The organism is Streptomyces poonensis (assembly GCF_014650915.1).
Lineage (GTDB): Bacteria > Actinomycetota > Actinomycetes > Streptomycetales > Streptomycetaceae > Streptomyces > Streptomyces poonensis.
This window is the reverse complement of record NZ_BMVW01000009.1, coordinates 229,348-287,018: the sequence shown is the minus strand read 5'-3', so window position 1 is coordinate 287,018 and position 57,671 is coordinate 229,348. Positions and strand designations below refer to the sequence as shown.

Below are 57,671 nucleotides of genomic sequence, written 5' to 3'. Positions count from 1 at the left end.
CCGCCGGGTGGGCGTGGAACCGTCCCAGGTACGGCTCCGCCTCGGCCGCGAGGCGCATCCGGGCCATCGCGTGGCTCTCCCCCACGTGCACGACCCCCGAGGCCTTCATAAAACCGCGGTGGTGGATGTCGAGTCCGCGCACGAAGCCGTAGAGCTCGTCGACGTCGACCACGCCGGTGGCGAGGGCCGTGAGGCGGTCGGGATCGATGCGCCGACCCAGCAGCGCCGGGGAGACGGGGTGGAGCTCCGCCCGGCAGTTGGTCTCCCAGTCCGCCTCGGCCGCGTCGAGGGGGCGGCTGCGAACGATGACGGGCAGGGCTTCACCGGCGTCCGCGTCCCCGAACCGGACCTCGACCCTGCGCCCGGCCTCGCTTCCGACGACGGGAGCCAGGAAGGTGATGCGACGCAGTTCGACATCGGCGGGGTCGACGCCCGCCTGGCGCACCAGGCGCAGCACCAGATCGAGGAGGAACACGCCGGGCAGCACGGGGACGGCGTGCACGAGGTGGTCCCGTACCGCGTCGTCCTCGGCGCGGACGGTCGTCGCCGCTCGTCGGCCGGCGAGGAAGAGCAGCATGTCCTCGGAACGCTCCGCACTTCGATTCTCCGCCATGGCTAGATCAGTTCCTCCAGCTCGAGCAAGGGACGGGGGTGCTGTTCGGTCCGGGGGCCCGCGGCCGCAGGCCGCTCGACCCAGTGGCGCTGCCGCCGGAAGACGGGGGCCGGCAGGGGCGTCCGTCGCGCCGTGTGCGCGTCGCGTTCGGCGTCCGTCAGGCCGCGGACGACGACGTGGCAATTGGTGCCGCCGAAGCCGAACGCGCTGATGCCCGCGCGGCGGACCCCGTGCCGGGGGCGCCACTCCCCCAGCTCCGTCTGGAGGCGGAACGGCGACGTGTCGAAGGCGAACCGGGGATTGGGCCGGTCGCAGTGGAGCGTCGGGGGCAGAGCCCCGTGCACAAGGGAGAGCACGACCTTGTGCAAGCTCGCCATCCCGGCCGCCATGAGGAGGTGCCCGACGTTCGACTTCACACTGCCGACGGAGCAGAACCCTCGCTCGCTCGTGAACTCGCCGAAGACTCCGGTGAGTGCTCTCAGTTCGATCGGGTCACCGATCATGGTTCCGGTGCCGTGCGCCTCCACGTACGAGACGCTCGCGGCACCCGCCCCCGCCTTGCGGAGCGCGTCGCGGACGACGGCCTGCTGTGCTTCCGGGTTCGGGGTGGTCAGGCCCATGGTGCGGCCGTCGTTGTTCATGGCCGTGGCCTCGATGACCGCGAGGATCCGGTCGCCGTCCGCCAGTGCTCGGTCCAGGGGTTTGACCAGCACCGCTCCGACCCCCTCACCCGGTACGAAGCCGTTGGCGCCGGCGTCGAAGACGCGGCAGGCCCCGTCCGGCGACAACGCACGCGCCGCGCTGAGCGACAGATAGGGGGTCTCGTCGAGGATCAGGTCGGCGCCACCCACGAGGGCCATCTCGCATTCGCCCAGTTGCAGGGACTGATGGGCCAGGTAGAGGCTGGTGAGGGAGGAGGAGCACGCGGTGTCGACCACGAGGTTGGGCCCCCGCAGGTCGCGGAAGTGTGCCAGGTGGGCGCCGATGAAGTTCTGGTTGAGCCCCGTGGCCGTGGCCCGGTGCGGGACCGCGATCCGGGTGCCGTACGTGCTCGTGCCCGAACCGACGAACACCCCGACCCGCCGACCGGCCAGCTCGTCGCCCCGGTAGCCGGCGTCCGCAAACGTCTGCTCGGCGGTCTCCAGGAACAGCCGCGTCAACGGGTCCACATGAGCGGCGTGGTCGCCCGGGATCCCGAAGTATCCGGGGTCGAAGTCCTCTATCCCCTCCAGGAACCCGCCCCACTTGCTGATGCTCCTGCCGTCCCGGTGTTCTGGCGAGTAGAGGGTCGCGACGTCCCAGCGTGAGCGGGGCACCTCCCGCACGCCGGAACGGCCCTGGCGCAGCAGTTCCCAGAACTCCGCCGTGCCGGCCGCGCCGGGGAACCGGCTCGCCATGCCGACGACCGCGAGGGGCATGGCCGTCGGGGTCGTGGTCGGGGCGCCGGGGGACGACGCGGCCGGGGTGGCGACGGGCGTGGCCGTACCGGCCCAGTGGGCGAGGCCTTCGGGGTACCGCTCGCAGAGGTGGTCGGCGAGCCGGGCGACGCTGGGGTGCTCAAGAATCACCGACGGATCCAGCGGCGCTCCGGTCAGCGGCTCCAGGGCGCCCACGATGCCGGCGATCAGAATGGAGTCGATGCCGAGATCGACGAAGGCGGCCTCGGGCCGGATCTTCCCACGGTCGAGCAACAGGGCTTCGGCGAGCACGTCGGTGATGTGGGCGACGCACCGCCGGACCAGGTCCTCGGAGCGCGCGGAGGGAATCCGTGTGCCCTGCGGCTCCTCCGCTCCGCCGACCCCGGGCGGGGCGGGCTCGGGCTCCCCGGACTCCAGCAACGTCCCGGCGACACCCGGGTGGCCCGTCACCGCGACAAGGCTGGTGTGTCCTGTCACCGACAACGCCGAGTCGAGCAGGGCGAGTCCCTGGTCACGGGTCAGCGCCGAGAGGCCGAGCTCGCGGTAGCGCGGGCTGGTGACCTCTCCCATGCCGGCCCCGGCCCAGCTGCCCCAGTCGATCGCGAGCCAGTGCGTGCGTGCCCCCCGCCCGGCGCCGTGACGCGCCGCATGGGCCGCGAGGGCGTCGAGGGCCGCGTTGGCGCTGGCGTAGTCGGTGAGTCCGACGGCCAGTCGGGGCACGACAGCGGAGAGCGACGAGTAGAGGACGACGAAGTCCGGCTCGTCCTCGGCGAGGGCGCGGGCCAGCTCCGCGGGCCCGGTCCCCTTCGGTTCCCAGCAGGCAAGGATCTCGTCCAGCCGTTTGCGGATGAAGGCCCGGGTGGGCGCGACCGCACCCGCGCAGTGCAGCACGCCGGCGGGCCGGCCGAACCGGACGCGCACGTCGGACAGGAACCGGGAGATTCCCGAGGGCTCGGTGAGCGAGCCGCTGTGGAGCATGACCTCGGCGCCCGCGGCCTCCAGGCGCTGGACGGCAGCGACCCGTTCCGCCCACCAGGCGTCCGGGGGGGCGTCCGGCCAGCGGTGGCGCGGGGGCAGTGCCCGCAGGCCGGCCAGGACCAGCTTCCGGGCGCCGCGTTCGACGAGCAGCTCGGCCGCGGCCAGACCGAGGCCCCCCGTGCCGCCCGTGATGACATAGGGCCTGTCCGCGGTGATCGCGAACGCGCCGAGGCGGCCGGCCCCGGCGGGCCGGGGAGCCTCGACCGGTGCGAGCCGAGCCACCTGGCGGGCGCCCTCGCGGTAGCGCACCTCGGGTTCCTCACCCACGGCGGCGACCTCGCGGAGGGCCAGGTCGAGCATGTCCACCAGGTCGTCGCGTGCGCCGTCGGTCTCCACCGTGACCGCGCGGACGGCACCGTACTCCGCTCCGATCGCCCTCACCAGGGCGGCGAACCGGGCCCCGTTCAGCGCAGCGTCCGATCCTTCCTCGGTCGTGTCCACCCGCCGCACGTGCACGAGGCGCAGCTCATCGGCACGACCGCCGGCGACGAGCGTCTGGAGCAACCCGATACGAGCGCGCTCCCGGTGCCGTACGGCTCCGCCCGAAGCGTCCACGAGGTCGATGACAGCGTGCAGAGGGCCGTGTCCCGAGAGGATCCGCTCCGCGATCCGCCGCCCGGCCTCGTAGTCGTCGAACTCCGTCTCGTACTGGTGGGGTGCCAGTGCCGGAAGCGGGGAGGGCTCACGGGCGACCACCCATCGCACGCTCTCGAAGCCCGCGAGCCCCTCCATGAAGGACACTCCCGCGTCCCGTCCCACGAGGAGGAGGCAGAGGGGCCGTCCGTCGAGCGGCACGACGGCCGCCGGGGCCGGTCGCCAGCGCCGTCCCATCAACTGGGGCACGTGCGCGGCTCCGTCCGCCTGCGCGGTGACCGGTGCGTCGTGTTCCATGTCGCCGCCCCCTTCCAGTACCGGCCCGTGGGATGTCGAGTGGTCGAAGGGATAGACCGGGAAGCGGACGCGACGCCGGGCCGGGTCCGCCGGCTCGGTGAGGGCCTCGCCGGCCACCCAGCGGATCGCCGCCCGGTGGAGCCCGGACGCGGCCGGGGGCTGCGAAGTGCCGTCCTCGCCGGTGTACAGGCCGTACGGCGCCTTTCCCGCGAGGTAACCGTCCAGTTGCGCGAGCAGCTGGTGCCGGTCGGAGGCCACGGCGGCGAGGCGCGTCGGAAGCGCACCGCGGGCGACCCTGGACGTGTACGCGAGATCGGCCAGCACGGGGGCCGTCTCCGCGACGGTCTCCCGCAGCCGCCTCGCGTACTCCCGCAGGCGGTCGGCGTCGGTCGCGGAGAGCACGATCAGTTGCTCGTCCTCCTGCGTCAGGACCGGTACCCGCCCGGCCTCGGACACGGGGGCCGCCGGCGGCTCCTCGACCACCACGTGGGCGTTGGCACCGCCGAATCCGAAGGCGCTCACTCCGGCCCGCAGCGGCAGGGGGGCGTCCGCGGCGTCCACCGGACGCCATTCCCGCGCCTCCAGAAGGACCTCGAACGGCCCGTCGGTCAGGTTCAGGTGCCGGTTGGGCCGGTCTCCCACGGCGTTGGGAGGCAGGGTCCGGTGACGGAGAGCCAGGAGGATCTTGAGCAGACCGGCCATGCCGGCCGCGGACTCCAGGTGGCCGATGTTGCCCTTCACCGCCCCCAGTTGGCACCACGGCGTGTCCCAGACCGCGCCGAGCCTGGCGAACGCCTTGGTCAACCCCGCCACTTCGATCGGATCGCCCAGTTTCGTACCGGTGCCATGGGTCTCGATGTACGACACGGTGCGGGGGGCGAAGTCGGCGCGGCGCAGCGCCGCGACGACCACGTCCGCCTGGGCGTCCGGGTTGGGAGCGGTCAGCGAGTGGGCCCGTCCTCCGTGGTTGACGGCACTGCCCCTGATGACCGCGCGTATGTCGTCGCCGTCACTGAGAGCCTGGTCCAGCGGCTTGAGGACGACGACGCCGACGCCTTCGCCCCGAACGAAGCCGTCGGCCCGCTCGTCGAAGGTCCAGCATCGGCCGGTGGCCGACAGCATGCCGGCCTTCTTCAGTGACGCGAACCAGTCCGGTGAGAAGAGGGCGTTGACGCCGCCGGCGACGGCGAGCTCGCACTCCCCCGTCTCGATGGCCCCCAGCGCGCGGTGGAGAGCGGTCAGCGAGCTGGAACAGGCGGTGTCGATCACCTCGCTGGGGCCGCGCAGGTCGAGCAGGTAGGAGAGGCGGTTGGCGATGACGCTCTGGACGTGGCCGGTGATGCTGTGGGGCGCCACCGCCTCTTCGCCGCGTGACAGCAGCTCCGTGTAGTCGGAGAGTGTCGCCCCCACGAACACCCCGGTCCGGCTGCCGCTCAGGGCCTGCGGGTCGTAGCCCGCGTCCTCCAGGGCGTGCCACGCCTCCTCCAGGAACAGCCTCTGCTGGGGGTCCATCAGCCGTGCCTCGCGCGGCGAGATCCCGAAGAAGGCCGCGTCGAAGGCGAGGATGCCCTCGAGGAAGCCTCCGGCGGGACGCGTGTCGCCGAACCGTCCCGCGGGCGCCTGGGTGACCAGGTCACGACCGGCCATGATGTGGTCCCAGTAGCTGTCGAGGTCGTGTGCGCCGGGGAAACGGCCGGCCATGCCGATCACCGCGATCGCCATGGGCCGCGGTCGGCCGGCCCCGGTCTCCGACTCCTCCCGGGATTCCGGGGCCTCGGTGCCGTCCGCCCGGTGGACGGTGGCCGTGGCCGTGGTCTCCGGCTCCGGCCCCGCGACGGCGGCGGCCGTCGCGAACGTCTCCCGGTGACGGTCGCACAGCTCCTTCGCCAGCGCGTCGACCGTGGGTGCTTCGTAGAAGACGACGGGCGTCAGGGTGAGTCGGAACTCCTCGTTGAGCCGGTTCGCGAAGTCGGTGAACAGCATGGAGTTGAACCCGTAGTCCCCGAACTCCACGGCGGTGTCCACCTGCGCGTACGGGATCCTGGCCAGGGCGGCGGCCTCCCGCCGCAACCAGTCGCGCAGCCAGACCCGTCGGTCCGCACCGTCGTCCGGCACCGCGCCGGCCGGGGCGGCGGCTCGCTCGTGGACCACGCCGGTGGTCGGCTCCAGGGCCGCCAACGCGGCGCTGATCCGCTGTGGGTCGCCGCAGCCGATCAACACGGTCGGCTGCCCGAGTCGGATGACGTCCTCCATGGCCCGCAGGGCCGCGTCCGTGTCGATCGCCGTCAGCCCCACGGTCGTCTCGATCAGCCGCCGGACGGCGGGAGGCATGGCCATGCCTCCGTGCTCCCACAGGGGCCACACCGCCGACACCGACCGGCCGCGCCGTTCCCCTTCCCTGGTGAGGGCCGTGCGGTGCTCGCAGAAGGCGTCGAGGAAGCGGTTGGCGGCGCAGTAGGCGGCCTGGCCCGCGTTGCCGAAGGTGCCGACGAACGAGGACATCACCAGGAAGAAGTCCAGATCGTCCCCTGCCGTCGCCTCGTCGAGCAGCACGGTGCCCATGAGCTTCGGCGCGAGCACGGCCGCGGTCTCGGCGTCGGTCCTGTCCCTCGCCGGCCCGTCGTGGAGGACGCCCGCCGCGTGGATCACGCCGTGCAGCGGTCCGTGGTGCGCACGGGCGGAAGCGAGGCAGTCCGCCAGCCCGGAGGCATCGGTCACATCGGCTCGCAGGTACAGCAGATCACCGCCGTGAGCGCGGACCGCGGCCCGCAGTCGCTCGATCCCGGGCGTTGCGGGCGAGCGTCCGGTCAGGGTCACCGACGCCCGGTACCGCTCGGCGAGATACATGGCCAGGAGGGTGCCGATACCACCACCGCCTCCTGTGACGAGGTAGTGGCCGCCTTCCCTGAAGGCGGGGGCCGATCCGGGCTCGGCCGCGATCGGCGCCCAGCGCCGGAGCTGTCGCTCCGCGCCGTGCAGCCGTACCTCCGTCGTTCCCTGCGGGACCTCCGCGAGCACCTGGGCGAGCATCGGATCAGCCGCGCCTTCGGCGACCTCTACGCGTATGGCCCTGAAGCGGGGGATCTCTCGTGCGAGCGCCCGTCCGAATCCGGGGACGACCGCGCTGAACGGGTCCTGTTCGCCGACGCGGGAGACGCAGGCGTACGTCACCTCGCGGCCCGCGTCGGCCAGGCGCGCCAGGGTGCGCACGGCCTCCGTCTCGCGAGCGGCCGACCGATCCGTTTGGGGACGCGGGGTGTCGATGCCGCGCCGGTCGATCACGACCAGGGCCCGATCGTCGAAGTCGGTCGGGCGGATGTCCGACACGTCGGCCACCATCCGGTCCGCGCCGGTGCCCCCATAGGGGTCGCCACCGATGACCACGACGGCGGGCCCGTCCGGAAGGGTGCCCTGAGCGGCAGGTTCCGTCACCCATCGCGGGGCGTAGTACGTGAGGGGGGAGGTGTCGGTCGTCGCCGGGGGCATCGGGGCTGCCGCAGTCGTCGTCGACGGCTCGCGCAGCCAGTGGCGCGTACGCCGGAAGGGGTAGCCGGGCATCGGAACCCGCTGCTGCCCCGCCCGGGGCAATACGGACGTCCAGTCGACGGCCGCTCCCTGGCACCACAGCCGACCGAGCCCTGCCAGATCGCCTCGGCTCGCGATACCGCACAGCACCTCGACCATGCCGGAACTGCCGTCGAAGACGTCGGCGAGTCCGGTGCCGGCAGCGGCCCGACCGTAGCTCACGCCGCCGCCGACGTCCCGCGCGGCTTCGGCGAGGGGGCCGCTCGTCCCTGCGAGACGGTCGAGGGCACCGAGGAACGCGCGACGGTCGCCGACCGACATCGCGAGGCGACTGGCGAACTCGGCGCGCCCCGTCCGCAGGGTGTACGCGACGTCCGCGAGCGATGCGCGCTCGCCCGGCCCGCGCAGCCAGGCGGCGAGGCGCCCGCACATCAGCCGCAGCTGTTCGTCGTCCCGTGCGGACAGCGCCATGAGATGGATCCCGCTGTCGGACGCGGTCTCGGTGGGCGTGGGGACGGGCGCCTCCTCCAGGACCATGTGGACGTTCACGCCGCCCGCGCCGAAGGAGCTGAGTGATGCCCGGCGTGGGGCTCCGTCCCGTCCGGCCCCCCAGTCCGTCGCCGCCCGCTGCACCAGGAACGGGGTGCGGTCGAAGTCGATGTGCGGATTGAGTTCGTCGGCGTGGAGCGACGGCACGAGCGTCTGGTGCTCAAACTGGAGCAGCACCTTGGTCAGTCCCGCGACCGCGGCGGCGGCCTCGGTGTGGCCGATGTTCCCCTTGATGCTTCCGACAGGGGTGGACATCGCCGGCAGGTGGGGGCCGAAGGCCGTGCTCAGGCCGCGGATCTCGATGGGGTCACCGAGGGGTGTGCCCGTGCCGTGGGCCTCCACGTAACCGATCGTCGCGGGATCCACTCCCGCCCGCCGGAGGGTGTCGCCGATGAGGGCGGCCTGGGCGTCGGGGCTGGGGACCGTGAACCCGTTGGTGCGACCGTCGCTGTTGGTGCCCACGGACCTGATGACACCGTAGACGTGGTCGCCGTCGGCCAGCGCGTCGCGGAGCGGCCGCAGCAGTACGGCGCCCACGCCCTCGCTCGTGACCATGCCGTCGGCACCTGCTCCGAAGGGCCGGCAACGACCGGTGCGGGACAGCATGCCCAGTTGCGCGTACTGGATGCGGCGCGCCGGGTGCAGGATCAGGTTGACGCCACCCGCGATCGCGGCGGACACGGTGCCCGCTCGGAGGGCGTCGCACGCGAGTTGCAGTGCGACACCGGAACCGGAGCAGGCCGTGTCGACGGCGATGCTCGGTCCGGTGAAGTCGAGGAAGTACGAGACCCTGTTGGCGATCTGGTACAGGTCGCTGTTGGGGTACCGGCTGAGGCCGTCGAGCGCGGCGTTCGCGCTGAGCACGGCGTAGTCGGGGCCCATGGAGGCCACGTAGACGCCGACGTTCCTGCCGAGGCTCGCAGCGGTGTGTCCGGCGTCCTCCAGGGCATGGTAGGCGACCTGGAGGAAGATTCGCTGCTGCGGATCCATGGTCTCCGCCTCGCTGGGCGCGATGTTGAAGAACAGGGCGTCGAACTCGTCGACGCCTTCGATCAGCCCGCCCGCGGACGTGTACGTCCTGTCGGGTCCGCCCTTGGGGTCCACGAGGTCGGACCGGCCCCAGCGTTCGGCCGCGTCCCCCAGCGATTCGGTGCCTGCCACGAGGTTGTGCCACAGTTGCGTGACGTCGGCCGCTCCGGGATAGCGTCCGGCGATCCCGACCACGGCGATGCGGTCGTCGCGGTCGGGATGCACCGTGTTCTCCGGTGTCCGCCGACCGGAGGGGCGAGGGGCCGGGGCGACGACCGACGCCGGCCTCGGGACGGTGGCGGTGGCCTGCCCGGAGACCGAGGGGGCGGGCGCGATCGCCGCTGCCAGTGCTCCCAGCGTGCGGTGCTCGAAGAAGAGAGTCTTCGGCAGTCGGCCGAACCGTTCCTCCAAAGCCACGGTGGCGTCGACGATCTGCAACGACTCCAGACGCAACGACTCGAGCGTCGTGTCATGGCGCAGTTCGGCGCGCGGCATCCTGAGCAGCCCGCTGAGCACGGCACGGACGGCGTCGAGGGTCTCCGCGCCCTCCTGGCCCGCCGGGTCGACGGTGGAGGCGGTGACAGGACCGAGGGCGCCGTTCACGGCGAGGTGGAGCGCCGTGGCGTCGGTGAGGTCGACGGTGAGCTCTGCCAGAGCCGCGACGCGCTCCTGCGCGCCGGCCTGGTCCGCGGCCTTCCCCTCCCCGGGAAGCGCCCGGGCGGTCGGGGACGCTCCGGTGTCCTGCGGGGCGTCCCGGGAGTCCTCGGCGCCGTCGGGGCGGAAGGCGAGCCGCGTGAGCTCCGTGAGGGCCGCTCGGTGGACGACCGCTCCTTCGCCAGAGGCCGGATGCGCCGTGCCCGGTCCCATCGCGACGTCGAAGAAGAGGCGGGCGGGGCGGTTCTTCGCCGTCGGTCGCTGTACCGCTTCCAGCGTGCCGGGACCGCCTTCCTCGGCCTCCTTCGAGGCGACGGCCGCGAGGAAGGCGTGCTCCACGCCACGGCCGAGCACCCGGCAGCTCATGAGGAAGGTGTCCAGAACCACGGCTTCGGTGTCCAGCCGGGTGATGGCCGCGCCGACCAGCCCGTACTCTCCGAACCGGTCGGCGACCTCGGCCACCCAGCACCGGGCCCCCTCGTCGAGCACGGTGCGGAGCTCGGATTCGGACCGGCGGACCGTGCTGAGGTTGAACTGGTTCGTGCGCTGGGTGAGCTGGGCGACTCGGGGCAGCTGCTCCGGGCGCGCTTCGTGGACGTCGATCCGCAGATCCAGCCCGGCGATGAACTCCGCCAGGGTCGTGGACGAGCCGCGCAGGGCCTCGCGGTCGCGCGCCGCCCGGTACATGGCGGTTCGCTGCCGGTCCTCGTCGGTGACGTCGGCGCGGTCGAAGGCCCACAGCCGGTCGAGGAACGCGGGCAGGTCCTTCTCGTCGCCGGGCACGGGCAATGCCAGGACTTCGGGGTGCGCGGCTCTGACCGCGGCGATCTCCACGGGGTTGTCGTCGAGGAAGACCATGCTGTCGAGGCCGAGGCCGAGTTCCCGGGCGAGTTCCGCGAGATTGTCGGGCTTCGGGTCCCAGTTCACCCGGCGGGCGGCGATGTGCTCGAGGCGCAGGGGCATGTCCGTCCGCTGCCGGAACACCTCGTCGACGTCCTCGTCCTCGTTCTTGCTGCACAGACAGAGCAGGACGCCGCGGTCGTGCAGCTCGACCGCCCACTCCTGGAGACGCCGCCGGCCGGGGCCGATCCCGACACCCCGAGAGCCGTCCTCGCCGCACACCCCGCTCCACAGGGTGTTGTCGCAGTCGAGCACCAGTACCTTGAAAGGCGGAGCGAGAAGGGAGTGGACCTTGCGCGCCAGCGCCGTTCCCAAGGCCGTGTAGGCGACCGGCGTGTACGGGATGTGAGCGTGTTCCTCGCGTGCGGCGTCGTGGTGCTCCGCGACGGGGTACGCGCCGCTCCACTCCCCACTGCCCAGGACGTGGAGGCCCGGCACCCCGTCGAGAGCCGTCCGGAGCCGGCTCTCCGCCTCCTCCAGTTCCGGCCCTCTGCGGGTCTCTGCTCCGGGAGAGGGCGGGCACAGCGCGACGAGGAGGGGCACCGGTCCGCGCCGTGCGGCCGCGGTGGCGGCTGCCGCGAACTCGTCCAAGGTGCGGTGCCCTTCGGTTCCGGCAGGCCAGTCCTCCAGCCGGACGAGGGCGATGTTGCAGCCGCGCCGGTTGCCGGCGAAGGTGCTCGCGGGGTCGAGGAGCTCCTGGAAGACCTGGTTGTAGGGCGTGAGCCGGACCTCGAGGTCGAGACCGAGCCGCTCGGTCCAGTGGGAGAGGATCGGGTGGAGGGGGTCGGTGGTGAACGTACCGGCCACGGCGAGAACCCCGGAAGGGCTCGTCGCGCCCCTGACCGCTTCGACGCGTTCGCTCACCTCCGGGGTGCCCGTCACCGCGGAGAAGTCCTCCATCACCTCCACGGTTCCCGGCTCGCCGCCGACGATCCGGCGCACGATCGACACCGCGACGGGTTCCACGGCCAGCGCGTCGTCCGCGCCGACGACACTGTCGGCGAAGGTGGTGGCGAGACGCGGTGGCCGGACGACCAGGACACCGGTCCCCGGGTACTCCGCGGCACTCGTCCGCACCAGGCCCTCGACCGCGTGCTTCGCGGCGACGTAGTGGGAGAGGCCGCGGCGGGGAGCCGATACGTACGCCGACGAGATCGCCACGACGCGGCCGCCGCGGGCGGCGATGCCTTCGGCGAAGGCGGTGAGGGGGGCCTGTGCCAGTTCCAGTCCGCGGCGGACGTGCTCCCCGGCCCGGGTCACGGCGTTCGTGTGGAGGTCCAACGGGTGCGCGGGGGGACCCGCGTTCAGGAAGAGCAGGTCCACGGGTCCGGTCTCGGCCTCGATCTCCGCCCGTGCGTCCGCGCACCAGGCGGCATCGGCCGCGTCGCCCTGGTGGAGACGGATGCGGGCACCGTCCGGTCCCAGGGCGGCCACCAGCGCTTCCGCCTCGTCCCTGCCGTGCCGGAACGCCGTGTGGACGGTGCACCCGGCGATCGCCAGGCTTTGGACCAGCGCGGCCCCCAGGCCCCGGCTGCCACCGGTGACGAACGCGGAGCGGCCGGCCAACGGCCGTTCGACCGCCCAGGCACCCAGCAGCCGGCGCACTTCCTCGGCGGACGGTGCCGCGGCCTCGCGCCGCGCGACGACGCGCAGGGTCACACGAGCTTCCAGACGGCCGGCGACGGCCTCCCCCGCGAGCCGGACGGTTCGGAATCGCTCGTCCACCGCGGCGATCTCGGCCTTCGCCGTGAAGCCTCGGCGTCCCGCGGTCTCACCGCACTCCATCTCGAAGCCGCTGATCATCGCCGCGCGTCCGGGCGCCTCCATCCCCGCGAGATGGCTGGCCCAGCCGAGCACGGCCACGTGCTCCGCTCCGACGCCGTGCTCGGACAGGGACAGTTCCGTCAGGAATGCCGCGAGGGCCTCCCAGTCGGGCCGGTAGGCCGTGCCGATGACCTGGCCCACCGAGAGGTCCTCCAGCGGAGTCACGGCGGCGGCAGCCGCCGCTTTCGGGCGCGCCGCCTTCGCGGGAGCGGTCCGGAGCTCTCCGACGACGAAGTCCGCCTCGGCCTCGATCAGTGTCCGCCGGCCGTCGAGTACCCGGAGGATCAGCCTGACGAAACCTTCCTCCCCTTCCACCGCCGTCTCCTCGGCCGTCCAGGCATAGTCCTGGCCGAGGAGCACCGGCCCCGAGAAGCGGGACCGTAACGCCGCCAGCTTCCGTCCGGCCAGCGGCGGGACTCCCGCGATCACCTTCAACAGACACAACAGTCCGTGCGCGACAGGTTCCCCGAAGGGTGTCCGCCGCGCGTACGACGCGTCCACATGCAGCGGACTGGCGTCGCCGGTGACCCTCGCGAAGGTGAGCACCTCGTCGGGGGTGACGTGCAGACTGCCGGTGGCGGACTTGGGGTCCATTCGCCGTTGTTCCTCTCCACAATGTCACGGGACCTCGGGAACCGGCCGGGTCTAGCCGGCGACGGCCGCTTCGCGCAGGGATGCCTGGATACGCTTCGTCAGCCCGGTCAGCACGTTGCCGGGGCCGATCTCGCGCAGCTCCGGATCGGGCAGGCCGAGCAGGTGGGTGACGGTCTCGGTCCAGCGGACGGAGGAGGTGAGCTGCCGGCACAGGGTGCCCGCGATGTCGTCGTCCCGATAGGGAAGGCCGGTGGCGTTCGCGATGACCGGAATCTTCGGCCGGGCGAGCACGTACCCCTTGAGGAACGGCTCGAACTCCCGGGCAGCGGGCTCCATGTAGCGGGAGTGGAAGGCCCCGCTCACCTTCAGGGGGATCACCGCGTCGGCGTGCTCGGCCATGAGCGCCGAGACCGCCTTGACACCGTCTTCCGGGCCGGAGACGACGATCTGGTCAGGAGCGTTGAGATTGGCGATGTCGACCGGAAGGCCGGACGAGTCGAGCAGGCCGCGGACCCTGTCCTCGTCGAGTCCGAGGACGGCGGACATCGCGCCGCGCCCGGCGTCGGCCATCAGCGCCGCACGTTTGGCGACGATCTCCAGACCCGTACGGAAGTCGAAGACGCCGGCCGCGAAGAGAGCGGCGTACTCTCCGAGGCTGTGCCCGGCCATCACCTCGGGTATCCGTCCGCCGGTGCGCACGGAGTCGACGTAGGCGAGCGCGTCCACCACGTAGACGGCGCACTGGGTGTAGCGGGTGTCGGAAAGGCGCTCGGCGGGGCCTTCCAAGCAGAGTTCGGCCACCGAGTACCCCAGGACGGAGTCCGCCTGCCGGACGAGGTTGGGGTATGCCTCCAGCAGCTCCCGGCCCATGCCGACCCGCTGGGATCCCTGGCCGGCGAAGAGATGGGCGAGTGTCACAGCAGTGGCCCCCGGCTCCGGTCCGACCACGCCGTCATGGCCCTCAGCCGCTCGGTCAGTATCTCCGCGGCACCCCTCATGAGCATCTCCCCCAGATCATCGACGTGGCGATCGCGCCAGTTCTCCCGGTGTGTTCCGCGCACGTAGGCGTTGAAGGCGCCGAGGGCCGGCCCACAGTTGACCTGGTAGTCGACCTGGTGTTCCTCGGATCCGCTCATGGCAAGGCGGATCGACTGCACGAAGTAGGCCTTGAACACCAGCAGCATCTTGTGCTTGGGATCGCGTTCGGCCAGGGCGAGGGCCTTCGGGTTGGCACGCTGGTAGTAGGCGCGCGTCTCTTTCCACACTTCCTCGAAGCTGCGCCTGAAGTAGCGCCGCTGGAGCTGGTCGGCGGTGCGCCTGTCCAGGTCCTCCAGCGAGTCGTGGCGGCGGTACAGCTCGTACAGCTTGTTCGCTCGCGCCGGGTAGAACAGGCCGCGGCGCAGTACCTGGGCACGCGCCCCTGTCTCCAGCATGTCGCCGGCGGGCACAATCGCCATGTCGTGCGCCTCTGCTTCCTGCAGCATGTCCTTGACGCGCTCGCTGGTTCCACACTCCGCTGTGCACTGGTTGATGCTCCCGGTGAGCACGAAGTCGGCGCCCAGCACGAACGCCGCCGCCACTGCCTCCGGGACGCCGATGCCGCCCGCGGCGCCGACCCGAACCCGGGCGGCGGCCGGGAACTCCCTGGCCACTCGGTCCCTCTGCCGGATGGTGTCCGGCAGCAGGATCACGAGCTGCCGTTGGTCCGTGTGACCGCCGGAGTCCGCTTCGGCGACGAGGTCGTCCGCCAGGGGCACCCGGCCGGCGAGGACGGCCTCTTCTGCCGTGATCAAGCCGTCGGCGGCCAAGGTGTCGACCAGGGCGCGGGGCGCGGGACGCAGGAAGTAATCCGCCACCTCCGGGCGGGACACCTTCGCCATCACGCGGTTGGGGACGTGCACCGAGCCGTCACGAGCGGTGCGGAGTCCGCTCAGCCGGTAGCGCACGAGGCTCGGTGTCGGACGGAGGAACGAGGCCGCCTCCACCCGGCGGACACGATGGCGGAGGAGCAGATCGACCTGCTCCTCCTCCTTCGCGGGGTTCTCCAGACTCGCGAGAAGGTTGAGGCCGTACGGGCCGTCACCGATGTCCCGCCGGAAGCGGTCGATCGCCGCGGCGATCCGGTCGGGCCGCAGGCCTCCCGTACCGAAGTACGACAGGAGTCCCGCGCGGCCCAACCTGACGACCATGTCCTCCGACGCGACCGCCTTGTACATCGAGCCGGCCACGTAGGCGTAGCGCACGTGGTGGTCCGCCAGGAAGTCCGCACTGCCCAGCGCCTCCGGGGCGATGTCGGGCGGCCCGCCTCGGGACTGTTCGGCGTGTGTGACCGCCACTGTCATCGTTGCCTCCTCGCCTTCGCCGGGTTAGCCCGTGGTGGGTCAGTTGCCGTCGCCGGCCTTGCGCTTCTCGTAGCGCTCGAGGATCGCGGGCATCTCGGCGCTGACGAAGCCGAGGAAGCGCTCCATGTTCACCAGGCGCCGCAGCCGCTCCTCGGAGGCGCCGTCGGCCTTGAGCTCCGCCAGTCCCTTCGCGGCGATCTGGTGGAAGTCGGGGAACTCGGAGAAGATGCCGCGCACCTTCGGCGCCCAGCTGTTCTCGCGCAGGCGGATCGTGTAGTTCTCGTCGAGGGCACCGTTGCGCTCGAAGACGCTCACCGGGTCGTTCTCCGGCGTGAGCTGGTCCACGATGCGGTCGATCGCGGCGCGCGGCACGGCGAGGGTCCGCGCGATGTCGTCCGCGGTCTGTACCGCCGGCTCGCAGATCATCATGTAGCCGACGACGCGGCCACGCTCGTGGGGCATGCCGTCGTTCTCGAAGTAGTACTGGGCGACCTTCTCCACGAAGGTCTTCTCGCCCTCCGTCAGCGTGGTGGGGGCGGCTTCCGTGGCCATGGCTGTCTCCTCGCTTCGCGGCTCGGATGGATGGGTGGTCAGGCGGAAACGCTCTGGCGGTATGCGTCCCAGCGCTTCGACATGTCGGCGAGGTCGCCGACGATGTGACCGAAGAGCTCCTCGATCTCGGCGATGCGCCGCCGGCGCTCCTCACCGGCGTCGGCGAGAACCTCCAGGCCGTACTGGAAGATGCGGCGGTACTCCGGCCAGCTCGCGAACGTGTCGGACACGGCCTTCGGGTAGCCGTCGTCGACGAGCCGGTAGCGGATCTCCTCGCCCGGCGTCTCGATGCGCTGGTACAGGCCGGCGAGCACCAGCTGCTCGATGAGCTGCTCGACCTGGTCGGTGGTGGCGCCGACGGCGGCGCAGATCTGGGGCAGGGTCTGCTCGACGGGATCGCTGATGATCATCCAGGCCATCACCCGGCCCTTCTCCCACGTCACCCCGTGCGCCTCGTGGTAGTGCCGGGCGACCTCGTCCACGAAGGAGCGCTCGGCTGCGGTCAGGGTGTCGTACCGCTTCTCGGCGGAGGTGCTCACTGATCCCACCTTTCCGTTGGGGCAGAGGATCCGTCCGCGGTGTTCCGTCGAGCGGCCCACCGCGGTGAACTGACGGCAAGCCTCGCCGAAGGGGTGGGCCGCCCGCCCCCGGAGGACCCCCAGCAGGGACCCCAGTCCATCGGTGACCGGGAAGGTGGTGGCGAGTTCAGGCGCTTTTGCGTTCGTCCTCGATACCGAAGCCGTCGTTCCCGCCGAGTGCCTGGGACAGTTCGGATCGCCGGCCGATGCCGAGCTTGGCGTAGGCCTGGCTCAGGTGCCACTCGACGGTCTTCACGGTGACGAACAGCGCCTGTGCTATCTCCCGGTTACTGAGCCCCTCCACCGCCTTCTGGGCCACGCGCTCCTCGGCCGGGGTGAGAGCCGCACACGCCCTGGCTCCGGTGCGTGCCAGCCGCACACCGGCGAGACGAAGCTCCGCACCGGCCTCGTGGTCGAGCACGGTCGCTCCGATGCCATGGGCGAGTTCCATCCCGGCGGTGAGCCGTCGGCGGGCCGCGTTCCGCTGTCCCGCGCGGCGAAGTGCCGATCCCAGCGCGATCAGCGTCCGGGCACGCTCCAGCGTGTCCGGACGCCCGGCCAGCAATCCGTCGGCCTCTTCCATGAGGGCCAGTCCCCCGGCGCCGCCTTCGAGTTCGCCGCAGGTGCGGAGGGCGACGGCCAGCGGGCGGCCCGCACCGTAGGCGCGCGCCCGTTCGAGCTCGTCGAGGGCGAACCGACGGGCGGCTCGCTCCCCTTCGACCTGATGCAGAGCACGGACGCCGTCCGGAAGGATCTCGCAGATCGCCGTGGGGTACGGCCACCCCGGCCCGGCCTCCAGTTCCCGGCAGGCGAGCATTTCATCAAGGCCGGTGTCACAGCGTTCGAGCCGGATCCACAGACGTGCCCTCGCGATGCGCAGAGGGGCGAAGAGGGCGGATTCCGGCAAGCGGTTCGCCAGGCCAGTCCGGTTCAGCAACTTCTCGGCCTCGTCCGGCCGGCCCCTCTCGATCAGGCAGTGCACGAACACAGCCGCTGCCAGCGGTACGCAAGCGGGGCGCAGCGAGGAGGCGTTCTGGTGCTCCAGTACGCCTCGTGCGGCAGTCTCCGCCTGTCGCAGCCGGCCGGTGTCGTAGAGCACCCGGGCCCGCAAGCTCTCGACGGTGGTCTTCGTGAGGAGGTGACCGGCCGATGCGGCCTGCCGCGCGGCGTCCGCCAGGACACGCTCCGCGTGGCCCAGATCGTCACACTGCGCGAGCGTCCACGCGGCGATGGAGGCGGGGGTCAGTCCCATGTCGTGAGCGGTTCCGGACGCTGTCGCCCTCAGGGCGGAAGCGGCGATCCGGCGGACGCGCCGGGCGGGTACTCCACGGCAAAGGGCCTCGACGGCGGCATGGCAGCGCAAGTCCCCCGCGAGGGGCGCGGGCAGAGGGCCGGCCGGCCCGTGGACGGGTTGCGGTGCAAGACGGGAGACGATCGCCGTGACCGTGCGGGCGGGGCCCGCGCTCACCCCGTCGGCGGACTCCGTCGTGGTGTCGCCCGGGTCCCGGTCGAGAGCCACGAGGGCCTCCTCGAAGCGCCCCGAGGCCGCCAGCGCCAAGCCCAGTTCGACACGGATCCGGCACCGCGAGCCCGGTTCGGCCGTCCGCCGCAGGGCCTCCTCCAGACTGGCCACGGCAGACGGGTCGTGGGCCCGCAGTTCCGCGGCTCCGAGGTCTGCCAACGCGGCCAGGTGCGAATCGGCCGACGGCGGCTCGGCAAGGGCACGCCGGAGATAGTGGATGGCCGTACGCGGGTCGCCCTCCTTCATAGCGTCCAGAGCGGCCGAGCTCAGCACGTCCGCGGCCCACGGGTCGGCTGCCGGGTCCGTCCGGAGCACATGCTCGGCCACCTCCGCGGCCAGGGCTCCTGCGGCCTGGAGCGAACGGGCGGACCGCCGATGTGCGGCGCTGCGGTCCCGCGCGGGCATCTGGGCGTACACCACTTGCCGCAAGACGGGCCGCTGGAACCTGTAGGGCACTCCGGCACGGAGGACCTCGGCGTCGCGCAGGCACCCCGCCGCCTCCGACGCCTCGGCCTCACCCAGGCCTGCCACGTGAGCACTGTGCTGGGGATCGGCACGGGCGTCCAGCACGGCTACGGCCCTGGCCAGCGCCACCGCGTTCGCGGGCAGTCGGCTCACTCTACGGCGTATCTCCCAGGTGACGCGGGCGGGCGTCAGCAGGGGGATGCCCGCCAGTGCCGATTCGTCGGGCTCCATGCCGCGCCCGCTCATCTCGTCCAACAGCTCCCTCAGGTGAAGGGGATTGCCTTCGGTGAGTTCGAAACAGGTGCGGATCACCCTGGCATGGGCGTCCCGGCCGAGGCGAGTGGTGATCATCCGCCGTACCCCGTCTTCGCTCAGGGGCGCCAGCCGTGTGAAGGTCGCGAGGGGGGAGGCGCAGGCGGCCATCAGCAGGTCCTGCGTGGCGTCGTGCTCCGCGTGGGTGTTCGCCAGCACGACCAGAATGCTGTTGCCTTCCAGCCGGTTCACGAGATAGCTGAGGAATCGCAGGGACGCGATGTCCGCCCACTGGGCGTCGTCGACGAGAAGGAGAAGCGGCTGCCCGGAAGACAGGGCCCTGCACAGCCGGTACAGACCATGCAGCACGGAGTGGAGCCCTTCACCCTCCTGTGGTGTCGGCACCGCCCACGCCCCGAGCGGCACGCGGTTCAGGAGGGCTGCGGCCATGTCGGCCGGTTCTGCCGTCGGCACCTCGTCCGTCAGGCGACCGACCGCCTCTCCGGGGCACCGGTCGAAAAGCTGGCGCACCACGGCCCAGGAGAACTCCCGCTCGAACTCGCTGCCCCGCGCACGGACCACGTGACAGTCCTGGGCTTCCGCCTCAGTGCGCAGGAACTCCAGCAGGCTCGATTTGCCGAGGCCCCGGGCGCCCTCGATCATCACCAGTCCGCCGTCACCGCTCCGCACGCGACTCAGCGCCGACCTGAGCAGGCCGATCTCGTGATCGCGTTCCAGCAGCGAGTGCTTCTGTATCATCCGCCACCCTCTTGAGGAGAAACCCGAGTCGAACCCGGCGCTTGAAAGACGAACGAACAGAGACACAGTCAAGACGTGGAATGACTGCTTCCGGACACCCTTTCCACAACGCTGCCGCTGGCATGGCACTTCTCTGCCGAAGTTCTGCGGCCCCTATCCGGCCTTTGCCGGGGAACTTGCCGTCACAACGGCGCCGCCCCGGGGAGGGCCCGGGGCGGCGGCGTCTGCGTGAAGGAATCAGGCGGGCCGCAGGGTCACGGGAAGCTTGTCGAACCCGACCATCTGCGGCGGGATGGCCCACGCGAGGTCACCGCCACGATCCACGCTGATCTCCTTGTAGCGGTCGAAGAGCACCCCCAGGACCAGGCGGGTCTCCAGGCGCCCCAGGGCGTTCCCGATGCAGTGGTGCGTGCCGAAGCCGAACCCGAAGTGCCGTCCCTCGCTGTTGCGGTGGATGTCGAACGCCTCAGGGTCGGGGAACTGCCGCTCGTCTCGGTTGGCCGAGCAGAAACTGGCCGCGACGTGCTGGTTGGCCGGGATGGTCACGCCCGCCAGCTCCACCTCCCGCGTGGAGGCCCGGAGTCCGGTGGTGATCGGCGGCCGGTGGCGGAGCACCTCCTCGACGGTCTGGCCGATCAGGTCACGGTTCGCCCGCACCTCGGCCTGCGCCTCCGGGTTCAGGTCCAGCAGGTCCACCGCGTTGGCGATCGTCATCGTCGTGCTGATGTGTCCGCCGGCGAACATCACGTTGGCGAAGTTGACCGTCTCGTCCTCGGTGAGCCGGTCACCGTCGAGCTCCGCGTTGGCGAGCCGAGTCAGCATGTCGTCGCCCGGCTTGTTCTTGCGTTCGCGCACACGCTCGCGCAGGTAGGAGATGGCCTCCTGCTGGAGCTCGCCGAGGGCTTCGAGGTACCCCTCCTGCGCCATCTCCTCAGGAGTGACGTTCATGACCTTCCGGGCCCAGTCGTAGAACAGGTGCCGGTCCTCGGCCGGCAGGCCGAGGATCTGCAGGATGACCGCGATGGGCACCGTGTACGCCAGGTCGGCCACGAGGTCGATCTGGTCCCGGCCCTCGAAGTCGTCGATTATCTCGTTGGTGATCCGTATGATCTCCGGCTCGTAAGCGGCGATCGAACTGGGCGTGAAGGTGGTGCCCAGGATCCGGCGGACCCGGGTGTGCCGGGGCGGGTCCATCTGCGGGAGGCTCTCGAGACCCGACTCGGGAAAGCCCATGCGGTGCATCTCCGACGAGTACGTCCCCGGGTTCGTCAGGACATGGCGGGCGTCGGTGTAGCGGTAGACCACCCACCAGCCCGTGGTCGGGTCCCGGTGCACGGGGTGCTCATTCCGCATCATGCGGTACCAGTCGTAGATGGCAGGGTCGTTCACGTTCGGCTGCGGCGGAATCTCACTGTCGAGGGTAGACACCCGATCACCTTTCTCACCTGACGAGTCGGCCGGTCGGCATTGCGCAGCCTGACCGCGGGCACCCCGGCAGCACACCGGGGTGCCCCCCAGCCTCGACCCCAGCACGGGGCTCGAAGGCCGGCGTCGGAGCGGTCAGCTGTTGACGTCTCGGTTGTTGAAGCGCACCACGCCGGCCACCACGAAGACCGCCGAGGCGATGACCAGCACGGCTCCGTCGCCCCACTGGAAGCCGTTCTTCAGCGGCTCGCCTCCGATGTAGTAGTGGAACGGCGAGAGGTAGGCGAGCCAGTCGGCCCCGATCTGGGTGGCGAAGGTGCTGGCCGTGTAGGCGAGGACTCCGGCGATCGCGCTGACCACCAGGACCACGGCGCGACGCCCCACCGCGGCGCCGATACCCAGGGCGAGCGCTCCGAAGGTGATCGCCAGGAGCGCCAGGTTCAGGCACTGGGCGAGGAGCTCGACCGGAGTGACGCTGGTCAGCTCGGCACTGCTGCGCACCGCCAGGACCGCGAGCCAGACGAGGGCCGCTATACCGAAGGCACCGGCCACCAGGGCACCGAAGCGCTGGAGGGCGAACCGGGTCCGGGTGATGGGGTGGGCGAGCAGCAGGTCGAGCTGCCCGGATTCCTCGTCGCTCGCGATGGCTCGGGACCCCATGGCCACGCCGTAGATCATCGCGAGGAGGGGGACGATCACGCCGAAGACGGTGGCCTGCAGGTAGCCCGCGGCGGTTCCGTCGACATGGAGGCTTTCGCGGAGCGCCTCGGGGATGCTTTCGGTGTTCTGCCGCTGCGAGGGGTAGGTGCTCGCGTACACCATGCCGACCAGGGCTGTGCCGACAGCCCAGCCGATCAGGCTTCGGCGGCTGTCGGACAGGGTTTTGGCGAAGACGGCGGCGCTCATCAGGGGTCCTTTCAGTGCCAGTGCGTAGCGTCGTGCGTGTACCGGGTCAGGCGATGCGTGCCGACTCGGTGCGCGGTGCGGCCTCGGCGCCCTCGTAGTACGAATGGAAGAGTTCCTCGAGCGCGGGCTCGGTGGCGCGCAGGCTTGTGACGGTGTAGCGGGAGAGCGCCTTGATGAGTGCGTCGGGGCTGCCGGCGACCTGGCCGCTGAGCGTCGTGCCGGTCTCGTCCAGGCTCAGTCGGCTCGCACCGGGCAGATCCGCGAACGCGGTCGCCGGCACGCTCGTCTCGAAGGTGACCTCGACGTCGCGGACCGTGCCCGTGCGGAGGTTCGCCACCGTGTCGAGGGCCACCAGCCGTCCGTCGCGGATGATGCCGACCCGGTGGGCGACGGCTTCGACCTCGCTCATGATGTGGCTGGACATGAAGACCGTCTGGCCGCCGGCGGCCGCCTCGGCCACCATGTCGAGGAAGGTCTGTTGGACCAGGGGGTCGAGTCCGGAAGTGGGCTCGTCGAGGATGAGCACTTCCGGCGTGTGCATGAAGGCCTGTACCAGGCCGACCTTCTGCCGGTTGCCCTTCGACAGCTTCTTGATCTTCGCCGTCTGGTCCAGTCCCAGCCGGTCGGCCAGGTCGTCGATCCGCGCCTCGGGGACGCCGCCGCGCAGCGCGGCCAGGAAGCGCAGGTAGCTGCGGACGTTCTGGCGACCGTCGCACACGAAGTCACCCGCGAGGTACCCCACCCTGCGACGCAGCTCGACGCCCTCGCCCCGCGGGTCCAGCCCCAGAACGGTGGCACTGCCCGCGGTGGGGCGGATGAGGTCGAGGAGCAGCCGGATGGTGGTGGACTTCCCCGCGCCGTTGGGACCGAGGAAGCCGAACACCTCGCCCCGGACCACGTCCAGGGTGAGGCCCGTCAGACCGCGACGGGTGCCGTACGTCTTGGTGAGCTCGCGGAGCTCGATCACGTTCTCCATGCCCGGAACATAGCTTACTTTCAGAGATCTATAAACACTCCGAGAACTGCGAGGTTTCTGTATGATAGAAATCTGCCATATGAGGAGGTCTGACATGGACGGCACGGACGACAAGGACGTGAGGCTGCGCGAGTCGGCGGAGAAGCTGGCCCTGACCCTGTCCCAGAGCGGCATGCAGAAGACCACCGCACGCGTCATGACCGCGCTCCTCTTCAGCCAGCAGGAGACGATGACCGCGGGCGATCTCTGTGAGGTGCTGAAAATCAGCTCGGGTGCGGTGTCGGGCGCGGTCAATCAGCTCATCCCCACCGGCATGATCGAGCGCGTCCCCGCCCCGGGCAGCCGCCGGGACCACTACCGCTTCCGAGAGCACGCCTGGGCCACGCTGATGGGGAACCAGAACACCCTGCTGGCCGGCATGTGGGACGCCGCTGCCGAAGGCATCAAGGTCGCGGGCAAGGAGAGCGTCGCCGGACGTCGGCTCGACGAGATGCAGGACTTCTACGGCTTCATGCAGCGGGAGATGGCCGCCCTGATCGACAAGTGGCGGGAGCAGTACGACTCCGACCGTGGCTGACGGGCCGGTGGTCCCGCCGGGTCCAACGGCTCGACGGGCACGGTGGTGCCCACGAACGGGAGTGACGTGTCCCTCTCACGACGGCCGGTTCTGTTCAGGGTGCCGCGCCGACCAGGGAGTCCTTCACGCGGTCCAGCCGGTGAGCCACCCGGAAAGGGTCTGGTCCGCAGACGGTCGCCACCGCGACACCGTCGGCGAAGGAGCGGGCTGCTGTCAGCACCTCTCCCGGTTTCCTCCTCAGCTTGAGATCGAGGAGCCACTCCGGCCGCGGGACGTGCTCCGACGACTGGAAGGGTCCCGGCTCGGGCGGGTAGATCACCGACCAGCCGGTCGCCCGTCGTTCCATGGGAGGACGGGCGGAAGCGGACGGCAGGGCAAGGCCGAGTTGGGACATGAGAACCGTCTGACGCAGATCCGTGCCGAAGCGGTGCCGGAAGGCGGGGACCACTCCGCCCCCTCCGGCCCGGCCTGCCACCTCACAGAACACCGGTTCGCCGCGGCGGTTGAGGAAGACCTCCAGGTGCGTGACGCCTGAGAACCATTCCAGTGCCGCGAGCACGCGCCGGTTGGCCTCCAGCAGCACCTCCCGTTCGGCTCCCTCGCCCAACGCGACGGAACGACAGTGTCCTCCCCAGGGAAAGACGTGGTTGGGGTCGAGATAGCGGGAGGCCATCACCGTCACGGGTCGTCCGTCACGGACCACGCTGTCGACGTGATGGAGGTCGCCCTCGACGAACTCCTCGGCCTCGTAGCGCCCTTCGTGGCCCAGCCCGGCTTCGTCCAGGCGTCGTAGCGACCTCTCGTCATCGACGATGTGGACTCCGATCGACCCAGCCGCGTCCACAGGCTTGAGGACGATCTTCCCGTACTCGGCGAGCAGGGGGGCCGCGTCCCAGGGACGGTCGATCTCGGCGAACGCCGGGACCCGGACTCCGTAGCGCGCGAAGTGCCGTTTCATCCTGGTCTTGTCGCGCAGGAGCAGAGTCTGTTCCTCGGTGAGCCCGGCCAAGCCGAGGGCCGTCCGGATACGAGCGGCCGGCAGGAGCAGCCGCTCGTTGAGCGCTACCACCCGGTGCACCTCCGGTCCTTGCTTCAGCAGCGGAATGAGGTCCGCGACGGCCTGCTCCTCCAGGAGAGGGGCCGTCACCACGCGAGACACCTCGTCGCGGTCGGGAAGGGACGCCGCTCCCGGTGGCACGACGAACGTCACCTCGTAGCGTGCGGGATCGAGGTACGGCCGGCCGTCCGCGGAGCGAAAGGCCCCGTACCCGGCTCGGCCGAGAGCGAGGACGTGCGGGCGCTTCATGTGTCGCGGTTCTCCTGTCCGATGATCTTGTCGGCGTTCGACGGTGTCATGGACGGGGCGCCGCCTTCTCGCCGGTACGGTTCGCGTCCGGTGCCACGGCGGCGGCTCGCCGCGCCTCGGCGGCACGCACGGGCTCCCTCAGCAACAGCACGGCGGCCCCGCCGAGGCCCGCGTAGAGCATCGCCATCCCGTACGGGCCGAGGAAGGCCCCGCCGACGACGCACAAGGAGGCGATCAGCATCGCTCCCCGTGTCCGCAGACCGAAGAGAGCCATGTAGGTGGCTCGCGCGGACGGGTCGATCAGGTCGGCCATGAGTGCCTGCCGCATGGGGACGTTCATCACTTCACCGATGGTGTAGACGACCCCGAGCGCCAGCAGCAGCCAGGCGTCGGCGGCGACCGCGAGTCCCATGAACCCGGCGACGAACAGGACGATCCCGATGTACATGCGCCGCGTGTCCGGCACCCGCCGCAGCGCCTTGTGCACGATCAGCGCCAACAGAACGACCAGGACGGTGTTGAGAACGCGCAGGATCCCCAGCATGCGCACCCCGTCGACATCAAGGTGCCACCCGGCGACGTCGAGCAGGACCTGCGGCCGGAACTCCTCGGCCATCGAGATGCCGATGTAATAGGTGAGTCAGAGGCAGGCGGTCCAGAACCACGACAGCGGACGGCACCATGTAGTCCGGCAGCACCCCCGCCACATGCCTCCGCAGCGCACCGGGGTCCGGTTCACCGCCAGGCGCGGGTGTCACGTAACCGACCAGCCGCCGGTCACCAGGACGGTCCTCCCGGACCACCACCGCGGCCTGCCCCACCCCCGGCCCCCCGGCCAGCACCGCACGGACCTCACCCAGCTCCACACGGAAACCACGCACCTTCACCTGGTCGTCCGCACGCCGTCGCACCAGATCACCCGACCGATGCATCCGCGCCCCCGCCGGCCCGGACGGGTCCGCCACCGACCCGGCCGACTCAGCACCCGTCAGAACCCCGAGATCCTGGATCCTCACGGCCGGATCGGCCACGGCCTGGACCAACACGCGGCTCAGTCGCTCCACCATCGACTCGACCAGAGCGCGGTCGAAGATATCCGTGGCGTACCTGACGTGGATCCGCAGCGGTCCACGACGCCCCTCTTCCCCGGCGTCGGCCCTGACGTTCAGGTTGAGGTCGAATTTCTCCGTCTCCAGGGAGGTGGACAGCCGCTCGACCGTCGCACCGGGCAGCACCAGCTCCGCCCCCTCGTCCGCACCGACCTGCAGCATCACCTGGAACAGCGGATGCCTCGCCGCATCCCGCGGAGGATTCAACGCCTCCACCACACGCTCGAACGGCACATCCTGATTCCCGTACGCCGCCAGGTTCGACTCCCTCACCCGCGACAACAGATCGAGGAAACCCGGATTCCCCGACGTATCCGTCCTCAGCACCACCGTGTTCACGAAACACCCGACGAGATCGTCCAACGCCTCGTCCGAACGCCCCGCCACCGGCGTCCCGACCGGAACGTCCGTCCCCACGCCCAACCCCGTCAACACCACCGCCAGAGCAGCCTGCACCACCATCAACAACGACGCACCCGACCGCCTCGCCAACCCCACCAACCCCTCATGCACCACCGCATCGAGTACGACGGTGAGGGATCCTCCGCGGTACGAGGCGACCGCGGGCCTGGGGCGGTCCGTCGGAAGGGCGAGCTCTGCGGGAAGCCCCGCGAGGGACTTCCTCCAGAATTCCAGTTGGGTGACGCGGACGGAGCTCTCGTCGTCGTCCGCTCCGAGCAGCTGCTGCTGCCAGAGCGCGTAGTCGGCGTACTGGACCGGCAAGGGGTTCCATCGGGGCGGCTGCCCCGCGAGGCGTGCGCCGTATGCAGCGGCCAGGTCACGGAGGAGCGGAGCCCGGGACCAGCCGTCGCCGGCGCTGTGGTGGGTGAGCAGCATCAGCACGTGGTCGTTCTCGCCGAGTGAGACGAGGCTCGCTCGAAAGGGCGGATCGGCCGACAGGTCGAAGGGATGACTGCCGATGCTCCGCAGGACCTGGGGCAGGGCCTCCTCGTCGGAGGTGTGCCGGTGCAGGGGAACCGGCCCGTCGGGCAGCACCACTTGCACGAGGTGGCCCTCCGCTTCGCCCAGTACGGTCCGGAGGCTTTCGTGCCGCTCGACGACGTCGCGCAGGGCCCGCTCCAGCGCGGCCGTGTCGAGCCGGCCGGTGATCCGCTGGGCGAAGGGCTGGTTGTACGTGACGCTCGGGCCCTCGAGCAGGTACTGGAACCAGAACCCCTGCTGCGCGTATGACATGGGCAGACGCACCGGACGTTCCGTCCTCCCCAGGACAGGGCGTCCTCGCCGGGAAGCCGCTGCGAGGGATCGCGCGATTCCGCCCGGGGTTCTGGCCTCGAACACGGTGCGGACCGACGCTCCGGCGCCCAGTACCGTACGGATGCGGTTGACCAGCCGGACGGCGAGGAGGGAATGGCCTCCCAGTTCGAAGAAGTCGCTGTCGCGGCCTACCCGGTCCAGCCCCAGCACCTCCGCGAACAGCGCGCAGAGCACCTCCTCCTGTGCGTCGCGCGGGCTCCGGTGCGCCTCCTCGCCCTGCAGGTTCGGTGTCGGTAGGGCCTTGTGGTCGAGTTTGCCGTTGGGCGTCAGAGGCAGGCGGTCCAGAACCACGACAGCGGACGGCACCATGTAGTCCGGCAGCACCCCCGCCACATGCCCCCGCAGCGCACCGGGGTCCGGTTCACCGCCAGGCGCGGGTGTCACGTAACCGACCAGCCGCCGGTCACCAGGACGGTCCTCCCGGACCACCACCGCGGCCTGCCCCACCCCCGGCCCCCCGGCCAGCACCGCACGGACCTCACCCAGCTCCACACGGAAACCACGCACCTTCACCTGGTCGTCCGCACGTCCCACGAACACCAGATTCCCGTCCGTCCGCCGACGCACCAGATCGCCCGACCGATACATCCGCGACCCCGCCGGCCCGAACGGATCCGCCACGAACCGCTCGCCCGTCAGCCCAGGACGACCCAGATAACCACGGGCCAAGCCCGGGCCGGCGATGTACAGCTCACCCGTCGCACCCGCCGGAACCGGACGCAACCACTCGTCCAGCACATACAACCGGGCATTCCCCTGAGGCCGCCCCACCGGCACCGGCCCCGGGCTCACCTCGTCCCACGGTGCCATCACGAACTCAGCGCAATTGACCGTCGCCTCCGTCGGCCCGTACACATTCCGCACCACCACATCCGGATGAGCCGCACGCCACCCCGCCAAGGCCTCACCCGACAGAGCCTCACCCCCCAACAGCAACTCGCCCGACGGCGAGAACTCCTCTGGCAGACCCTCCAGCAACGCCAGATGACTCGGCGTCGCCTTCATGAACGAGCACGGCACCTCCTGCAGCCGCCCCCGCCCCGGATCCTCTTCCGTCAGCTCCCCCAGATGAACACGACCCCCCACGGTCAACGGCGTGAACAGACCCGTCACCGTCAGATCGAAAGCCACCGAGGAATGCACCAGCGCCACCCCGCGCGCGCTCCCATACACCCCACCCGACCAGGCCAGGTAATCACTCAAAGACCGATGCTCGACCACCACGCCCTTCGGGCGCCCCGACGACCCCGACGTGAACACCACATACGCCGGATGCGACGACGACAACGCCCCCGACCGATCCGCGTCCCTCACGTCCGAATCAGCAAAACCACTCACATCGACCCGGTCCACCAACACAACCGGCACACGACCATCCGGCAACACCCCACACACCGAACTGTCCGACAGCACCAACACCGGACGCGCGTCCGCCAGCACACCCGCTATCCGCTCCTCCGGATAACCGGGATCCACCGGCACATACGCCCCACCCGCCTTCAACACCGCGAGCAACGAGACCACCAGATCGACCGACCGTGACACCGCCACCGCCACCAACCGCTCAGGCCCCACCCCCCGCTCCACAAGAAAACGAGCCAGCCGGTTCACCCGAGAGTTCAGAACCCCGTACGGCACCACCTCCCCACCACACGAAACCGCCACCGCACCCGGAACCCGCGCCGCCTGCGCCTCGAACAACGCCGGAAACGACCCCACCGGCCTCATCACCGGCCCCACCGACCCGACCGACTCGGCATCCGGGAGAAGGGGAACGGAGCTGATACGGGCGTCGGGGGCAGCCGCCATCGCGGCGATCACCCGGCTCAGTCGCTCCGCCAAGGCCTCGACCGATGCGCGGTCGAACAGCTCGGTCGCGTAGCGGACGTGACCGTGGATCCCGGCGGCGTCGCCGCCCTGGTCGACGTGCTCGGACATGTCGAAGGTGAGGTCGAATCGGACGTGCCCCGTCTGATGCGGCAGACGCTCGGTCCGGGTCCCCGCCAGGCGGAGTGATGCGACGTCGGAGTTCTGGAGCACCAGCATGGTCTGGAAGAGCGGGTGACTGCTGAGTGACCTGTTCGGGTTGAGCGCTTCGACGACGCGCTCGAAAGGCACGTCCTGGTGGGTGTAGGCCCCGAGAGCGGTGGCCCGCACCCGTTTCAGCAGCTCTCGGAAAATGGGATCGCCCGAGGTGTCGGTGCGCAGCACCACCGTGTTCACGAAGAAACCGACGAGGTCGTCCAACGCCTCGTCGGTACGCCCCGCCACCGGCGTCCCGATCGGAATGTCCGTCCCCGCTCCGTGGCGCGTCAGCAGAACGGCGAGGGCGGCCTGCAGCGCCATGAAGACGGTGACACCCTCCTGTCGCGCCATCGTGACGAGGGCTTGGTGCAGTTCCGGTGCCAGCCTCAGCGGAACCTGGTCACCCACATCGCTCGCGATGGCGGCTCGCGGGCGGTCCAGCGGCAGGTCCACCTGTTCCGGAAGCCCGCGCAGGGTCTCCTTCCAATAACTCAGCTGTCGCGAGATCAGGCTGGTCGGGTCGTCCTCGTCGCCGAGCAGTTCGCTCTGCCACTGTGCGTAGTCCCCGTACTGCACCGGCAGCTCGGTCCACGCGGGCGGCGCTCCGGCCGTCCGGCACCGATAGGCCTCCGACAGGTCCCTCAACAAGGGGTCCTGTGACCATCCGTCCGCCGCGCTGTGGTGCAGCAGCAGCACCAGCACCCACCTGTCCGCGTCCAACGAGAGCAGCGTGACACGCATCGGCGGTTCGGCCGCAAGGTCGAACGCGTAGGTTCCGAGCTCTTCGAGCGCGGCCGGCAGTTCGTCCTCGGTGCAGTCGTGCCGGTGCACCGTCACGGGCCCGGAAGGCAGCACCACCTGTACCGGCCGGCCCTCCACCTCACGCAGCACCGTCCGCAGACTCTCGTGCCGCCCGACCACATCACCCAACGCCAGCTCCAGCGCCACCACGTCGAGCCGCCCCGTGACCCGATACACCACAGGCAGGTTGTACGTGGCACTCGACCCCTCGAACTGCCCCAGGAACCACAACCGCCGCTGCGCGAACGACATCGGCACCTCAGCCGGACGCACCCCCGTGGTCAGCGCCGGGCGGGACGACGGTGCCGCGTCCACCACCTCGGCGAGCGAGGCTGGGGTGGGGGCGCTGAAGACGGCCGCGACGCCCAGGTCCACGTGGAGCGTCGCCCGGATCCGGCTGATCAGGCGGGTCGCTGAGAGCGAGTCACCTCCGTAGGCGAAGAAGTCGTCGTCGATGCCGACCTCGGCCAGGCCGAGAACGGTGGCGAACAGACGGCAGATCGACTCCTCGCCGGCGGTGCGCGGCGGCGTCGTGTGCCGAACCGTCGCGGGCGGGGCGGGCAGAGCCCGGTAGTCGATCTTGTTGTTGTGGGTGAGGGGAAGCCTGTCGATCGTGACGAAGGCGGACGGTACGGCGTAGCTGGGCAGTCGTCGCTCGAGGTTCCGCCGGATCGTGTCGAGGTCGACCCACTGCGGGCTCTCCGGTACGACATAGGCGACCAGTCTCTTGTCACCTTGCGTGACCTCGCGCAGGGTGACGACCGCCTGCCGAAGGCCGCGCTGGTCTGCCAGTGCGGCCTCTACCTCCCCCAGTTCGACGCGGAAGCCCCGGATCTTGACCTGCCCGTCCGTCCTGCCCACGAACTCGAGCAGGCCGTCCGCGTTCCAGCGGGCCATGTCGCCGGTCCGGTACATGCGCGATCCCGGGGGCCCGAACGGGTCGGCGGTGAATCGCTCCGCGGTGAGTCCGGGCCGCCTGAAGTAGCCCCGGGCGAGTCCGTCCCCCGCCAGGTAGAGTTCGCCGGCCTCGCCCGCGGCCACCACTCGGAGCCGGTCGTCCAGGACGTAGCCGCGCATTCCGTCGACGAGCCCGCCGATCGGCATCTGCGCGGGGACCGGCATCGACGCCGTCCACGCGGACTGCGAGGCCACCATCGTCGCCTCGGTCGGGCCGTAGGCGCAGCGGACGGTCGTCTCCCGGCAGGCGTCCAGGACGTTGCGCACGGCGGCCGGGGCGATGACGTCTCCTCCCGTGATGATCTCCCGCACCCCGGAGAAGCACGTGGGGTGCTCCTCGGCCATCACGCGGAAGAGTCCGGCCGTGATGGTGGTGCTGGTGACGCGTTGCTCACTGAAGAGACGGGCGAGTCGGTCCACCGTGACGTCGGACTCCGCGGCGACCACGACACTGCCGCCGTGCGTCAACGGGTGCCATATGCAGTGGACGGAGGGGTCGAAGGCGTACGAGGCGGTGAGCAGCACCCGCTCGTGGGCACCGGGCTGCCGGAACATGGAGTCATTGACGAGGTCGACGACGTTCTGCTGGGTGACGGCGACGCCCTTGGGCAGGCCGGTGGACCCCGACGTGTACATCACGTACGCGAGCTGGTCCGCATGCGCCCGGATCCCGGGATCGCCCCCGGGGAAGCCCGCGAACTCCTCCGCCCGGTCGCCCAGCACCGTCACCTCGGCGCGGGGGAGCCACCGGTCCCTCATCGTGGTGTCCGCCAGAAGGATCCGGGCCTCACAGTCCTCGGCCATCCACTGCAGCCTCTTCTGCGGAAGGCCGGTGTGCAGGGGCACGTAGAAGGAGCCTGCTTTGAGAACGGCGAGCAGGCCGACGATCAGCTCGATCGAACGGTCCATCAGCACCATCACAGGTCGTTCGGGGCCGGCTCCCTCCTTGATGAGACGATGAGCCAACCGGTTCGCTCGCTCGTCCAGCTCCTGGTACGTGAGACCACGCCCCGCGCACTCCACGGCCATCACATCCGGGGTCTTCGTCGCCTGGCCACGGAAGGCCTCGTGCACCGAGCCCACGATCATGGTCTGTCGCTCCGATCGGCTTCTTCTACGGTTGTGAGCGGTCGAGACGGTCCAGCCCCAGGGCCGCGCGCATGACACGCAACTTGAGGGCGGTCTCTCGGTACTCGTTGTCCGGGACGCTGCCCGCCACCACGCCACAGCCGGCGTACAGCGTCGCCCGGTCTCCCTGTACCAGGGCCGACCTGATGGTGACGGCGAACTCTCCGTCGTCCTCACGGTCCGTCCAACCGAGCGGCGCGGCGTACCAACCGCGGTCCAGCTTCTCGTGGGTGTCGAGCCAGTCGAGCGCCGCGGGACGGGGATGGCCACCAAGGGCGGGAGTGGGGTGCAAGGCGGCGACGAGCCCGAGGAGGCCCTTGGTGTCCCGGCCCCGACGCGTTCCGCGCAGCCTCGTCCGCAGGTGCTGGATCCTGGCGAACTTCGCCACCTGTGGTTCCGCTTCACCGTGGACGTCACGGCAGTGTTCGTCGAGGAAGGCGGTCAACGCGTCGGCGACGAGGCGGTGTTCGTGGCGCTCCTTGACGCTGCTCATGAGTTCCCGCGCAAGGGCACGGTCGCGAAGGGGACTGGAGTCCCGGCGTGCGGACCCGGCGAGCGCAAGGGTCTCTACGCGGGGGCCGTTCGCGGTGAGCAGGTACTCCGGTGTCGCCCCGATGAACCAGCTCCTTCCCACCTGCGCCCCGAAGACGGCGGTGCCGGGATCCTCCTGTTCGAGGAGGGACAGGGCTGCGGGTACGTCGAAGTCCTCGTCCGCCCGTATCTCTTCGGCCCTCGCCAGGACGACCTTCTCGAACGCCCCCGCTTCGATGGCTTCGGCCGCCTTCTTGACCAGGTCGTTCCAGTCTCCCTGTACCGGCAGGTCGACGGTCTCGATCGCACGCCGAGCAGGTGGCACACATCCGGTCCGGGCAGCGAGGTTCTTCCTCGCGTCACCGGCGAGAGCCATGAGCGCGTCGGCGACATCGGCTGGACTGCTCCGGGGAGTGACCAAGGAGGACACGACCGTCTCGGTGGCCCCGTCCCCGGCGGTGAGGAAGACCACCTGGGGCACCCACATCAACCCGTCAGGAAGGCCCTGCCGTTCGCCCGCGTCGCGCGGGGAGGGACGGAACGCGAAACCGCCGACGAGCAAGGGGCCGCGATCGGTTCCCGCGACGACGGCCTGCCCGGCCAGCGCCCGCCACTTCCCCTGTACGGAGTCGAACCGGCCGTCTCCCCGCCCGGTGAGGTCGATCGCGCTGCCCGACGCCACGATCCGCCGTCGGCTCCAGGGCGAGCGCCATAAGAAGCTCCGCTCCCCCGACGGGACACAGCTCGTGGCATTGAGCGCGGGGGCGGCACAGGTGCGCGCCCCTATGCTCACCAGGACGTCGTGCCCCGACCCCCTTGCCCGCGAAAGGGCCTGGGCACACGCCCGCATCACTTCGGCACGATCGAGGAGCGGTTCGGCAGGCACTTCCCTCGACACCGTCCTACGCGTCACGCTGTCCGTCGATCATGGGCAGGAGCCCCTCGACGACCACGGCGCGTACGGGCGCGGCCTCGGAGTCGGACACCTTGACCGGAAGGGCGAACAGCCAGGTGACCCGCTCACTGACCCGGTGGAGGCCGGCGAGGTTCTCCAACAGGGGTATGGAGGCACCGAGCACCCTGCGATGGACCGGGAACCGACGGTCGCCGGGTTCTTCCGTGACACAGTCCATGCCCACGAGGGCCGCTCGGTTGTCGACGATCCATTCCGCCGCCGACGGCGTCAGGAAGGGGGCGACGTCCCAGTAGTCGTCCTGGCCGAGGTGTCGCTCCGGGTGGCCGGTGCGTATGAGCAACCGGTCGCCGGGGGTCCAGACGTCCTGCAACGCTCCGGCCAGGTCGTCCGCCTCCACCGGCTCGAGGTCCTTCTTGTGGGACAGGTCGGCGACGCAGGCCCGCCCGGTGAAGGTCTCCAGCGGTACCTCGTCGATCTTCTCGCCGTCGGGGTAGAAGTGGAATCTTGACTCCACATGGCTTCCGTTGTGCGGGAACAGGTGCAGGGTCGAGAAGGTCCGGTCCACCCCGGCCGGGTCCGTCTGCGGGGACATGGCCCGCTCCAGCGAGAACTGCGGGTACCAGGAGGCGCCGAAGCTCGGCATGCCCTCGTACCACCCCTGGCTGATGTCGATCACGCGCATGTCCAACAAGCCGCCTGACTTCAGAGAACGCGCATCGGCCGATGCCGAGCGGAACTGGGAGAATCGGCCGGGACCGGCCGATGTCCGTGCCACTCGAGTGTCATTTTTTCTTGATCAACAGGTCAATCCACTTGCCTCACTCTTAGCGTTTCCCTGTCGCGCTCTTGTCGCGTACTTGTCGCACGCTTCAGGGGGCGACGACGACCTTTCCGTGTACCTCTCCGGCGGCCATGCGCAGGAACCCCTGGGTGACGACGTCCCTCAGTCCGATGACGCGGTCCGCTGTCCTGGAGGCGATGTGCGGATGTGCGGCGAGCATCGCGAGCGCCTCGGGAAGGTCCTCGTGGCAGACGTGGACCTTGGAGGTGGAAATCCGGATCTCGTCGAGGACGAGCCGGGTCAGGTCCAGGGGACTCGGGTCGCGGTGCAGGCCGACGAGCTGGACGTGTCCTCCGCGGCAGACGGCGTTCATGGCCAGCCCGAGCCCTTGCCGAGCACCGGACGCCTCGATGACGATGTCGGCGCCGTATCCCCTGGTGACCCGGCGGATCACCGCTGCGGCGTCCTCGCACGAAGCGTCGACGAGCAAGGATGCGCCGAGGCGCTCAGCGGTTTCGAGACGTGCTCGCGACACATCCACAGCGATCGTGCCGATGCCGCGGGCAGAGCAGGCGGCCACGATCAGGGCACCGATCCCGCCGAGCCCGATCACCACGACACGCGCGCCAGTTCTGGCGCCGGTGCCCCGCACGGCGTGCAACGCGACAGCGAGGGGCTGCGCCATGATCGCGACGTCCTCCGTCATGCTCCCCACCGGCCTGCAGATGCGCGCCGGCACGTTGACGCGCTCGGCGAGCCCACCGTCCACATGCAGTCCCACCGTGTAGTAACGCTCACACAGGTTGGTCCGTCCTTCCGCGCACCACCGGCACAGTCCGCAGGAGACGCCGGATCCGGGCACCACGACGTCGCCGGCGCCGAACTGATTGACATCTGTCCCTGCGGCCACCACCCGACCGACGATCTCATGGCCCAGAACCACCGGTCCCCGGCGTCCGCTGGCCGCATGCGGGCTGTTGAGGGGCACCAGATGGGGCCCTGAGACGAACTCGTCCACGTCCGTCCCGCACAGACTGGCCCGCAGGACCTGGAGCTGGACCTCTTCCGGTCCTGGTGGCAGAGGATCATCCCACTGCTGAACTCTGACATCGCGTTGTCCGTGGTAGACGGCGGCGAGCACGGTGTGCCTTCCCTTGTTCGTTACGGATGGATCGAGCGGACCATGGACGCGTTCGATGACGTCTTCCGGCCCGCGGCTCGCAAGGTGATCACCAAGGTCAGCCCCCCACCGGGGGTGTCCTCAGCGGTGAGCGTGCCGTGGAGCGCCTCCACGAACCCGCGTGCCACCGCGAGGCCCAGACCCACGCCCGCGCCGCGCGGGGCATCGCCGTAGCGCTGGAAGGGTGCGAAGATGTGCTCCTTCGCGTGATCGGGCACGCCAGGCCCTCTATCGACCACCCGCACCTCGATCCGGTCGCCCAGAACACTGGCCGACACGAGCACGGACGTCTCGGGCGGACTGTACTTCACGGCGTTCTCGACGACGTTGGCGACGACACGCTCAAGCAGACCCTTGTCGACGACGACCATCGGCAGCGTCTCCGGAATGTCCAGCTCGACGCTGCCCTCCGGAACGCCGGAGAGGGCCGTTGGGACGACTTCGTCCAGATCGATCTCTCGGATGAGCGGAACCACCGTGCCGGTCTGCAGCCGGGACATGTCGAGGAGATTGCCGATGAGATGGTCGAGGCGGTCCGCGCCCTCCTCGATGCCGGCGAGCAGCTCGGCCCGGTCGTCAACCGACCAGTCGACTTCGTCGGAGCGCAGGGAGCTCACTGACGCTTTGATACCGGCGAGCGGGGTGCGGAGGTCATGACTGACCGCGGCGAGGAGAGCGGTGCGGATGCGGTTGCCCTCCGCCAGTGCACGGGCCTGCTCGGCCTCCGACTGCAACCGCTGCCGGTCCAGCACCACGGCGGCCTGGGCCGCGAAGGCGACCAGGATCCGCCGGTCCTCCGCCGGGAGGACACGGCCCGAGAGTGCGAGCGCCAGGTGGTCGCCCACCGGTACGTCGACATCGGCGTGCTCCGGACGCTGGACGGGCGAGGCCGAGCCCACGCTGCCGGTGCACGTCCATGGATCGACGTCGCTCTCCCGTTCCAGCAGCGCCACGGATTCCATGCCGAAGGTCTCGCGTACCCGCTCCAGCAAGGCGTCCAGACTGTCCTCCCCCCGCAGCACGCTGCCGGCCAGGAAGGAGAGGACCTCCGACTCGGCGCGCAGTCGGGCCGCCTGGTGCGTACGACGGGCCGCGAGACCCACCACGGAGGCCACGGACACGGCCAGACCGACGAAGACGACCAGGGCGAAGATGTTCTCGGTGCCGTGGATCGACCATTGACGCAGAGGCGGTGTGAAGTAGTAGTTGAGCAGCAGGGACCCCAGGACCGCCGAGGCGACTGCGGGCCGCATCCCGCCCAACAATGCCGAGGCCACTGTCAGGGACAGGAACAGGAGCATGGTGTTGGTGAGGCCCAGGCCGTCGTCGACGCCTTCCACCAGCAGTGTGAGCAGGACCGGCCCTGCCACTCCGACCAGCCACCCCCACAGGACCCGGCGGCGGTCCAGCTGTGTTCGGCGGGCCTCCGGGAGGCCCCTTTCCCTGGCGCCCCGTTCGTGGGTGACGATGTGGACGTCCAGATCGGGGCCCGAGTTCACGGCCACCGTGGCGCTGACTCCACGGCCGAAGACGTACCGCCACGCTCTGCGACGGCTCGCGCCCAACACGATCTGGGTGGCGTTGACGCCCCTCGCGAACTCCAGCAAGGCCGAGGGGATGTCCTCGCCGATGACATGGTGGAACGTTCCGCCGAGATTCTCCACCAACGTTCGTTGAAGGGTAAGCTCCTCGGGCGAAGCCGAGGTGATCCCTCCGCTCCGTGAAATGTAGACGGCGAGCACTTCCCCGCCGGCGCCCTTCTCGGCCAGCCGCGCGGCACGGCGTATCAGGGTGCGGCCCTCGGGGCCACCGGCCAGACCGATCACGATCCGTTCCCGGGAACCCCAGATGGTGGAGACCTGATGTTCGCCTCGGTACTTGCGGAGGTGTTCATCGGCCCGGTCGGCCACCCATAACAAGGCCAGCTCGCGCAGAGCCATGAGGTTGCCGGGGCGGAAGCAGTGCGAGAGGGCGGCATCCACCTCGGCCGGGGCATAGATGTTGCCGTGGGCCATGCGACGCCGTAACGCCTCAGGCGACATGTCGACCAGCTCGATCTGATCAGCGCGCCGCACCACCTCGTCGGGAATGGTCTCTTGTTGCCGTATGCCGGTGATCGACTCGACGATGTCCTGAAGCGACTCCAGGTGCTGGATGTTGACAGTGGTCACCACGTCGACACCCGCCGCGAGGAGCTCCTCGACGTCCTGCCAACGCTTCGCGTTGCGGCTGCCGGGCACGTTGGTGTGGGCGAGTTCGTCGACGAGCGCGACGGTGGGCCGCCGTGCCAGGACCGCGTCCACGTCCATCTCGATGAACTTCCCGCCGTGGTGCTCCAGCTCCTTCTGCGGTACCTGCTCGATCCCGTCCAGCATCGCCTCCGTACGCGGCCGACCGTGATGCTCGACGTGAGCCGCGACGCAATCGGTTCCCCGCTCGATGCGGCGGTGCGCCTCGGACAGCATCGCGTACGTCTTTCCGGCACCGGGGGCGGCCCCGACATAGATTCGCAGCCTGCCGCGCTTCATCGGGTCGACTCCCTGCTCGTTCACCGTCAGCACAGCCCGGAGCCTGTCATATGCGAATGGTGACGACTGCTCCGTGGTTCGACCCTGGCGGGCTTACGACCACTTCCAGACGGCAGGGCGCAAACTCGCATCGTCAGTCGTCTGCCCTCGGCTGGGCTACGGGGATCAAGGAGGCCGCGTTGGCTTTGTTCACCGCGTCCAGTCGGGAGACGGCGCCCAACTTGTCATAAATGTTGCGCAGGTGTCGCTTGACAGTTCCCTCGGCGATATACAGCCGTTGAGCGATCTGGCTGTTGCTGAGGGCCTCGGCCGCCAGGGCCAAGACCTCACGCTCTCGCGCGGACAAGTTCTCGCTCGGAACCTGGTCGAATCGCTCGAGGCCCTGCTGGGACACCGACAGGACTACATGACCAGGGCCCCGGTCGACCACGACGCTGTGGATGGCCGAAATCAGTTCGTGGCGGGTCGACCCCTTCACGAGATAGGCGCTGGCGCCCAGGGACAGCAGCTCGCGGGCGAGCACGATGTCGTCATGCATGGTCAGGACCACCACCCGGGAACGCGGCGAGACGTCACGTAACTGCGTGATGGTCTCCCGGACGCTCTGTCCGGGCATCTCGACGTCGAGGACGATGACGTGGGGTCGCAGTTCAGCGGCCTTGTCGCAAGCCTCCTTGCCTCTCTGCGCCTCACCGACCACGGCGAGCCCCTCGGTGGCACCGAGGATCTCCCGCACCCCTTCGCGGAACAGCGTGTGGTCGTCGGCCAGCAGGATCGTGATCGTCTTAGGCGTGACGCCCACTTCTCTCCCCCTTGAGCAGCAACCGGATCAGGACACGACAACCACCGCCGGGCCAGGACTCCAGGACGACGCTGCCTCCGAGGAGCTCCGCCCGTTCCCGCATGGACAGCAAGCCTCCGTGACCTTGCGGAGGAGCCGGGCCGGGATCGAACCCGACTCCGTCGTCCTCGACCGAGGCGAGGATCCGGTCCGGTTCGATGCGCACCTCCACCTTGATGGCGCTGGCTCGGGCATGACGAACGGCGTTGCGCTGCGCCTCTCGGACGATGAGGTAGACCTCCTTCGCCACGCCCGCCGGCAGCCAGGACTCGTCACCGACAACGGAGACCCGCAGGTCCGGCGGATGCGCCCCGCCCATGGCCTCCAGATCCTTCGTGAGCGCGGTCCGCAGTGGCTCGGGGGAGAACAGAGGGCGCAGGCCGCTCATGACGTCGCGCAAGTTACCCAGCGACTGCACGATCGTGTCCCGCGCCGCGTCCAGTCGCTGTCGCGCCAGGTCAGGATGGCTGTCCCGGTACAGGTCGTGCAGATCCAGCAGGTTGAGGGCGGATCCCAGATACCCTGCCACTTCGTCGTGCAACTCCCGTGCGATGCGTCTGCGTTCCTCCGCCTTGGCTCTGCCCGCCTGTTCCAGGAGACTGTCGAGGTGCGCGCGGGAGACGGTCGATTGCCGTTCGACGATCCGGCGGTGAAGCAGAGAGAGAGCGCCTGTGATGTCTTCCGTGCTCTCCCTCCCTGTCTCTCCCGCCCCGCCCAGGAGGGTGTGTACCGCCGCGTCGAACAGTGCCGGGGTCCGGCTGAAGTCGCCGGCGCGTTCGTACGGAAGGCCGTCCGGCCGGAAGCGCGTGTGCACACTGTGTACCGCTGCTGTCGCACCCGTCGCATGGCGCATTTCCGAGACGACCCGTGCAAGAATGCCCCGCGCGTGGTCGAGGTGCCGCTGCACATCTGACTCATCCGCCGCCGACTCCATGTGGTCGCTGCGAAGGGACGCCTCGTAGGCCGCGAGGATCTCGTCCACGCGCGCTTCGAGCACCTCGGCGACACGGCTGCACGCTTCCCGCCTCTTGACCACTCCGACACTCCCCCTTGTGGTCAGGAAGGGGCCCTGACCTGTGCCAATGCCCTATCGGTGCCCGTCTCCGAGCGTACCCCGCACGCTTGAACGACCCACGTTAAAGGAGTGTCAAGATCAGCTGACTTGGGCAACGGTTCCCGGCGCGTGCACGTACCTCTAAAGGGCCATACGTCTCTACCCCTCTCGGCGCGGGCGGGATGTCCCGCGTTGAGCTCGCGCAGCCCTGCTTGATACACAGATGACCAAGAGATTGCTCGGCCAGGGACTGACGTTCGACACCCCATCAGCAGGGAGGAAACGGATCCTTGAACGTTCTGATCGTGGAGGACGACGACGGTATCGCCGAAGCATTGGAGCGGGTGTTGGAACGTCACGGATACCAGCCGCACAGAGTCGGCACCGGGACCGAGGCTCTCGAATGGTTCGAACAGGCCCACCTCGTCCTGCTCGACCTGGGCCTCCCCGATCTTGACGGTCAGGAGGTCTGCCGCCGCATCCGGGAATCGTCCTGTGTCCCGGTGATCACCCTCAGCGGCCGGACCGAGGAGCTCGACCGGGTGATGGCCCTTCATGTGGGGGCTGATGACTTCGTCATGAAGCCGTTCAGCCACTACGAGCTGGTGGCCCGCATCCAGGCGCTCCTGCGCAGGGCAGCGCGATGCGTCCTGCACGGAAGCGGGCCCGTCCGCGCCGGAGCCACCCCGGTCATCTCCCCCGCCGCCCCGTCGAACCCAGCACCCGCGCGAACCACCACGGCGACACGCCCGACCGCGGAGCAGGGGCAACCTGGTCCGGGTTCACTGCGGGCCGGCTCGTTGGAGGTGGATCCACGCACGCGCAAGGTCTTCCTGGACGGTCGCGAAGTCCGGATCACCCGCAAGGAGTTCGATCTCCTCCTCGTGCTGATGGAGGATCCCGGCTCCGTCCTGGAACGCCAGGACCTCATGTCGCGCGTGTGGGACGAGAACTGGTGCGGCTCCAGCCGCACCCTGGATGTCCACGTGGGCTCGCTGCGCAGCAAACTCGGCAGCCCGGCGTGGATCGAGACCGTACGTGGGGTCGGCTACCGCCTGACGGCCCCGGCCACAGCACCCGCCTGAGACAGGAATCCCCAGTGACGGTCGATCTGCCCGCCCCCCGCGTTTCCTCACCTCTCACGGGGGGCTCCCCTTCGCACGCCGCCGCAGCCGCGCATCAGGTGCGGGCACCGCTGACGTCCATTCGGTTACGTCTCGAGCTCTTGTGGGACGAACTACCCAACACGGTGGGGGCCTCAGTGAAGCGCGAGGTCGGCGGGGTCCTGAGCGAGGTGAAACGACTGTCTCAGGTGCTGGACCAGGTACTGACGTGGGGAGGAACGGATCACGGGTCGCCGGCCCCGCAGGAGACGGTCGACGCCTTCGCGGTGGCAGCGGCACGCGTCGAAGCCTGGTCGGCCCGGGCGGAATCCCGCGGTGTGCGCGTCTTCTTGGGGGGCGCCCCGGTCCGGGTGTCCCAGGTTCCCGGCGCCCTCGATCAGTCCCTGGACGTCTTGCTCGACAACGCGCTGCAGGCCACGCCCGACGGCAGCAGGATCGTCGTCGCCGTCCGCGTGTCAGACACCTACGTCCACGTGGAGGTGCGCGACCAGGGTCCCGGGATGACGAGCGAGGAGATCGCCCGCGCCTGCGAACCCTTCTGGCGCGGCGGACTCGGCCGCTCCCACCGTGGCACCGGCCTGGGGCTCACCATCGCGGCCGCTCTCCTTACCTCCTCCGGTGGCCGCCTCGAACTGGGCAACTCGCCGGACGGTGGTCTGCGAGCAGCGGCCGTACTCCCCAGAGTCCCTGCATGACTCTTCTGTAGCCGTCTCTCCGCTGACCGTCCCGGCGTTCCGGCACTCAGGTTTCGCAATGCCGCTGCCCGTCGGCAGGGGCCCCGGCGGACCTCAGAGGATCTCCGCCAGTCAGTGGTGACAGAGGTCAAACTCCTCGGAGAGGTCGCTGGAGCTGCTGGAGGCGGTAGTGACGACGCTCGCCGCGATGATGCCGCTTCGCCGGCGAGCACCTGTCCTCCCTCGCCAACTGCGCGGTGGGGCGCTGCCGGCGGAACCGCTCAGACATGCTTGGTGGGCCAGCCGAGCAGACGGGCCCCGATCACGGCGGTCCGGAGGGTGTAGCGGCTCACAGGGTCGGCAGGGTTGGTACCGGTCAGCCGGTGGATGCGAGTCAAGCGATAGGTGACAGCTCTCACGGACAGGTTCAGCTCTTGGGCCGTCCTCGTCGTCACGCATCCGCTGTCGAAGTAAGCGATCAGGGTGTCGAGGAGCGGTTCCGCGCCGCCCCTGGACGACCGCAGAGGACCAAGGGTGCTGCGGACGAGGTCCTCCATGGCCTGCCGGTCCCGGGTGAGGACCGGATAGACCAGGAGGTCGACGGCGTGCAGGACCGGCACGTCGAGTCCGAGACGGTCTGCGAGGTCGAGGGCGCCGAGCGCCTCCTCGTAGGAGTGCACGACACCTCGGGGCCCGGGTTACGGTCGGCCGATGGCCGCCTGGCCCTCGCCGATGGCGGCGAAGGCCTGCTGAGCGAAGTGGGCGAGGACCTGGGGCTGGTCGCCGGGGGCGATACAGACCATCCGGCCGCTCTTCGTGGTGAGCAGGACGTGCCGGCCGCCGAACCTTCCGATCAGGGCGCGCTCCACGTGCTGCGGTACCAGGTCGGCTTCGGTGTACGCCTGGGGTCCGCGGGCGACGGCAACCGTATGGGCCTGGGAAAGCCGCAGACCGAAGCCCTCGGCCCGTTCGGCGGTCCGGCCCAGGTCGCTGCGCCCGTACAGCAGGTCGTCGATGAACTCGCGGCGTTCGGCCCCTTCCTGCCGGACGGCGAGCCGCTGGGCCCGCTCGAATCCGGCCGAGAGAGCGTCCACGGACTGCTCGGCCGCCGTGAGCAGATCCAGGGTCGAGCGTCGGGTCAGCGACTGTTCGGGCCAGGCCGCCGGGACCACGGTCAGATGGTCGCCGATCAGTTCGCGCAGAGCGAGCCCCTCACGGGCCGCCTTCTCACCGGTCTCGCGACGCCGTTCGACCTCATCCCTGGTCAGGCGTCGGCCGGTGGTCGCGACGTCTGCGAACAACGACGTGCACTCGGGTGTTTGGTCGTTTTTCATGTTCCCGCCCAGCTTGCTTCAGGCCTCGCCGGTGCGAGCCGGCGAGGAAGTCGTGGAGGAGAAAAAGCCCGGCGACCGTCCCCACCAGCCCCGACCCGAGATAGGCGCACGTGGCACGCACGCCAGTGGGGCGCCGACCAGACGTGGGACCACGGTGATCAGCACGGCAGGAGGCGAGGGCGAACAGGGCAAGCACAATCAGGGTGAGGGGCACGGCCGGGCTCTTTCGGGGGAGGCGGACGGCAGTGCCGACCAGACTTCCCGGCTCACCAGCGCACGATCCTAGTTCAGGGCAGCTCGGTGAAGGCCTCCACCGCCCCGGTCTTGCCGGTGACGACGATGATGTCGCCCTTCGCGACGACCGTCTCGGCGGTCGCGTAGGTGAAGTCCTCGCCGGGGCGCTTGATGCCGACGACGGTCACGCCGTATCGGCTGCGCACCTGGGACTGCCCCAGGGGCCTGCCGGTCGCCACGCCCGGGGCGACCGTCTTGACGAGGGCGTAGTCGTCGTCGAACTCGATGAAGTCGAGCATGCGGCCGGTGACGAGGTGCGCGACGCGTTCACCCATCTCGTGTTCCGGCAGGACGACGTGGTGAACGCCGAGGCGTTCGAGGATCTGGCCGTGCTGGCGGCTGATCGCCTTGGCCCAGATGTTGGGGACGCCTGCTTCGAGGAGATTGGAGCTGATGAGGATGCTCGCCTCGATATCACTGCCGATGCCGACCACGGCGCTGGTGAACTCGTGGACACCGAGTTGCCCGAGCACAACGGGGTCGGTGGCGTCGGCGACGGCGGTGTGGGTGAGCTGGTCGCTGTACTTCTGAACGAGGCGGGTGTCTGCGTCGATACCGAGAACGTCCCAGCCCCGGCGCATCAGCTCGTTAGCGAGGGAGTTGCCGAAGCGACCGAGGCCGATGACGGCGACCCGCTGATCCGCATATGTTTTGTATTGCTGGGTGAGCCGCCCTCGGCGGCGCTTGCGCAGGCGGTGCAGAAAGTTATCCAATGACGGGTCGCTCCTCGGGGAGTTCGTAGCGTCGGGTGCGCTCGCGCAGGGCGAGTGCGGAGACCAGGGTGATCGGGCCGATGCGGCCGATGAACATCAGGGCGACGAGCACAAGCTGTGCGCTGCCGGGCAGGTCGGCGGTAATGCCGGTGGAGAGTCCCACGGTCGCGAAGGCGGAGACGACCTCGAACAGCACCGCTTCGAAGGGCGCCCTGCTCACCGAGAGCAGCGCCAGGGTGGCGGCCATGACCAGGCCGATGCCGAGCAGGGCGACGGTCAGGGCCTGGCGCAGCACGTGTGGGCCGAGGCGGCGGCCGAGGACGGCGGAGGTCGGCTCGCCGCGGACCTCGGCGAGCATCGCGGCGGCGAGGACGGCGAAGGTGGTGACCTTGATGCCGCCGGCGGTGCCCGCGCTGCCGCCGCCGACGAACATGAGCATGCAGGTCATCAGCAGGGTCGAGGCGTGCATGGCACCGATGTCGAGGGAGTTGAACCCGGCGGTGCGGCTCATCGCCGAGTGGAAGAAGCCGTTGAGCAGCTTGGCCCAGACGTCCTGGGCACCGAGGGTGGCGGGGTTCGTCCACTCCATCAGGCAGGTGAGGAGCGTTCCGGTGGCGAGCAGCGCGGCCGTGGTGATGAGGGTGAGCTTGGTGTGCAGTGTCCAGTTCTTCCGGCCGGTCGTCCGCGCCCGGTTGCGGTGGCGCAGCATCTCAAGGAGGACGGGGAAGCCGATGCCGCCGAGGATGACGGCGGCGGCGATGGGCAGGGTGACCCACGCGTCCTGTGCGTAGCGGGTGAGGCTGTCGGCGTGCAGGCCGAAGCCGGCGTTGTTGAAGGCGGACACCGCATGGAAGAACCCCAGGTACGCGGAGTCGCCGATGGAATGCCCGTACCCGAACCGGAAGCGGAGCGCCAGGAGCGCGCCGACGGCGAGCTCGACCATCACCGTGGTGCCGGCGACTCCGAGCAGGACCCGGCGTACGTCTCCGATGCCGAGGCTCTTGGTCTCGGCCTGGGCCGTCAGCTGCAGTCTCAGCCGCAGGCGGCCCGAGACCAGCAGGGCCAGCAGGGAGGCCAGGGTCATGATGCCGAAGCCACCGACCTGGACGAGGGCCAGGATGATCCCCTCGCCGAAGCCGCTCCAGTAGGTGCCGGTGTCCACGACGGCCAGGCCGGTGACGCAGACGGCGGAGGTCGAGGTGAACAGAGCGATCAGCACGTCGGTGGCACCGCCGTTCTCGGCGGCCGCCGGCAGCATCAGCAGTCCGGTGCCGATCATGACGGCGACGGCGAATGCCAGGACGACGGTCCGGGCGGGGTGGGCGGAGAAGGAGGAGTGAGCCCGTCCGCGCACGGTGGTCACCACGATGGCGGACTCCCTTTCTCGCGCCGTCCGCATGCGCCCGGCCTGCCGGTCGCGTGTCGGCCTCGTCTCAGCGCTGCGTCAAGAACGGCCGTAACCCTACCCACAGGTCTGTACCGGACCCAGCACCCTCCCTACGATGCGGCCATGCCCTCGTCGGTCTACCGCAGCCCCGCCGACCAGGCCCGTGTACGCGACTGGTGCGAGGAGCGCCTCGCAGCCTGGCCGCTCGTCCATGACCGCCGGGAGATCGAGACGCCGGCGGGCCGGACGAACTCGGTCCGCGTCGGTCCCCGTGGCGGGATTGGGGCGATGACGTTGGTTCTGGTCCCGGGAACGAACATGAGCGCGGCGGTGTCACTCCGCGCCGCAGAGGCGCTCGCCGAGGCCGCCCCGCTCGTCGTCCTGGACGTCCCCGGCCAGCCCGGCCTCAGTTCCGGACTCCGCCCGCGGCGGCACCGGATGGACTGGTACGGCAGATGGCTCGCCGGAACACTGGAGCAGATCACGGACGGACCCGTCGTGGTCGTGGGCCACTCGCTGGGCGCCGCGATCGCCCTCGCGTGCCCCTCGGAGCGCATCGCCGGCCGGGTCCTGGTCTCCCCCGGCGGACTCGTACGGCTCCGCGTCGGCGCGCCCGTCCTGGGCGCCACCCTCCCGTGGATGCTCCGCCCCTCACCCACACGGGCCGAACGGCTGCTGACGTTCATGACAGGCCCCGGGCATGCGGTGCCGCCCGAGCTCAGCACGTGGATGGATCTGGTGGGGAGCTCCTGTCGCAGCAGCCTCGCTCCCGCGCCCCTGCCGTCCGACGTACTCGGGCGAGCGAGATCCGCGCCCCTTCTGCCAGTAGCGGGGTCCTGCGACCCCTTTCTGCCCCCCGACCGCCTCGGCTCTGGCACGCGTCGCCGATTGGACGCCCCGCTCCGTGTGCTCCCGGATGTGGGCCACCTGCTGCCCGAGGAAGTCCCCGCCCGCTTGGCCGGCCTCGTCGCCGGGTTCCTTGACTCCGTACAGCCCCGGCAGTGAATTCGCCCCCAGATCACCGGAACTAGGCGGTCGACGCGGGTACCGGGCCATGACACGCTGCCCCGCACGAGGACGCTGCGGCCGACGGTGGGGGAGCATGAAGGGAAGGGAGATCGAACCGCACACCGAGGCCCCCCGAGCCGCGACAAGGCCGATGCGTCGGTAGTACGCCCAGAACGTGCTCCTCGTGTTGTGAACCTCATCCCCCCACTGGCCGGCGCCGCGCTCGTGATCGGCGTGCAGCCCTGGGGCGCGGCAGACGAGCATGCCTTTCCCCCGGCGCTCCCTGTCACAACAACTCGACAGACGACTGTCTCCCGCTGGACCTGAGCAAGGTCGGGGCCCGGGCTCTGGCCCGCCTGCGGGAGTACGGCGTTCCCGTGGTCTGCATCGAGCAGGACCCCGACGCCCGTGGCATGGCTCTCGCCCGCGACCCCGGCGTCCCCTTGATCCTCGGCGAAGGCACCGAGGACGGCGGCGTCCTGGACGCCGCCTGCGTCCAGCGGGCCGACGCCCTCGCGCTCACCAATTCCGACACCACGAACCTCGAAGCGGTCTCGCCGCACGGACCCTCCACAGCGATCTGCGCACTGTCCTGCGGATACACGACGACCACTACGCCACCGCCGTCTGCTGCACCCTGCGCCGGCGCCATGGTGGGCCGACAGGTCCTCGCCGCACACCCGGCCACCTGCCCGCAACCGACCCCCGGCTCCTCGGCAGCCCGGCCGACGCAAGGCTCCGCATCAGGCAGGCCGACGCCGGCGATGCCTCAACGGGCGCCTGAGGTACGCCGGACAGGAGGATCCGGGAACGAGGCCGGCCCGCTGCTGAGCGGGGAATGCCGGACGAGAGGCCCGGGTCGTACCTGCCCTCCCCGTCAAGTCATCACGTCGGTCGCCAGTTCGGCCACGGGCCTCGGTGCTCCGTTGACCATCCGCAGGCCGATGGTCATGGTCAGCCCGCCGCCAGGGGTGTCCTCCGCCGTCACCGTGCCGCCCATCGACTCCACGAAGCCGCGGGCGACCGCGAGGCCGAGGCCGACGCCCTCGCCTCGTGGGGCGTCGCCGTAGCGTTGGAAGGCGCCGAAGATGCGGTCCTTGGCCTCGTCGGGGACACCGGGACCGCGGTCGACGACGCGCAGCTCGACACGGTCGGTGACAGCGCTGGCCGCGACGAGGACGGGCTCTCCGGCCGGGCTGTACTTCACGGCGTTCTCGACGATGTTGGCGACGGCCCGCTCCAGCAGCCCGCGGTCGACGGCGACCATGGGGAGTGTCTCAGGGATGTCGAGGTCGACGCTGCCCTCCGGGACGCCGAGCAGCGCCATGGGGACGACCTCGTCGAGGTCGGTCTCCCTGATCACGGCGGTGACGGTGCCGGTCTCCAGACGGGACACGTCGAGGAGGTTGCCGACCAGGTGGTCGAGGCGGTCGGCGCCGGCCTCGATGCCCTCCAAAAGTTCGGCGCGGTCCTCCTCGGACCACTCGACGTCGTCGGAGCGGAGCGAGGAGACGGAGGCCTTGATGCCGGCGAGCGGGGTGCGCAGGTCGTGACTGACGGCCGCGAGGAGGGAGGTGCGGATCTTGTTGCCCTCGGCGAGCTTGCGGGCCTCCTCGGCCTCGCCGACGAGCCGCTGCCGGTCGAGGACCACGGCGGCCTGGGCGGCGAAGGCTCCGAGGACCCGGCGGTCCTCGGCGGGCAGCACCCGGCCGGTCAGGGCGAGCACCAAGTGGTCGTCGACCGGCATGTCCACGTCGGCGTCGTCCGGCCGTTCGCACGGGCGGTGGCCGACGACGGCGACGCCGACCCACGGCTCCGTCTCGTCGGCCCGTTCCAGGAGGGCGACGGACTCCATGGAGAAGGTCTCGCGGACCCGTTCGAGGAGGGCTTCGAGGGTCGTCTCGCCACGCAGCACGCTGCCGGCGAGGAAGGAAAGGGTTTCGGCTTCGGTGCGGAGCCGGGCGGCCTGGTGGGTGCGGCGGGCGGCGAGGTCGACAACGGAGGCGACGGAGATCGCCACCCCTACGAAGATGGTCAGGGCGACGATGTTGCGGGAGTCGGCGATGGTGATCTGATGGACCGGCGGCGTGAAGAACCAGTTGAGGAGGAGGGAGCCGACGGCTGCCGACGCCAGCGCCGGTCTGAGTCCGCCGAGCAGGGCCGCCGCGACGGTGAGGGTGAGGTAGAGCAGAACGTCGTTGGCCAGTCCCACCTCGGGCACGGCGGTGCTGAGCAGCAGGGTGAGCAGGGTGGGTCCCACGAGGCCGACGAGCCAGCCCCAGATGGTGCGGGAGCGGCCCAGGCGGGCGCCGCGGGCGACAGACAGTCCTCCGCCCTTGGCCGCCTCGTCATGGGTGACTATGTGGACGTCGAGGTCGGAGCCCGACTCGCGGGCGACCGTGGCGCTGACACCGGGGCCGAGGACGTACTGCCAGGAACGGCGACGGCTGACGCCGAGGACGATCTGCGTGGCGTTCACGCCCCGGGCGAAGTCCAGGAGGGCGTTCGGTATGTTGTCGCCGACGACGTGGTGGAAGGTGCCGCCGAGGTCCTCGACGAGGGTTCGCTGGACCGCCAGCTCCTTCGGCGAGGCCGCGATGAGGCCGTCGCTGCGGGAGATGTAAACGGCGAGAACCTCGCCGCCGGCGCCCTTCTCCGCGAGCCGGACTGCACGCCGTATCAGAGTCCGGCCCTCAGGACCGCCGGTGAGGCCGACGACGATCCGTTCGCGCGAGCCCCAGATCTTCGAGACCCGGTGTTCGTCGCGGTACTGGCGCAGGTACTCGTCGACCCGGTCGGCGGTCCACAGCAGGGCCAGCTCGCGCAGGGCGGTGAGGTTGCCGGGGCGGAAATAGTTGGAGAGGGCCGCGTCGACCTTGTCCGGCTTGTAGACGTTGCCGTGCGCCATGCGGCGGCGCAGCGCCTGGGGCGACATGTCGACCAGTTCGATCTGATCAGCGCGGCGGACGATCTCGTCGGGGACGGTCTCCTGCTGCCGGACCCCAGTGATCGCCTCGACGACGTCGCCGAGGGACTCCAGGTGCTGGACGTTGACGGTCGCGACGACGTCGATGCCGGCGACGAGCAGCTCCTCGACGTCCTGCCAGCGCTTGGGGTTCCGCGAGCCGGGGACGTTGGTGTGGGGCAGTTCGTCGACGAGCGCGACGGCGGGCCGGCGGGCGAGGACGGCGTCCACGTCCATCTCCGTGAAGGAGGTTCCCCGGTACTCGACGGTCCGGCGCGGAATCACCTCCAGACCGTGCAGCATGACCTCGGTGCGTGGCCGGCCGTGGTGCTCGACGAACGCGACGACGCAGTCCGTGCCGCGTTCGACCCGCCGGTGTCCTTCCGAGAGCATGGAGTACGTCTTGCCGACGCCCGGCGCCGCTCCGAGGTAGATGCGCAGCTTCCCGCGTCTCATGTTCCGCCTCTCTCCTACGGCTCGAACCGGTAGCCCATGCCGGGTTCGGTGATCAGGTAGCGGGGGTGTGCGGGGTCCATTTCCAGTTTGCGTCGCAGCTGGGCCATGTAGACCCGCAGGTAGTTGGTCTTGGTGCCGTGGCTCGGTCCCCAGATCTCCTTGAGCAGGTGGCGCTGGCTGATGAGCCGTCCGGGATTGCGGATGAGGATCTCCAGCAGATGCCATTCTGTGGGAGTGAGCCGCACCTCCCGGTCGGCTCGCCGGACCCGTTTCGCCACCAGGTCGACGGTGAAGGCGTCCGTGGTGATCCTGGCCTCCGTGACTGGCGCGGACAGCGGGGCCTCGGCCGCACGCCGGGTCGCGGCCCGCAAGCGGGCAAGGAGTTCGTCCATGCTGAACGGCTTGGTCATGTAGTCGTCCGCACCGGCGTCAAGGGCACGGATCTTGTCCTCAGAACCGTTGCGCGCCGAGAGGACGAGGACGGAGGCACGACTCCATCGCCGTAGGGCCTTGATGAGCTCGACGCCGTCCATGTCGGGCAGACCAAGATCCAGGATCAGGGCGTCCGGTGGAGCGGTGACGGAGAGGGCTAGTGCCGTAGCGCCGTCAGGCGCGGACTCCACCGTGTACTGACGGGCTTGCAGGTTAATCACCAGAGCTCGTGCGAGCTGTGCGTCGTCCTCGACCACCAGCACCCGCGTCATCGGCGTGCTGCCTTCCTGTTTGTCCGTGTCATTCGGGGCTTGTACGTGTCGTTCGATGTGCCACGAGGACCGACGGGCCCGAGGCGCTCTCGGGACCGTGGGCACCTCTGCCGTAGCGGTGAGGCCATCAGCCCCTGGTCATCCGTGCCTTGAGGGCGATGTTGAGCTTGAGGACGTTGACGCGGGATTCTCCGACGAAGTCGAGGATGCGGCCGTCGGTAGGGCTGGCGACCAGCTTCTCGACCTGGGTGACGTCGATCCTGTTGCGCTCCGCGACCCGGTGGACCCGCAGCCCGCTCACCGCGGAGAACGCGAGCATCCCGCGCGGATACGCCGGCCGACGCATCTCCACGCCCGGATTCGCGCCGATCGCCTTGCAGACCCACTTCTCGGACCTCAGGTGCTTCTCCCAGGCGTACGCCCTCGCCATGTGGTCACCCAGCGGCCGGTACGGCAGCCTCAGAGCGACGATCAGCGCCAGAAGCCGGCGGATCCCAGCGAGAACAGGAGTCATGCCCGTATTCAGCATCTCTCCGGCTCGACCAGCGCGAGGACAAGGTATCGCAGGGCGGCGGCGACGAGCAGACCGATCACGCTCTCGGCACTCACAGCTTCGCCACCCCCTTGGCGATGAACGCCACCAGCGCAAAGACCGCGACCGTGGTGACGACGAAGGCCACGTCGGCCATCGTGAACCCCCGGAAGAAGGAAGGGCGGACTCTCTGACCAGACGAGGAAACAGCCTCTTCGGCCACTCACCGCCGCCGTTGACGCCGTCCTGACGCCCCGGACGCCCCTCTTGACGCGTTCCCTACGCGGCATGCCGACCAGTCCGGCACCAGGACTCCGTACGGACCGCGCCACCCCGCGTCCGGGAGTGCGCGCGGCGCGACGTGACGACCATGGCCAGCCCCCCTCCCAGGGAGTGAGGAGGTCTCCCTCCGGGCCGTCCCTCGCTCCGGCGACCTCGCGCTCCCGGGCTTCCCGGACGCCGATGCCGTGTACGGTGCGGCGGTGCCTCGGCGTGCGGGCGCCCGCGGCCGTCCGGCGCCGGTCAGAACTTCTCCGGGGCGGGTCAGCGCGGCCAGCAGGTAACCGACGAGACTCGGGGCGACGACGAGACCGACCCTGTTCTCGATGCTCACGAACGATCAACTCCCCATGGGGTACGGGCGGATGCCGGCGGTACGGGCGGGCGCCGGAACGCGGTCGCCTACCGCTGCCGAAGCCCGCGCCAGGTCGCAGCCCGTCCACCTTGACGAAGTCCTGTCGGCCGTGCGACGGAAGCTGGTCTTGACGGTTCCCGTACGGGTGGTTCACGCGGCCGGGTGCGTACGCCCGCCTGACGCTGGAGGGCGGGAGCGGCGGTCGTACGAACGGGCTCGCCCGGCCCGCGGCCGCCCCCTGGCGCCGCACGTCGTCCGCTCGCCCTGCACGGCGTCCATACACGCGCTCTCGAACCCCTGTCATCGGCCACATCCCGCTTCCTCGTTCTTGAGGCAGCTCGGAGCGTGCGACCCACATCGCGTGGCTGATCATGGTCCGCGTCATGGCCACCGAACCCCGCGCTGGACCGAAGGACCACTTTCGCAGTGCTCCGGGATGCACTCCCTCTCCGCTCGTCAACGAGCCCGCGCGTCGCCATGACCGACACGTACGACCCGGGTACTACAGGCAGGCCGCATACTCGGTGATCGTTGTGCCGTCGGTGCGGTGCTGCCTGACCAGTGCGCGAGAGCGAGGAGATATTGATGGCGGACCGGAAAGACGCGAACGGGCCGACCGTGCCCGAGGTGGTGGACAGCCCCGCGCTGCGTCCGCAGCCCACCGGTCGCCTGGCCCGGTGGATGCTGCGCCACCAGGTGCAGCCCGTCGGACCGGCGGCCGGCGAAGGGCACGCCGTGCCACATGCCTGGTGGAAGGTGATGTGCCTGACTGGGGTCGACTATTTCTCCAGTCTCGCCTACGTGCCGGCCATCGCCGCACTCGCCGCTGGCGCGGTGTCTCCCCTGGCGACGTTGCTGATCGTGGCCCTTACCCTGCTGGGCATGCTGCCCATGTACCGGCGGGTGGCGAAGGAGAGCCCACACGGCGCCGGGTCGGTGGCGATGCTGGAGGACCTGCTGCCGTTCTGGCGGGGCAAGCTGTTCGTCCTGGTCCTGCTCGGCTTCGTCGCCACGTCCTGGATCATCACCATCACCCTGTCGACCGCGGACGCGTCGGTGCACGTGGTGGAGAACCCGTTCTTCCCCGAGGTTCTCCACGGCCACGAGGTGGCCCTCACCGTGGCTCTGCTGCTGGTGCTCGGCGAGGTGTTCCTGCTGGGCTTCAGCGAGGCCGTGAGCGTGGCCATCCCACTGGTCGCCGTCTTCCTCGCGCTCAACGCGGTGGTCATCGCCGTCGGCCTGGTCCACGTCTTCACCACCTCGGGCGCGTTCTCGGCCTGGACGGACGCGCTCGTCGAGGGCGGCACCGGCTTCGGCGATCTGATGACGCCGGCACTCCTCGCGTTCCCGCTGCTCGTGCTGTTCCACGGAGCCCCGGCGCTGGAGTTTGTGCTCGCCCGTGCCGGACACGCCGGTCCCGACGTACGCGAGGTCGTCGACCGCATTGTGGACGCACGCCTGCTCGCAGCACGGCGGCGGCAGTCCTCTGGGGCACTGCGGGCCTCGCGGAATGGGATCACATCCGGGGCCTGGCGGGACTGGGCGCGCTGCTCCTGACTCGCCCGGCGGCCTCGACCCGGCTGACGGACGTGCTGCTCTACCTCGTCTCCCTCTCCCAGCCGGTCTACTCCGAGGGGAAGAGGCTGCCCGGGTGGTGGTCCGCGGTGGGGCCCGGCGGCGAGGAGATGGCCGGCGGGCACAGCAACAACGGCATGGCGCACGGCATCGCCGGCCCCCTGTCGGTGCTCTCCCTCGCCGCCCGTCACGGCGTCCTCGTGCCGGGCCAGCACGAGGCGATCGAGGTCTTCGCCCGCTGGCTGGACCGGTACGGCGGCCATTACTGGACCACCCGCGCCCACCTGGACGCCGCCGAGCCGCCCGAGCCGGGGCCTGCCCGCCCGTCCTGGTGCTACGGCCGGCCCGGCATCGCCCGCGCCCAACAGCTCGCCGCGCTCGCCCTGGGCGACCGCGCCCGACGCCAGACAGCAGAAGACACCGTCGTACGCACGCTCACCGAGCCCGCTCACCTCGCCCGGATCACCGACGCCACGCTGTGCCACGGCTGGGCAGGTCTGGTGACCCTCGCCCGCGCCGTCGCCGCCGACAGCCCCGCCCCCGAACGCTTCGCTCCTCTGATCAACGACCTGCAGCAGCGCCTGGCCACCGACCTGGACCAACTGTCCAAGCCCGGCTTCATGGAGGGCCGCAGCGGTGCGCAGCTCGCCCTCGACGGCACGAACGCCACGAACTGGACCAGCGTGCTGCTGATCACCTGACCCCGCACCGCCCCGCTGACAAGGAACGCCCACGCCTATGACCTTCGACGACGAAAACCTACCGATCACACACGACACGACCTGGTGGCACGCCAGCGTCGCCTTCCCCGGCGGCGCAGTGAGCCCCGAGGCCGCCCAGGCCCTGTCGGCAGCCCTGCACGACCAGCACTTCCACTTCCTGCGCAAGGATGCAGGGCTGCGCCTGCGCACCGAACGCCCCTCCGCGGCCCTGCTGGACCGCCTCGTCGCCGAGCAGCAGATCACCGGCTGGATCCGCGGCATCTACGAGCCGGAGACCGAAGCCTTCGGCGGCCCCGAGGGCATGGACGTGGCGCACGACGTGTTCTGCGCCGACAGCCGCAGCGCCCTGCCCGAGACCGGCAGCCCCGGCACCCGCGAGCGCTGCGTGATGCTGCTGTCCGTCATGATCCGCGAAGCCGGCCTGGACCCCTTCGAAGCCGGAGACGTCTGGTCCCAGTTCGCCACCCTGCGCCCCTCCGTCGATCCGCCCGCCGGGCCCGCACTCGACCGCTCCGTGGCGGCCATGCGGCGCCTGGTGAACGCCGACGCCGCCCGGCGACCCGACGCCGAACCGGGCTGGACCGACCGCGTCGCCGCCTTCGCAGACGCCGGCCGGCGTCTGCGAAGGCTCGCCGCCGATGGACGACTGATACGCGGCCTGCGCGCTGTCCTCACCCATCACGCGATCTTCGCATGCAACCGATTCGGGAGTGACCGAAACACATCAGTTCGAAATCCCGGCCCGGTCGTTGAGCCTCATGACCACACCGGACGACTGTCCAGGGAGACCCCGCATTGACCTCGACCGCCACGAACGAGCAGCAGCACACCGCGCCGCCCCCGCCTCCTCCCGCAGAGATCACCTACAGCGGGCAGTACTCCGTCAATCCGCTCGCCGAGGTCTCCTTCCGGCGGATGTGCGCGCAGATCCCGGCCGTCCTGGGCCGGATCGCCCGGCTGTCGTGGCGCACCGACCGGCGGGCGGTGCAGCTCCTCCTCGGCTGCCAGGTGGCTACGGGCGCCTCGGCCGCCGTGCTGCTGGCCGCCACCGCCCACGCCATGGAACCCGTCCTCGGGGACGGCACCGCCGGCGACCGGCTGCGCGGCGCCCTGCCGGCACTGCTGGTCGTGGCGCTCGCCGCCGCGCTGGGCCGCGGCGCAGGGGCGGTGGCCACCTACGCCGAGCGGCGGATCACCCCCCGGCTGACCACTCAGACGGACACCGCTGTTGTCGAGGCGGTATGCCGGGTCGAGGCCGCCGCATACGCGGAGGACGGGTTCTCGGACCGGCATGAGGCGGCCGAGATGGGGGTGATCCGCACGCACGTGATGGTCACCGACGCCCAGCGCTTCCTGTCCGCGCTGATCCGCATGGTCACCGCCGGCGGAGTGCTGTCGGTGCTGAACCCGTTGATGCTGCCGCTGCTCCTGCTCGCCGTGCTGCCGGCCGGCGTCGGCGCCGTCCTGACCGCCCGGGTCGACTACGAGATCCACTACGCCAACATCGCCGACCGCAACGTGCGCGGCATGATGCGCTGGTGGGCGACCACACCGAAGTACGGCGACGAGGTCCGCGCCAACTCCATGACCGACTACCTCGTCTACTGGTACCGGGCCCTGTCCGACCGGTGTGACCGGCGCACCCTGGCCGCCGCGCCGCAAACCCTGCGGATCGCCCTGCTGTCCGCGCTGGCCGGCGGCGTCTTCCTGGTGGCGACCTGGGGCGCGTTGGCGTGGCTGGCGGTGTCGGGCCGGATCGAGCTCGCGGTGGCCGCGACGGCCGTCATCGCCGTGCAGACCACCCTCGCCGCGCTCTCCCAGGTCGTCATCAACGGTGCCGCGGTCTTCCACACCAGCCTGTACCTGGGCGACATGCAGTCCTTCCTCGACGAGGCCGCCGCCCGTGCCCCCCGGCGCGGCCCCCGCACCCACGCCGCGCCGACCGAGGAGATCCGGCTCGAGGAGGTCGTCTACCAGTACCCGGGCAAGGACAAGCCCGCCGTCGACGGGGTCTCCCTCACCCTGCGGCGCGGCCAGATCCTCGCCATCGTCGGGGCGAACGGCTCGGGCAAGTCCACCCTCACCCGGCTGCTGACCGGGATCTACCTGCCGGACAAGGGCAAGGTCACCTGGGACGGCACCGACCTCGCCGAGGTCGACCCCGCCACGGTGTGGGCGCACACCGGTCTGGTGCCGCAGATCTTCGCGCAGTGGCCGCTGCGGGTCCGCGAGAACGTCACCCTCGGCCAGCCCCGGACCCACGACGACGCCCCGGTGTGGGAGGCCATCGACGCGGTCGGACTGCGCGAAGCCGTCGACGACCTGCCCGCGGGCCTGGACACCCTCCTGTCCCGCGACGTCTTCGGCGGCTGTGAGCTCTCCGGCGGGCAGTGGCAGCGCGTCGCCTGCTCCCGGGCTCTGTACCGGCGCCCGGGGCTGCTGATCCTCGACGAGCCCACCTCCCAGATGGATCCGCGCGGCGAGCACCAGATCTTCGAGCAGATCAAGGCCATCGCCGCCGACCGCATCACCATCGTGGTCACCCACCGCCTGGAGAACACCAAGATCGCCGACCACATCGTCGTGATGGAGCACGGCCGGATCACCGAACAGGGCCGCTACGACGACCTCGTCCACAGCGGCGGAACCTTCGCCGAGCTGCTGGAGCTGTCCCAGGACCGCTGACCGCTTCCGCCCCACCCGTCCCCCGTCTGTCTCCCGCCCGTCCTGCCGCGCGACGGCACGGGCACCACCCAGGAGGAGCCATGCCCCCATCCCTCACCGCTGCCGATGGCCGCGTCCCCCGTTCCTTACGCACTTCACGCCCGAGCGCGAGGTGCGCGGCGTGAGGCAGACGAAATCCCTGCCCGCGACGGTGCGGCGCTGGGCGGAGCAGCGGAATCGGTCCCGTCGTGGCCGTACGCGACGCCTCGCACGACTGGGACCGCTCCCGGGTGTGGGAGCTACAGGGCGCAGGCGGCGCCCGCCGCTATGTGAAGGTCTCGCCCAGCGAGAAGTTCTTCACCCGCGAGACCCTGGCCTACCGCCACGTCGTCCCCGCGCTCGGCCACAGCCGGGCACCCCACCTCGTCGACAGCCGTGCGCAGGACCTGGCCCTGCTGCTCACCGCGGTGCCCGGCGCCCCGGCGCCGGGGCTCGGCCTAACCCCCGGCGTGTGGCGGGCCGTGCACCGGCAGGCCGTCGCGCTGTGCGCCCGCCTCCACGAAGCCGGTGACCTCGACCGCGCCGACCGGGCGGAGGCCGAAGCATCGCTTGAGGCCGCTGCCGACGGAGCGGAGAAGCACCTGGCCCGCGCCGGGGACCGGCTCACCGCGGACGAGCAGCAGATGATCCGCGACCATGCCGCCCTGCTCCGCCGCGTCGGCCAGGTGCCCGTCGGATACGTCCACGGCGACAACCAGCCGAGAAACTGGCTGTGGTCCCCGGCCGGGCTCGCGCTCGTCGACTTCGAACGCACCCGGCCGGCCGCCCGCGTCCAGGACCTCGTCATCCTCACCGTCACCGAGTGGCTCGACCACCCCGACCGCGAGCAGGCGTTCCTCCAGGCATACGGGCGCGCGCTCACCCCCGCCGAGCGGCACGCGCTGCGCTGCCTGACCGCACTGGACGCGGTCAATTGCCTGGCCTGGGGCCCGGACAACAACCAGCCAGAGGTCACCGCCCGGGGCCGACGGACCCTGGACCGGCTCATGAGGGTAAACAGGCTT

34 protein-coding genes and 4 pseudogenes (3 of these 38 cut by a window edge) are annotated in these 57,671 nt (G+C 70.3%); 11 read left to right on the top strand and 27 right to left on the bottom strand.

The genetic code is table 11. From position 1 onward, the window contains the following. The 10 genes and pseudogenes from IE242_RS22950 to IE242_RS22905 form a co-directional block, all read right to left on the bottom strand. Positions 1 to 577 (bottom strand): annotated as a pseudogene (locus tag IE242_RS22950) (SDR family NAD(P)-dependent oxidoreductase); its annotated part reaches 8,159 nt to the left of the window's first position; the annotation flags it as partial. Positions 578 to 615: 38 nt separating this feature from the next. Next, complete coding sequence (locus tag IE242_RS22945; protein ID WP_189862152.1) at positions 616 to 13,035, bottom strand: SDR family NAD(P)-dependent oxidoreductase; 12,420 nt, start codon at positions 13,033 to 13,035, stop codon at positions 616 to 618. Between the two features lie 51 nt (positions 13,036 to 13,086). Continuing rightward, the gene (gene fabD, locus IE242_RS22940; RefSeq protein WP_229859312.1) at positions 13,087 to 13,953 is read right to left on the bottom strand and encodes an ACP S-malonyltransferase; all 867 of its coding nucleotides are present in this window, start codon (positions 13,951 to 13,953) and stop codon (positions 13,087 to 13,089) included. Next, positions 13,950 to 15,377, bottom strand: a complete 1,428-nt coding sequence (locus IE242_RS22935; protein WP_189862150.1) for a PfaD family polyunsaturated fatty acid/polyketide biosynthesis protein — start codon at positions 15,375 to 15,377, stop codon at positions 13,950 to 13,952. Before IE242_RS22935 ends, fabD begins: the two co-directional genes overlap by 4 nt. Positions 15,378 to 15,416: 39 nt before the next feature. Then, complete coding sequence (locus tag IE242_RS22930) at positions 15,417 to 15,929, bottom strand: hypothetical protein (RefSeq protein WP_189862148.1); 513 nt, start codon at positions 15,927 to 15,929, stop codon at positions 15,417 to 15,419. Between the two features lie 38 nt (positions 15,930 to 15,967). After that, on the bottom strand, positions 15,968 to 16,468 hold the full coding sequence (locus IE242_RS22925) for a hypothetical protein (RefSeq protein WP_189862146.1): 501 nt from the start codon (positions 16,466 to 16,468) through the stop codon (positions 15,968 to 15,970). 166 nt (positions 16,469 to 16,634) lie between these two features. Next, on the bottom strand, positions 16,635 to 19,505 hold the full coding sequence (locus IE242_RS22920; RefSeq protein WP_189862144.1) for a helix-turn-helix transcriptional regulator: 2,871 nt from the start codon (positions 19,503 to 19,505) through the stop codon (positions 16,635 to 16,637). A gap of 237 nt (positions 19,506 to 19,742) precedes the next feature. After that, the gene (locus tag IE242_RS22915; RefSeq protein ID WP_189862143.1) at positions 19,743 to 20,933 is read right to left on the bottom strand and encodes a cytochrome P450; all 1,191 of its coding nucleotides are present in this window, start codon (positions 20,931 to 20,933) and stop codon (positions 19,743 to 19,745) included. 132 nt (positions 20,934 to 21,065) lie between these two features. Beyond that, positions 21,066 to 21,836, bottom strand: coding sequence for an efflux permease Rv1217c-related protein (locus IE242_RS22910; RefSeq protein WP_189862142.1), 771 nt, complete (start codon positions 21,834 to 21,836; stop codon positions 21,066 to 21,068). A gap of 46 nt (positions 21,837 to 21,882) precedes the next feature. Further along, entirely contained in the window at positions 21,883 to 22,812 is a 930-nt protein-coding gene (locus tag IE242_RS22905) for an ABC transporter ATP-binding protein (RefSeq protein ID WP_189862141.1), read from the bottom strand. 94 nt (positions 22,813 to 22,906) lie between these two features. On the opposite strand from IE242_RS22905, the gene IE242_RS22900 reads away from it, so the two are divergent. After that, positions 22,907 to 23,389, top strand: coding sequence for a GbsR/MarR family transcriptional regulator (locus tag IE242_RS22900; RefSeq protein WP_229859309.1), 483 nt, complete (start codon positions 22,907 to 22,909; stop codon positions 23,387 to 23,389). A 94-nt stretch (positions 23,390 to 23,483) separates the two neighbouring features. On the opposite strand, the gene IE242_RS22895 is transcribed toward IE242_RS22900, so the two are convergent. The 9 genes from IE242_RS22895 to IE242_RS22855 all read right to left on the bottom strand — a co-directional run bounded on the left by IE242_RS22895 (position 23,484) and on the right by IE242_RS22855 (position 39,749). Next, positions 23,484 to 24,695 (bottom strand): ATP-grasp domain-containing protein, encoded by a 1,212-nt coding sequence (locus IE242_RS22895; RefSeq protein WP_189862140.1) that lies wholly within the window; start codon positions 24,693 to 24,695, stop codon positions 23,484 to 23,486. Positions 24,696 to 24,741: 46 nt separating this feature from the next. Continuing rightward, complete coding sequence (locus IE242_RS22890; protein ID WP_189862139.1) at positions 24,742 to 25,311, bottom strand: MFS transporter; 570 nt, start codon at positions 25,309 to 25,311, stop codon at positions 24,742 to 24,744. Beyond that, positions 25,256 to 31,951 (bottom strand): non-ribosomal peptide synthetase, encoded by a 6,696-nt coding sequence (locus IE242_RS22885; RefSeq protein ID WP_189862137.1) that lies wholly within the window; start codon positions 31,949 to 31,951, stop codon positions 25,256 to 25,258. The genes IE242_RS22890 and IE242_RS22885 overlap by 56 nt, the downstream gene beginning before the upstream one ends. Positions 31,952 to 31,976: 25 nt before the next feature. Continuing rightward, positions 31,977 to 33,371: an isochorismate synthase gene (locus IE242_RS22880; protein WP_506417252.1), complete on the bottom strand. Its 1,395-nt coding sequence runs from the start codon at positions 33,369 to 33,371 to the stop codon at positions 31,977 to 31,979. A gap of 52 nt (positions 33,372 to 33,423) precedes the next feature. Then, complete coding sequence (locus tag IE242_RS22875) at positions 33,424 to 34,119, bottom strand: cyclase family protein (RefSeq protein ID WP_189862133.1); 696 nt, start codon at positions 34,117 to 34,119, stop codon at positions 33,424 to 33,426. 187 nt (positions 34,120 to 34,306) lie between these two features. Beyond that, on the bottom strand, positions 34,307 to 35,359 hold the full coding sequence (locus IE242_RS22870) for a zinc-dependent alcohol dehydrogenase (protein WP_189862125.1): 1,053 nt from the start codon (positions 35,357 to 35,359) through the stop codon (positions 34,307 to 34,309). A 20-nt stretch (positions 35,360 to 35,379) separates the two neighbouring features. Then, positions 35,380 to 37,926 carry a DUF4118 domain-containing protein gene (locus IE242_RS22865; RefSeq protein WP_189862201.1) on the bottom strand — a complete coding sequence of 849 codons (2,547 nt, stop codon included), beginning with the start codon at positions 37,924 to 37,926 and terminating at the stop codon, positions 35,380 to 35,382. Positions 37,927 to 38,059: 133 nt separating this feature from the next. Beyond that, a complete protein-coding gene (locus tag IE242_RS22860; RefSeq protein WP_189862123.1) occupies positions 38,060 to 38,728 on the bottom strand; it encodes a response regulator in 669 nt (222 codons plus the stop codon). Next, positions 38,712 to 39,749: a sensor histidine kinase gene (locus IE242_RS22855; RefSeq protein ID WP_189862121.1), complete on the bottom strand. Its 1,038-nt coding sequence runs from the start codon at positions 39,747 to 39,749 to the stop codon at positions 38,712 to 38,714. Before IE242_RS22855 ends, IE242_RS22860 begins: the two co-directional genes overlap by 17 nt. A 362-nt stretch (positions 39,750 to 40,111) precedes the next feature. Between IE242_RS22855 and IE242_RS22850 the strand changes: the two genes are divergently transcribed. Beyond that, positions 40,112 to 40,906 (top strand): response regulator transcription factor, encoded by a 795-nt coding sequence (locus IE242_RS22850; RefSeq protein WP_189862119.1) that lies wholly within the window; start codon positions 40,112 to 40,114, stop codon positions 40,904 to 40,906. Beyond that, entirely contained in the window at positions 40,843 to 41,640 is a 798-nt protein-coding gene (locus tag IE242_RS22845; RefSeq protein ID WP_373299561.1) for a sensor histidine kinase, read from the top strand. The genes IE242_RS22850 and IE242_RS22845 overlap by 64 nt, the downstream gene beginning before the upstream one ends. 260 nt (positions 41,641 to 41,900) lie before the next feature. Here IE242_RS22845 and IE242_RS22840 read toward each other — a convergent pair. From IE242_RS22840 to IE242_RS22830, 3 genes and pseudogenes are all read right to left on the bottom strand, one after another. After that, a pseudogene (locus tag IE242_RS22840) lies at positions 41,901 to 42,953 on the bottom strand (PucR family transcriptional regulator). Between the two features lie 287 nt (positions 42,954 to 43,240). Beyond that, on the bottom strand, positions 43,241 to 43,960 hold the full coding sequence (locus IE242_RS22835) for a potassium channel family protein (RefSeq protein ID WP_189862114.1): 720 nt from the start codon (positions 43,958 to 43,960) through the stop codon (positions 43,241 to 43,243). Beyond that, positions 43,953 to 45,326, bottom strand: a complete 1,374-nt coding sequence (locus tag IE242_RS22830) for a TrkH family potassium uptake protein (RefSeq protein WP_229859304.1) — start codon at positions 45,324 to 45,326, stop codon at positions 43,953 to 43,955. The genes IE242_RS22835 and IE242_RS22830 overlap by 8 nt, the downstream gene beginning before the upstream one ends. Positions 45,327 to 45,470: 144 nt before the next feature. Here IE242_RS22830 and IE242_RS22825 point away from each other — a divergent pair, with 144 nt between their 5' ends. Both IE242_RS22825 and IE242_RS38870 read left to right on the top strand, forming a co-directional pair. Continuing rightward, positions 45,471 to 46,352: an alpha/beta fold hydrolase gene (locus IE242_RS22825; protein WP_189862110.1), complete on the top strand. Its 882-nt coding sequence runs from the start codon at positions 45,471 to 45,473 to the stop codon at positions 46,350 to 46,352. Positions 46,353 to 46,732: 380 nt separating this feature from the next. After that, positions 46,733 to 46,849: pseudogene (locus tag IE242_RS38870) on the top strand (hypothetical protein); the annotation flags it as partial. A 383-nt stretch (positions 46,850 to 47,232) separates the two neighbouring features. Here IE242_RS38870 and IE242_RS22815 read toward each other — a convergent pair. From IE242_RS22815 to IE242_RS22800, 5 genes and pseudogenes are all read right to left on the bottom strand, one after another. Continuing rightward, positions 47,233 to 49,776 (bottom strand): DUF4118 domain-containing protein, encoded by a 2,544-nt coding sequence (locus IE242_RS22815; protein ID WP_189862108.1) that lies wholly within the window; start codon positions 49,774 to 49,776, stop codon positions 47,233 to 47,235. 14 nt (positions 49,777 to 49,790) lie between these two features. After that, complete coding sequence (locus tag IE242_RS22810) at positions 49,791 to 50,480, bottom strand: response regulator (RefSeq protein ID WP_189862107.1); 690 nt, start codon at positions 50,478 to 50,480, stop codon at positions 49,791 to 49,793. Between the two features lie 127 nt (positions 50,481 to 50,607). Further along, a complete protein-coding gene (locus tag IE242_RS37935; RefSeq protein WP_308436778.1) occupies positions 50,608 to 50,781 on the bottom strand; it encodes a potassium-transporting ATPase subunit C in 174 nt (57 codons plus the stop codon). After that, a pseudogene (locus IE242_RS37930) lies at positions 50,770 to 50,994 on the bottom strand (potassium-transporting ATPase subunit KdpA); the annotation flags it as partial. The pseudogene IE242_RS37930 and the gene IE242_RS37935, both read right to left, overlap by 12 nt. A 91-nt stretch (positions 50,995 to 51,085) precedes the next feature. Beyond that, positions 51,086 to 51,235: a hypothetical protein gene (locus IE242_RS22800; protein ID WP_189862207.1), complete on the bottom strand. Its 150-nt coding sequence runs from the start codon at positions 51,233 to 51,235 to the stop codon at positions 51,086 to 51,088. Positions 51,236 to 52,231: 996 nt separating this feature from the next. Between IE242_RS22800 and IE242_RS37925 the strand changes: the two genes are divergently transcribed. Further along, positions 52,232 to 53,203 carry a hypothetical protein gene (locus IE242_RS37925; protein ID WP_373299560.1) on the top strand — a complete coding sequence of 324 codons (972 nt, stop codon included), beginning with the start codon at positions 52,232 to 52,234 and terminating at the stop codon, positions 53,201 to 53,203. Beyond that, entirely contained in the window at positions 53,167 to 53,922 is a 756-nt protein-coding gene (locus IE242_RS22795) for a lanthionine synthetase LanC family protein (protein WP_373299563.1), read from the top strand. The genes IE242_RS37925 and IE242_RS22795 overlap by 37 nt, the downstream gene beginning before the upstream one ends. A gap of 37 nt (positions 53,923 to 53,959) precedes the next feature. Beyond that, complete coding sequence (locus IE242_RS22790) at positions 53,960 to 54,742, top strand: thiopeptide-type bacteriocin biosynthesis protein (RefSeq protein ID WP_189862103.1); 783 nt, start codon at positions 53,960 to 53,962, stop codon at positions 54,740 to 54,742. Next, positions 54,739 to 56,628 carry an ABC transporter ATP-binding protein gene (locus IE242_RS22785; protein WP_189862101.1) on the top strand — a complete coding sequence of 630 codons (1,890 nt, stop codon included), beginning with the start codon at positions 54,739 to 54,741 and terminating at the stop codon, positions 56,626 to 56,628. The genes IE242_RS22790 and IE242_RS22785 overlap by 4 nt, the downstream gene beginning before the upstream one ends. 227 nt (positions 56,629 to 56,855) lie before the next feature. Then, on the top strand, positions 56,856 to 57,671 hold the 5' portion of the coding sequence (locus IE242_RS22780; protein WP_229859302.1) for a phosphotransferase. It continues 3 nt past the right edge of the window; only the first 816 of its 819 coding nucleotides appear in the window; its start codon is at positions 56,856 to 56,858; its stop codon lies off the right edge, out of view. Beyond that, position 57,671, top strand: partial view of an NUDIX domain-containing protein gene (locus IE242_RS22775; protein WP_229859300.1) — a 1-nt sliver only. Its footprint extends 476 nt past the window's final position; just 1 of its 477 coding nucleotides falls inside the window; the start codon is cut by the window's right edge — 1 of its three bases falls inside, at position 57,671; the stop codon falls past the right edge of the window. The genes IE242_RS22780 and IE242_RS22775 overlap by 4 nt, the downstream gene beginning before the upstream one ends.

Coding starts and splice junctions, on each gene's coding strand:
- IE242_RS22945 (WP_189862152.1), bottom strand. CDS start 13,035: ATGGACCCCAAGTCCGCCACCGGCAGTCTGCACGTCACCCCCGACGAG.
- IE242_RS22935 (WP_189862150.1), bottom strand. CDS start 15,377: ATGACAGTGGCGGTCACACACGCCGAACAGTCCCGAGGCGGGCCGCCC.
- IE242_RS22930 (WP_189862148.1), bottom strand. CDS start 15,929: ATGGCCACGGAAGCCGCCCCCACCACGCTGACGGAGGGCGAGAAGACC.
- IE242_RS22920 (WP_189862144.1), bottom strand. CDS start 19,505: ATGATACAGAAGCACTCGCTGCTGGAACGCGATCACGAGATCGGCCTG.
- IE242_RS22910 (WP_189862142.1), bottom strand. CDS start 21,836: ATGAGCGCCGCCGTCTTCGCCAAAACCCTGTCCGACAGCCGCCGAAGC.
- IE242_RS22905 (WP_189862141.1), bottom strand. CDS start 22,812: ATGGAGAACGTGATCGAGCTCCGCGAGCTCACCAAGACGTACGGCACC.
- IE242_RS22900 (WP_229859309.1), top strand. CDS start 22,907: ATGGACGGCACGGACGACAAGGACGTGAGGCTGCGCGAGTCGGCGGAG.
- IE242_RS22895 (WP_189862140.1), bottom strand. CDS start 24,695: ATGAAGCGCCCGCACGTCCTCGCTCTCGGCCGAGCCGGGTACGGGGCC.
- IE242_RS22890 (WP_189862139.1), bottom strand. CDS start 25,311: ATGGCCGAGGAGTTCCGGCCGCAGGTCCTGCTCGACGTCGCCGGGTGG.
- IE242_RS22885 (WP_189862137.1), bottom strand. CDS start 31,951: ATGATCGTGGGCTCGGTGCACGAGGCCTTCCGTGGCCAGGCGACGAAG.
- IE242_RS22880 (WP_506417252.1), bottom strand. CDS start 33,371: ATGCGGGCGTGTGCCCAGGCCCTTTCGCGGGCAAGGGGGTCGGGGCAC.
- IE242_RS22875 (WP_189862133.1), bottom strand. CDS start 34,119: ATGCGCGTGATCGACATCAGCCAGGGGTGGTACGAGGGCATGCCGAGC.
- IE242_RS22865 (WP_189862201.1), bottom strand. CDS start 37,926: ATGAAGCGCGGCAGGCTGCGAATCTATGTCGGGGCCGCCCCCGGTGCC.
- IE242_RS22825 (WP_189862110.1), top strand. CDS start 45,471: ATGCCCTCGTCGGTCTACCGCAGCCCCGCCGACCAGGCCCGTGTACGC.
- IE242_RS22815 (WP_189862108.1), bottom strand. CDS start 49,776: ATGAGACGCGGGAAGCTGCGCATCTACCTCGGAGCGGCGCCGGGCGTC.
- IE242_RS22810 (WP_189862107.1), bottom strand. CDS start 50,480: ATGACGCGGGTGCTGGTGGTCGAGGACGACGCACAGCTCGCACGAGCT.
- IE242_RS37925 (WP_373299560.1), top strand. CDS start 52,232: ATGGCGGACCGGAAAGACGCGAACGGGCCGACCGTGCCCGAGGTGGTG.
- IE242_RS22790 (WP_189862103.1), top strand. CDS start 53,960: ATGACCTTCGACGACGAAAACCTACCGATCACACACGACACGACCTGG.